Genomic DNA, 49,567 nt, shown 5'->3' with positions numbered 1-49,567 from the left:
GCCATCGCCGGCAAGCCGGCTCACACAAAGGAATGCGTTCAGGCAGCTCAGGTACTTTCACGCACCTGCAGTTCAAACCCCATGTCCACCACCGGTTTGGCGATCTTGTTGCCCGCCATGACCGTCAGCAAATGCTCCGCCGCACGTCGCCCGATGGCTTCTCGCGGGGTGCTGATGCTGCTCAGGCGCGGCACCATGAAGGATGACGCCGGCAAATCGTTGAAACCCAGCACCGCCACACGTTCTGGCACCTTGATACCGTGGCGCAGGGCTTCCAGCAGGGCGCCTTGGGCCAGGTCGTCGTTGCCAAAGAAGATCGCATCCACATCTGGATGGGCTGCCAGCATCTGCAGGAACAGCTCGCCTCCTAGACCGACGGAGGAAGGCCGCGGGGTCAGCAGTTCCAGCGCCGGGTCGTACAGGCCTGCCTGCTGCAGCGCGCGGCGAAAGCCCTCGCCCCGCAGCAACGTGCGCTGGTCCAACTGCGCGCCGATATACGCCAGGCGCTTGCGCCCACGGGACAGCAGGTGCGCCGCTGCGGTTTCCCCTGCGCTCAGTTGCGAGAACCCCACGCAGTTCACGCCGGCGTTGGGGTCCAGGTCCATCATGTAGATGCACGGCACATTGCTGGCCTCGACCATCCGTCGCGCGCTCTCGGTGCGGTCGAAGCCGGTCAGCAGCAAGCCCCGTGGCTGATAAGCCATGTAGTTGCGCAGCAGGTTTTCTTCTTCTTCGCGGGAATAGTGGGAGTTGCCGATCAGCACTTCAAAGCCCTTGGGCCGCAGTACCTGGTGGATGGCTTCGAGGGTTTCGATAAACAGCAGGTTGGACAGCGACGGCACGATGACCACCACCGAATGGCTCTGCGCCGATGCCAAGGCACGGGCGGCCGGGTTGACCACGTAGTTCAGCTCGCTGGCGGCCTGCTGGACTTTTTCCACAAGTTCCTTGGCCACGGTGCTCACGCCCCGCAAGGCGCGGGACGCGGTAATCGGGCTGACGCCGGCCAGGCGGGCGACTTCGTTGAGGGTCGGGCGACCCGTGGTGCGCAATTTTTTATCGTTCTTGGAGGTCATCAGGCGGCTTGCCAAACAAAAATCGAGGCACTAAGGTAGCGCTGTCTCCAAATGGCTGCAAATGCTTGAACGCAGGGTTGCCTGATCCGGTTCAAATGATTGGAGAGGATGCACGCGTCACTCCATAAAAATGACAAGACGGCGCGGGAAAAGCCTGTTTTTGCACTAGCCTTACAGCGTGCAAAGGTAGCGCTATCTGCGTCCTGAGGTGTTTCATGAGTCAACCTGTTACCGCCCTGGTCATCATGGGTGTTTCCGGCTGTGGCAAGTCCAGCGTCAGCGAGGCCCTGTGCCGCCTGAACGGCGCCACCGCCATCGAAGGCGACAGCTTTCACCCCGCCGCGAACATCGAGAAGATGAGCGCCGGCCACCCCCTCAACGACGACGACCGCGCCGGCTGGCTCGACATCCTGTGCGATGAACTGCGCCGTTCGCTCAAGGCGGGCGAGCACCCGGTGCTCACCTGTTCAGCCCTGAAAAAGAAATACCGCGACCACCTGCGTGAAGCCGCGCCTGGCCTGGGGTTCGTCTTCCTGGAGCTGACCCGCGCCGTCGCCGCCGACCGCGTGTCCCATCGCCCCGGCCACTTCATGCCGGCAAGCCTGATCGACAGCCAGTTCGCCACCCTTGAATCGCCCGTGGGCGAGCCGCTGACCCTGGCCCTCAACGCCAGCGAAGACAGCGTCGAGGAGCTGGCCGAGCAAACCAACGCCTGGTGGCTGCAACACGGCTTTGAACCTACTCATTAATTTTTTGCCGGAAAAGATAGCGCTATCCCCGGCGAAAGATTCAACACCCGCTTTAATAACAACAACAAACAGGAGAGACCCCCCATGTTTGGCATGTCCCACGAGTCTTACCTACTGCTCGATGCAGTGGTCACTATCATCGGGTTGATCGTTCTGATCACCAAGTTCAAGGTGCACCCGTTCATTGCACTGATCATCGCGGCCGGCTTCCTCGGCCTGACCTCGGGCATGCCCGTGGACAAGATCATCAAGGCGTTCCAGGACGGTTTCGGCGGCGTGCTCGGCTTTGTCGGCATCATCCTTGCGCTGGGCACGATGCTCGGCAAGATGATGGCCGAATCCGGCGGCGCCGATCAGATCGCCCAAACCCTGATCCGCGCCTTCGGTAAAGAGAAGGTGCAGTGGGCGATGATGTTCGCCGCGTTCCTGGTGGGCATCCCGCTGTTCTTCGAGATCGGCTTTGTACTGCTGATCCCGCTGGTGTTTATCGTCGCGCGCCGCACCGGTGTTTCGCTGATCAAGATCGGCATCCCGTTGCTCGCCGGCCTGTCGGCGGTGCACGGCCTGGTGCCGCCGCACCCGGGCCCATTGCTGGCCATCGGCGTGTTTGGCGCGGACATCGGCAAGACCATCCTGTACGGCCTGATCGTCGCATTGCCGACCGCTATCATCGCCGGCCCGATCTTCGGCACGTTCATCGCCAAGTACATCCCGGGCAACCCGTCCCAGGAACTGGTCGACCAACTGGCCCGTGAGCCAGAAAACAAGAACCTGCCGAGCTTCAGCGTGACACTGATCACCGTGTTGCTGCCGGTGTTCCTGATGCTGCTCAAGACCTTCGCCGACATCGCCCTGCCGGACGGCCACGCCATTCGCAACTGGATGGACATGATCGGCCACCCGATCACCGCGCTGCTGCTGGCGTTGCTGCTGTCGCTGTACACCTTTGGCCATCGCCAGGGCATCGGTTCCAAGCAGATCCTCAAGCTGCTCGACGCCAGCCTGGCGCCAACCGCTGCGATCATCCTGATCATCGGTGCTGGCGGTGGTTTCAAGCAGATGCTGGTGACCAGCGGCGTGGGTGACGTGATCGGCCACATGGCGGTGAACGCACAGATCAACCCGATTTTGCTGGCGTGGCTGGTGGCGGCGGTGATTCGTGTGGCGACCGGTTCAGCGACCGTGGCGACCATTACCGGCGCAGGCATCGTGGTGCCGGTGGTGGGGATGATTCCGGGGGTTAACCGTGAACTGCTGGTGTTGGCGACGGGGGCGGGCTCGTTGATCCTGTCTCACGTCAACGATGCGGGGTTCTGGCTGGTGAAGCAGTATTTCAACATGACTGTGGCTGAGACGTTCAAGACCTGGACGGCGATGGAGACCATCCTGTCGATTGTGGCGCTGATCTTCATCATGCTGTTGTCGTTGGTGGTGTAAGCCACACCACAAAACTTACTGCAGGAATTCAATATAGATGTGGGAGCTGGCTTGCCTGCGATAGCGGTGGTGAATTCACCGCCGCTATCGCAGGCAAGCCAGCTCCCACATTGATTGAGTTTTTACAGGTAGTTTGGGTCAGGCTTTAGGGCCCAGGCCATCGGCCCGGAACATCGTCCGAATCCCGCGCACCGCCTGGCGAATCCGGTCCTGGTTTTCGATCAGCGCGAAGCGCACATGATCATCGCCATACTCGCCAAAGCCGATCCCCGGCGATACACACACCTTGGCTTCCAGCAGCAGCTTCTTGGCAAACTCCAGCGAACCCATGGCGGCATACGCCTCGGGGATCTTCGCCCAGACGTACATCGACGCCTTCGGGTTCTCCACCATCCAGCCCAGCTCATGCAGGCCTTTAACCAGCACGTTGCGGCGTTGGCGGTACTGCTCGGCGATGTCCTTCACGCACTGCTGATCGCCTTCCAGGGCCGCAATGGCGGCGACTTGCAGCGGGGTGAAGGTGCCGTAGTCGTGGTAACTCTTGATGCGTGCCAGGGCGCTGACCAGTTCCGGGTTGCCCACCATGAAACCGATGCGCCAGCCGGCCATGTTGTAGCTCTTGGACAGGGTGAAAAACTCCACCGCAATGTCCTTGGCGCCCGGCACCTGCATGATCGACGGGGCTTTCCAGCCGTCGTAGACGATGTCGGCATAGGCCAGGTCGTGGATCACCAGCACGTCGTACTGCTTGGCCAGGGCGATCACGCGTTCAAAGAAATCCAGCTCCACGCACTGCGCGGTGGGGTTGGACGGGAAGCCCAGGATCATCATCTTCGGCTTGGGGATCGAGCCACGAATGGCGCGCTCCAGCTCGGCGAAGAAATCCACGCCGGGCACCAGTGGCACCGAGCGCACCTGGGCGCCGGCAATCACCGCGCCGTAGATGTGAATCGGGTAGCTCGGGTTAGGCACCAGCACGGTATCGCCCTGGTCCAGGGTGGCCAGCATCAAATGCGCCAGGCCTTCCTTGGAACCAATGGTCACGATGGCTTCGGACTCAGGGTCGATGTCCACTTCATAACGGTCTTTGTACCAACGCGAAATCGCCCGGCGCAGACGCGGAATGCCTTTGGAAGTGGAATAGCCGTGGGTGTCTTCGCGCTGGGCGACCTGCACGAGTTTTTCGACAATGTGCGGCGGCGTGGCGCCGTCGGGGTTACCCATGCTCAAGTCGATGATGTCTTCGCCGCGCCGACGCGCAGCCATCTTCAGTTCGGCAGTGATATTAAAAACGTAAGGGGGGAGTCGATCGATGCGCGCAAAGCGGCGCGGCGAACCTTGGTCTGCCATTGTTGCCTCGAAGTACGTAAGCGCCCGGAACCGTCCGAGCGACGTCGGCCACTGCGGTGGCCTGCGGGGCAGACAATACGGTCGATGATGGCCAGTTGTCCAGATGCGTAGGAAAATTTTCTGCGTGCAGTGTTGCGCGGATATCCCCCTATACTCGATACGGGTTTGTACCCTCATAAGAAGGAGACTGTTCGTATGGATCAGCAGACAAAGCAACCGTTGGAGCCACGCATGGAAGCGGGTAAAGCCCTGGTGATTGCCGGGGTGCAAGGGCGTTATTCGAAGGCGACCATCGGCGACATCCCGCGCTTGTGGGAGTTGTTCGACACCTGTGTCAAAGACATCAAACAGCGCGTGGGCGGTGTGACGTATGGGGTTTGCCATAACCCCAAGCATGGTGAATTCGACTACATGGCCGGCGTTGAAGTGCCGACCAAGGGCGACGTGCCAGGCAACTTCGAATCCATTGAAATCCCGCCGCTCAACTACGCCGTATTCCCGCATTACGGGCCGGTGCAGGCACTTGAGCAAACCTATGAACGCATCATGTTCGAGTGGCTGCCGCACTCGGGCTACAAAGTGATGGGTGCGGATTTCGAGCGCTACAGCGCCGATTTCGATGGGCGCAAAGGCACCGGCACCGTGGAGATCTGGTTGCCGATCGGCGAAAGAGGCTGACACACCGCCGTTGTAGGGGCCCGGCTTGCCGGCGATGTCGCCCTTGAAATTGCCATCGCCGGCAAGCCGGGCTCCTACAGAGGGTGGGTCAATACAGGGTGGCCTTGACCCGCTCCGGCATCTCGCGGTCATACGCCTCGGCATCAAACTGCCCGTCATTGAGCCGCTTGTGAAAGGCGCCGGCCGACGGCAGCGCCGAGCGTTCCAGGTGTTTTTCAGGGTTCCAGCAATCGGAACGCACAAACGCCTTTGAGCAGTGGAAATACGCACTTTCCACCTGCACCAGAATCACCGACTTCGCCGGTTTGCCATTCACCGCAAAACTCTCCAGCAACCCTGGCTCGATGGAAATCTGCGCACGGCCATTCACGCGCAACGTTTCGCCAATTCCCGGAATGATGAACAGCAAGGCAATGCGCGGGTCCTGCACCAGGTTGCGCAAGGTATCCAGGCGGTTGTTGCCGGGCCGATCAGGAATCGCCAGCGTGCGCTCATCCACAATCCGCACAAACCCCGGAACATCACCACGGGGCGAACCGTCCACACCGTCCGGCCCGGACGAACTCACCACCACCAGCGGCGAGGCGCGCACCATGGCCTGGTAATCCTCGTTGAGAAACGGGATCTCCTTGCGCACTGCCCGCTCGTGGGGGAGGCCGTAGAGGGTTTCGAGTTGTTCGAGGGTTGTCAGCATTTGCGCCACCTCCTTATCGTTCAAAAGACTAATGCCAGCCTGCGTTCATAGCCAATCCGCCCCTTATACGCCTCGCCACTGTCCACCCACCCGGTGCTCAGGTACAAACCCATCGCCGCCACATTGTCGGCATCCACCGACAATTCGATGGCCTTGACCTGCGGCCACGCAGCCAGCGCGGCGTCGGGCAGTGCCTGCAGACACGCCTTGCCGAACCCGCGGCCTTGTTGCCCGCGGTCCACTTGCAACGCATGCAGCGTGGCGCTGTGTTCATCGGCCCAATGGGGCAGGCACGGGGGGCGTTTGAGCAGCAGGAAGGCGACGGGCAACTCGTCGGCGAGCAGGGCAAAGCCTTTGATGGCGCCGGGGTTTGGGTTGACCAGCAGGCTGTTCAGCGCGCAGTAGATGTCCCCGGAGTACGCCAGTTGCTCGGGGTGTACTTGCAGGGCGTCGAGCTGCTGTTTTTGCACAAGGCTCAGCGTCTCATAGGGGACGAGGCGGGTTTCCATCGGGGGCGCATCCGAAATCCTACAAAGAGGGTTGGATTCTAGCGGGTTTGCCTGGGGCGAAATTATTTTTCAGCGGGCTGTCGATTGCAGCGAGGGCCGTTCGACTAAGGGTGTCTTCCGTGATTTTCCACCCGAAGGAGTATCGCCATGAGCACTGCCATCAACACCCTGATCGATCAATGGAAGCAAGCCGTGCTTGCCCGGGATATCGACAAAATTGTCAGCTATTACGCCGACGATATCGTCTCGTTCGACGCCGTCACCGCACTGCAATTCAAGGGCAAGGCCGCCTATCGCGCCCATTGGGAGGAATGCATGAAGCATTGCCCCGGCCCGGGTATTTTCGAGTTTCATGAGTTGCGTATCGTCGAGGCACAGGACAGCGCCTTTGCCCACTGGCTGGCCCATTGCGGTGGTGCGGGGCCGGACGGCGTGGTGAAGGCCTGCTGGATGCGGGTGACGGCCGGTTATCAGCGCATCAACGGCCAATGGCGCGTGGTGCATGAGCACTGGTCGGCGCCCTTCGACATGCTGAGCGGCACCGCGCTGTTCGAGCTGGAACCCTGATCGCCGGGGACTATAGTGGATAAGCCGAAAAGGGAGGCACCCATGAAATACCTCTGCCTGATCTACAGCAACGAACAGGTGCTGCACACCTCGCCTGACAGCCCCGCAGACCCGGAGTGTCTTGCCTACGCCCAGGCCATCCAGGCCAGCGGGCGGATGCTCGCCGCCGAGCCGCTGGAGTCGGTCACCACCGCCACCACCGTGCGCATGCGCAATGGCAAGTTGTCGATTACTGACGGGCCGTTCGCCGAAACCAAGGAGCAGCTCGCCGGGTTCTACCTGATCGAGGCCAAGGACTTGAACGAAGCGATCCAGGTGGCTGGCGGCATTCCGGCTGCGCGGGTCGGCAGCGTGGAAGTGCGCCCGGTGCGCCAATTGAATCTCTGAACACAACAACCACAAGACTCAGGAGGTTTGCCCCATGACCACTCAACCCGCCGAATTTGAACTGTCCATCAGCCGCGTGATCGACGCCCCACGCAGCCGCGTGTTCCGCGCCTGGACCGAGCCCGCCTTGTTGCAACAATGGTGGGGGCCCCACGGCATGACCACCCCCGAGTGCGAAATGAACCTGTGGGTCGGTGGCCTGTTTCGCACCTTGATGCGCGCACCGGACGGCGCGGAATACCCCACCCAAGGCGTGTTCCTGGAGATCGAAGCGCCCAGCCGCCTGGTGTTTACCGATGCCTATGCGCCGGGCTGGATCCCCTCGGGCAAGCCATTCATGACGGCCGAAGTCACCTTTGAAGAGGTCGATGGCAAGACCCTCTACACCGCCCGCGCCATGCACTGGAGCGAGGCCGACAAGCAGGCCCATGAAGCCATGGGCTTTCACGACGGCTGGGGCCAGAGCCTGGATCGCCTGGTGACGCTGGTGACCCAAGGCATGCCCGATTGACCGCGCAGGTCGAGGCCATTTACCGCAGCGAATCACGCCGCGTACTCGCGACGCTGATTCGCCTGTTGGGTGATTTCGACCTGGCCGAGGAGGCCTTGCACGAGGCGTTTTTTGTCGCCTTGCAACGCTGGCCCGAGGACGGCGTGCCGGACAACCCGCGCGCCTGGCTGGTGTCCACCGGCCGCTTCAAGGCCATCGACCGCCTGCGCCGTCAGGCGCGATTTACCCCCTTGCTACAGGAGCAGGCCGACGCACTGGAAGCGGCTGAGTGGAGTGCCGAGGACGTGGAAGACGACCGCCTGCGTTTGATCTTCACCTGCTGTCACCCGGCGCTGGCGGCCGACGCCCAGGCGGCCCTGACCCTGCGTGAGATCTGCGACCTCACCACCGAGGAAATCGCCCGCGCGTTCCTGGCCACCCCCACCACCATCGCCCAGCGCATCGTGCGCGCCAAAGGCAAGATCCGTGAGGCTCGCATTCCCTATCAGGTGCCGTCCCTGGCCGAATTGCCGGAGCGCCTGGACAGCGTGCTGCGGGTGATTTACCTGGTGTTCAACGAAGGCTATTCGGCGTCCATGGGCGCTGATCTCACCCGTGAAGACCTGACCCGCGAAGCCATTCGGCTCGGTCGTTTACTCATGGAGTTGCTGCCCGAACCGGAAGTCATGGGCTTGCTGGCGCTGATGCTGCTGCACGAATCCCGCCGAGCGGCGCGCACCTCGGCAAGTGGTGAGTTGGTGTTGTTGCATGAACAGGACCGAGGGTTGTGGGATACCGCCCTGATTGCTGAAGGCTGCGCGCTGGTGGAGCAGGCGTTGACCACCCGGCGTTTCGGCCCGTATTGCCTGCAGGCAGCGATTGCGGCGGTGCATGCCGAAGCGCCCTGTGCCGATGAAACCGACTGGTTGCAGATCGTCGGGCTCTACGATGTGTTGCTGCGGGAAGTGCCCTCGCCGGTGATCGAACTGAACCGCGCCGTGGCGGTGGCGATGGGGCAGGGACCACTGGCGGGGCTGGCGTTGGTGGAGGGGATTTTGCAGCGTGGTGAGTTGCTGGATTACCACTTGGCGCATTCGGCGCGGGGGGAATTCTGTCGGCAGCTGGGGCGTGTGGAAGAGGCGCGCACGGCGTACGAAAAAGCCCTGTCCTTGACCCAGCAAGCTCCAGAGAAACGCTTCCTCCAGCAACGCCTGGCCGAACTCAACGCAAAACAACTGTAGGAGCTGGCTTGCCAGCGATAGCGGTGTATCAGCCAACAGAGGTATTGGCTGACCCACCGCTATCGCCGGCAAGCCGGCTCCTACAGTGATCGGTGTTGTTTGCGCTTATTGGGTTACGGCTGCTGACGCGTGGCCGCCAACACGATCTCGCGAATGCACACATGCTGCGGTTGCCCGTAGGCGTAGGCAATCGCCGAGGCCACGTCATCCGCGCTGAGCACGGTGCCGCCCATGTCTTGTTTCCAGGCTTGGTAACCGCTCTTGATCGCCTCGTCGGTGGTGTGGCTGAGCAGTTCGGTTTCCACCGCGCCCGGGGCGATGGTGATCACGCGCACATTGCTCGGCGACAATTCTTCGCGCAGGTTCTCCGAAATCCCGTGTACTGCGAACTTGGTGCCTACGTAAGCCACGTGGTTCGGGAAGGTTTTGCGCCCAGCCACCGAGCTGACGTTGATGATGGTGCCACCCTTGCGTGCCACCATGCTGCCGGCCACCGCGTGAATGCCATTGAGCAGGCCTTTCACGTTGACGTCGAGCATCTGCTCCCATTGCGCCGGGTCTTGTTCGCTGACTGCGCCCAGCAGCATCACACCGGCATTGTTGATCAACGCGTCGGCCGGGCCGAATTGCGCTTCGGCTTCCTTCACGGCAGCGACCAAGGCTGCGCGGTCGGTGATATCCACGCCACGCGCCAGGGTGTTGGGCAGGGCCAGGTCGTTAAGGCGGTCGATGCGCCGCGCCAACAGCAGCAGCGGGTGACCGGCGGCCGACAGCAGGCGGGCAGTGGCTTCGCCGATACCGGAACTGGCACCGGTGATGATGATCAGTGGCTTGCTCATGATTGCACTCCTGGAATAAGAAAAATCGATAACTGAACCGTGGGCGCAGTATATTTAGCGCCAGTCAGGCTGAAAAATGCCTTATTTCTCTGTCTGTCATCGGATAAAGCTATGGATGTGCGTCACCTCAAAGCCTTTCTCGCGGTGTTCGAAGAACGCAATATCACGGCGGCTGCCCAGCGTTTGTTCATCAGCCAACCGACGCTGTCGGTGACCATCAAGCAGTTGGAAGACGAGCTGGGCGTGGCGTTGTTCGTGCGCCAGCCACGGGGCGTGGAGGTCAGCGCCGAAGCGCGGGTGCTGTACCCGCAGGCACGGCGCATGGTGGCCGAAGCCGATGCCTTGAGCCGCTTGTTTCGCGGGCGCGAAAACCGCATCGCCCTGGAATTGGGCGTGGAAGGCGACATTGCCGACAGCCAGATCGAAACCTTTCTGCGCATGGCGCACCAGGGGCTGCCGGGGTTGTTGCTGACCTTGCAGGAAGGCTGTGAGGGAGAAGGGCGCCTGGCCGTGGAAGAAATGTGCTGCGAGGACGAATTGTTCCTGCCGATCTGGGAAGAGTCCTACGTGATGGCGTTGCCAGCGGCTCACCCCATGGCGCAGGTGGGCAAAGAACAGGCATGGGCGCCGATTGAGGACTGGATCACCTGCCCGCAGCACGATTCCCATCAACGTTTGATGGCGCTGTACGGTCGCTCGCCGCAAGCGGTGGCGGGGCATGCCGGCTCGTTGACCCAGGCGTTGCACATGGTGGCGGCAGGTGTGGGCGTGGCGATGCTGCCGCAGTCGATGGCGGCCGAGCGCACCGGGGTGGTGATTCGCCAATGGCACCTGCCGGCCCCGACACGCCGCGTGGGCCTGTGCTTCGCCGCACAGGCGCTGGAATTGCCTGCCTTGCGCGCCCTGCACGAATACTTCCAGAACAACCGTCCGCCCCAGCTTTCAGCGGCCTGACCTCGTTCTGAAGGCCAGCACAGGTCAAATGTGGGAGCTGGCTTGCCTGCGAAAGCGGCGTGTCAGCTAGCATTTGATTCGACTGACACACCGCTTTCGCGGGCAAGCCCGCTCCCACAGGTTGATCTTCATTGTTTATTGGCGAGTGTTTGTTATTCCAGCATCTTGCCGAGCAACCACCCACCCGCCGGCCCAGGCGGATGATGCCGTGACCACAGCGCATCCACCGCCACCGAGCGCGGCCAGCTGCGCGCCTTGAGCTCCACCAACTGGCCGCCATCAAAACGCTCCACCAGCCAGCGCGGCAAGGGCGCCCAACCAAACCCCAACTGGGCCATTTCCATCAGCATCAAGTAACTGGGCGCCGACCACACCCGGCCACTGGGGCGGGTCTCGGTCGGGTTGATGATGCTGGCCAGGCGCAATTCGCGGTGTTGTTGCAGGGTGTCGGCGGAAATATTGTCCAGGCTCGCCAGCGGGTGTCTGGGTGCCACGTACAGCGCGATTTCTGTACGTTCTTCGACCGGCGCGCCGGTGAGGTCGGGTGGGTAGACGTCCTGTTTTTCAATAAACGCAACCTGCGCCCGGCCGCTTTGCACTAGGGCAATCAGGTCTTCGCACTCGGCGATCAGGCATTCGAGCTCAAGGTCCGGGTAGCGCTGTTCAAAGGCTTTGAGGGCAATTTCGAAACGGTCCGATTGGTAGGTGTCGGACATCGCAATCGTCAGCTTCGGCTCCAACCCCTGGGACAACTGGCTGGCAGCCAGTTCCAGGCGGCTGCTGGCTTCCAGCACCTGCTCGGCACGCAGCAACAGCACATGGCCGGCCGGGGTCAGGGTCGGCTTGCGGCTGCTGCGGTCGAACAGCTCCACATCCAGGTCAATCTCCAGGCTCGCCACCGCCGCGCTGACGGTGGACTGGCTCTTGCCCAGCTTGCGCGCCGCCGCCGAGAACGAGCCTTGGGTGGCCGCCTGTACAAACGCCTGCAGCACTTCGTTGGAGGCCATGACTATCGCCTTGATCGATGGTTATTAGTTATGAAGTATCGAGCAGGGGAGTAATGATGGCAACCGTCGCCACTCACGGAGCCGGGTCATGAACCCCACCAAATCGATGACTGAACGCGTTTGCCAAGCCCTGGGTTTTGAAGGGCTGGCCCTGCTGATCTGCACACCACTGCTGGTCTGGATCACCGGCCGGCCCGCCCTGGAAATGGGCGCGGTGACCCTGGGTATCAGCGTGCTGGCGCTGACCTGGAACATTATTTTCAACAGCCTGTTCGACCGCCTCAAGGTGCGCCTGCAACTGCCCACCAACAACTGGACGCGGGTGCTGCACGCGCTGATGTTTGAAGGCGGGCTGATCCTGGTGTGTGTGCCATTGATTGCGATGTGGCTGGGCATCAGCCTGTTGGAAGCCTTTATCCTCGACATCGGCGTGCTGCTGTTCTTCCTGCCGTACACCTACGTGTACCACCTGGGGTACGACATGATTCGGGAAAAAATCCTGCAACGTCGCACACTGGCGTTGTAACCCCGAACGCCGCCGCTGTAGCCGCCGGACACGACCCCTGTAGGAGCCCGGCTTGCCGGCGATGGGGCCCTTGAGATCGCCATCGCCGGCAAGCCGGGCTCCTACAAGGTGGGCGTACTTGAGATCGCCATCGCCGCGGTGCGACGATTCGACAAGCCGGGCTCCTACAGGGGGGTGAGTGTGGCCACGAAATCGAGGAAGGCCCGCACCTTGGCGGCGGGCAAATGCCGTGACGGGTAGTAGGCATACAACGGGAAACGTTCGTCGGGCCAGTCCGGAAACAACTCCACCAAACCACCGGCCTTGAGCGCCGGTGCAAGGCCCAGGTCGAGCATTTGCGCCACCGCGTGCCCGTGTTCGCACACGCTGTACAGGGTGCTGGCGTCGTTGACCACCAGGCGCCCGCTGGTGCGCACGGTCAGGCGTTCGCCGGGGCGATGGAATTCCCAGGCGAACGGCCGGCCGGTTTGCGAGTCGCGAAAGTCCAGGCACATGTGCCCGGTTTCCAGTGCCTGCGGGTGAGCGGGGCGGCCATAGGTTTCAAGGTAGGCGGGGGAGGCGACGGTGAGCACGCGCACTTCCATCAGCTTGCGCGCGATCAGCGAGGAGGATTGCGGGATGCCAAAGCGAATCGCCAGGTCAAAGCCGTCGGCCACCAGGTCGCCGAGTTGGTCGCGGGTGTGCAGGTCCAGTTGCAGTTGCGGGTAACGGCGCATGAAATCCCCCAGCACCGGGCCCAACACCAGCCGTGAAAAGTACGGGTCGATGTTCACCCGCAGGCGCCCGCGCACGGTGAGTGCACTGTCGGCGGCGGCGCTGGCGGCCTCTTCGAGGCCGGCCAACAACGGGGCGATCTCCTGGTAGAAACGCCGACCCTCATCGGTCAGTTGCACCGAGCGGGTGGTACGGTCGAACAGGCGAATCCCCAGGCGTTTTTCCAGCCGGGAAATCGCCCGGCTGACCCCCGACGGTGTCATCTCCAGGCTGTCGGCGGCACGCGCAAAACTGCCCATGTCTACCACGGCCGCCAACACGCCCATGCCGCCGGCCAAGCCTGGATCAAAACTCATCGGTGATTGCCTGTCAGTGATCTGAAGGCATTGATGCTAGCGCAGAACGCTTACAGAAACATGCCGCCCGAGGCTTCGATGCGTTGCCCGGTGATCCAGTTGCTGCCATCGGCCAGCAGGGTCGAGATCGCCCCGCCGATATCGTCGGGCAAACCGGCGCGGCCCAGCGCGGTGTTGTTGGCCACCATGGCATTGACCTGCGGGTTGTCGCGCACTGCGCCGCCACTGAAGTCGGTGGCGATGGCGCCCGGTGCCAGGGTGTTGACGGTAATCCCTCGTGGCCCCAACTCCTTGGCCTGGTAGCGCGACAGCACTTCCACCGCGCCTTTCATCGAGGCATACGCCGAATACCCCGGCAGGCTGAACCGCGCCAGGCCGCTGGAGATGTTGATGATGCGCCCACCATCGCTGATCAGCGGCAGCAGTTTTTGCGTGAGGAAAAACGGCGCCTTGAAGTGGATGGCCACCAGCTTGTCGAACTGCTCTTCAGTGGTCTCGGCGAAGCTGGCGTGAGCGCCGATGCCGGCGTTGTTGATCAGGAAATTAAAGTGATCCTGTGCGAAGACATCCTTGAGCACACGGCCGACTTCGCCGACAAAGTGATCGAAGGTGCCGCTTTGGCTCACGTCCAGTTGCAGCATGGCGGCGCGGCCGCCCAGGGCCTGAACCTGCTCGACCACCGCTTGTGCCTCAGCCGCAGCGCTGTGGTAGGTGCCGATGATGTCGACGCCTTGTGCTGCCAGGTGCAGCGCGGCGCTTTTGCCCAAGCCACGGCTGGCGCCGGTGATGAGTGCGATTTTGCGGGTCATGGTGCAGTCCTCTGAATGATCGTGGGACTGAGTGTATTTGTCCGCCTGTAACGTGATAAACAGGGCTATCCCGGAATCACTGGCCGGATGAGGCGAACAATCCATGAACAAACTTGAGCTGCTGCGCACCTTCGTGCGGGTCACCGAACTGTCGAGTTTCACCGGGGCTGGCGAAAGCCTGGGCCTGCCGCGTTCCACCGTGTCCGAGCACGTGCAGGCCCTGGAAGAACTGGTGGGCGCCCGCCTGTTGCAGCGCACCACCCGCAAGGTGCAGGCGACCCAGGACGGCCGTGTGCTGTATGAGCGCAGCAAGGACTTGCTGTCGCACATGGAAGAGCTGGAAGGCTTGTTTCGCCAAGACGAAACCCAACTGGCCGGGCGTATCCGCGTGGACATGCCCAACGTGATGGCCCGCGGCATGATCCTGCCGCACCTGCCGTCGTTCATGGAGCGCCACCCGCTGATCGAGATGCAGATCAGCAGTTCGGACCGCCAGGTCGACCTGATCGCCGAAGGGTTCGATTGTGTCTTGCGCGTCGGCGCCCAGCCCGATCAAACCGTGGTGGCCCGCAAGGTGTGCAGCATGCCCATGGCCAACTGCGCGAGCCCGGCCTACCTGCAACGCTACGGCACGCCCCGGACCCTCGACGACCTGGCCGACCATCAACTGGTGCACTACGTGCGGCCACTGGGCGCGCGCTCCACGGGCTTCGAATACCTGCAGGGCAACAAGGTGCAGCGGGTGGCGATGGCCGGGCGCGTCACTGTCAACAGCACCGATGCCTACCAGGCCGCCTGCCTGGGCGGGTTCGGCATCGTCCAGGTGCCGCTGCTGGGTATCCGCAGCTTACTGGCCAGTGGCGAGCTGGTGGCGGTGCTGCCGGAATACCAGGCGCCGCCGTTGGATGTGTCGTTGCTGTATGCCGGCCAGCGTCATTTGCCCTTGCGAGTGCGGGTGTTCATGGAGTGGTTGACCACCACCTTGCAGGCCCATCTTTAACGCCGTGCCGACAGTTGCTGCGGGGCCAGGAACGCATCGTGGAAGTAATCACGAAACGCCTGCATCGCCGGGGTAAATGCACGTTCGCGATGCCAGGCCAGGCCCACGCTCATGGGCGTCACCGGGTCAGTGACGGTCAGCGTTTCGATGCGCTTGCCTTCCAGGGACCAGGGGCGGTGCACCAGATCCGAGAGAATCGCCACGCCGCTGCCATTGGCGACCATGCTGCGCACGGCCTCCACCGAGCTGGTGCGCAGGCGCACATTGGGCGCCTGGCCGGCCTGTTCCCAATAGCGCATGGCGCTGTGTTCGGCCTCGTCGACGGTGAGTAGGATGTAGGGTTCCTGCGCCACATCCGCCAGGCTCACCGCATCGCGTTCGCACAGCGGGTGATGGCTGGGCAGCCACAGGCGACGCTCGGAGTTGAAGAGGATTTCGGACACGATGGCCGGGTGGGTGAGGTTGGCCGTAAGCACCACGGCCATGTCGAACTGGCCATCGAGCAGCCCTTGTTCGATGGCCTGGCGTTCTTGTTCGAAGACCTGGATGGTCACGTCCGGGTGCCAGTGTTCCATGCGCTGCAGGTGGTGCGGCAGGAAGTAACCCAGCACCGTGTAGCTGGCGGCAACCCGCAGCACACCGCTGGCGCGGTAGTCGGGCAGCGGGCTGTTCAGGGCGTCATCCACGCTGCGCAGGATCACGTAGGCGCGGTTGAGAAAGTGTCGCCCGGCGTCGGTGAGGTTCATGCCCTGGGCCGAGCGCACGAACAGTTGCACGCCGAGCATGGCTTCCAGCTCCTTGATCGCCGTGGTCACTGCCGACTGGGAGATGTTCAGGTGAATCGCCGCCTGGGAGATCTGGCCGATCTCGGCGGTGGCCACAAAATAACGGACTTGGCGCAGAGTCAGGGACATGCCGCATTCCTCGTAGGAGCCCGGCTTGCCGGCGATGGCGTCACCTGACCTATCGCCAGGTTTGAGACCGCTATCGCCGGCAAGCCGGGCTCCTACCTGTGGTGATATCTGATTTTCAGAAGATGGGTCATCTGATAATAGATCTTCCCAAGGGGTCAAGCTGCGGCCTACTTTTCCAGCATCACTTAGGCGGAGCGACTTCGATGCAGGCAGTGGATTTCAACTCGGACATGGGCGAAGGCTTCGGCCCCTGGACCATCGGCGACGGCGTCGACGCGGAACTGATGGCGTATATCAGCTCGGCCAACATCGCCACCGGCTTCCACGCCGGCGACCCCGGCACCATGCGCCGCACCGTCGAGCGCGCCAAGCAACTGGGCGTGGCCATCGGCGCGCACCCGGGCTTTCGCGACCTGGTCGGCTTTGGCCGTCGCCACATCAACGCGCCGGCCCAGGAACTGGTAGACGACATGCTCTACCAACTCGGCGCCCTGCGTGAAATTGCCCGCGCCCAGGGCGTGACCCTGCAACACATCAAGCCCCACGGCGCGTTGTACATGCACTTGGCGCGTGATGAAGAAGCGGCGCGGTTGCTGGTGCAGAACCTGCAACGCATCGAGCCGACGCTGTTGCTGTACTGCATGCCCAACTCGGTGATCTGGCGCATCGCCAAGGAACTGGGACAGCCGGTGGTGCGCGAATTTTATGCCGATCGTGAGTACGATCTGAGCGGCTCCATCGTGTTTACCCGCAATGTGCGGGCGCTGGATCCTGCGACTGTTGCAGCGCGCGTCCTGCGGGCATGCCAGACCGGACTTGTACGCACCGTAGAAGGCGAAGACCTGTTCATCGAATTCGATTCCATCTGTCTGCACAGCGACACGCCCGGCGCCCTCGAGTTGGTGGAAGCCACCCGCGAAGCGTTGGACCAGGCGGGTATCACCGTCAAGACACCCCAATAAAAAACGATCCCCGATTTTTTTTCGCCTGCCTTTCTACAATGATTCCAAGAGGAACAGACATGGCTGAAACGTCCCCCATCCGCTACAGCTTCGGCGGTGATGAACACCTGTTTGCCGAGGTCAGCGACAGCATGTCCCTGGAGGCCTTTTTCAAAGGCATGGCCGTGACCCGCGCCGTGGAGCGCCTGGCGCTGGAGGGCGTGCTGGATGTGTGCCTGGCCAACGCGTCGTTCCAGATCCGCTTCGACCCCGACCGTATCGCCCCCCATGTGCTGCTTGACGCGGTACAAACCGCCGAGGCCCAGGCCGTGGCCGAGCGCACCTTGCACACGCGCATCATCGAAATCCCGGTGCTCTACAACGACCCCTGGACCCATGAAACCCTGATGCGTTTTCGCGACCGCCATCAAGACCCCAGCGGCACGGACCTAGAGTACGCGGCGCGCATCAACGGCCTGGCTGATGTGGACGCGTTCATTGCCGCCCACAGCGGTGCGCCGTGGTTTGTGTCGATGGTGGGGTTTGTGGCGGGCCTGCCGTTCATGTTCCAGATGGTCGAGCGCGAACGCCAATTACAGGTGCCCAAGTACCTGCGCCCGCGCACCGACACGCCCAAGCTCACCCTCGGCCATGGCGGCTGTTTTGGCTGCATCTACTCGGTGCGGGGTGCCGGTGGCTACCAGATGTTCGGCGTGACCCCGGCGCCGATCTACGACCCGGCGCAGCAGTTGGCCTACCTGGAGGAACACATGGTGTTCTTCCGCCCCGGTGACATCGTGCAGTTCAAACCCATGGACCGCGACGCCTACGATCTGGCGGTGGCCGAGGTGGACGCCGGGCGGTTCGACCTGCGCATCCGCCCGGTGGAGTTTTCCCTCGATGCGTTTCTCGCCGACCCTATCGGTTATCCCAAATCCCTGCAGGAGGCGCTGGCATGATCAAGGTGCTCAAACCCGGCCTCGCCACGTCTGTGCAGGACCTTGGCCGCGAAGGCTATTACCACCTCGGCATCCCGCCCTCCGGTGCGCTGGACCAGTACGCCTTGAGCGCGGCCAACCATCTGGTGGGCAACCCCATCGGCGCGGCGGCACTGGAATGCACCTTGATCGGCCCCGAGCTGCAATTCCAGCAAGACGCGCTGGTGGCGCTCAGCGGCGCCTTGATGGCGCCGCGCCTGGACGGTGAAGTGGTGCACCAGGACACCGCCTTCCAGGTGCGCGCCGGGCAGGTGCTGCGCTTTGAATTCCCCAAGGCAGGCGCCCGTACTTACCTGGCGGTGGCCGGTGGCATCGATGTGCCGCTGGTGTTGGGCAGTCGCTCGACCTACACCCTTGGCGCCCTCGGCGGGTTTCAGGGGCGACGTTTGCAGGAAGGCGATGAGTTACCCATCGGCCAGGCCAGTGGCAGCGGGCGTGCCGGCAACAGTTTGCCCATGGCCCTGCGCCGCTCGGTGGGCGGTGACGTGACCCTGCGGGTAGTACCGGGGTTGTATTACGAGCGCCTGACGGAGGGTGCCAAAGGCAGCTTTTTTGCCGAGCCCTGGACCGTGGGTTCCGAGGCGGACCGCATCGGCTATCGCTTCAAGGGCGGCAGTGCGCTGAGCTTTCAGCCACGGGAGCAGCCGTTTGGCGCGGGGTCGGACCCTTCGAACATCGTCGACAGTTGCTACCCGATAGGTTCGATCCAGGTGCCGGCCGGCCTGGAGCCGATCGTGTTGCACCGCGATGCGGTGTCGGGCGGGGGCTACGCGATGATCGGTACGGTGATCAGCGCCGACCTGGATTTGATCGGGCAGATGCAGCCGAACCAGCGGGCGGGGTTTGTGGCGGTGACGCTGGAGGCGGCGTTGGAGGCGCGGCGGATCTACAAAAAGCGCCTCAAAGCCATGACCACATTATTCGCCTGACAAACACCCTTGCAGGAGCCCGGCTTGCCGGCGATGGCGTCCATGAGATCGCCATCGCCGGCAAGCCGGGCTCCTACAGAAGAGGGGGAGGTGTTGGGTCAGAACAGTTTGGTGAACAACCAGTACAGGCTGCCCGACAGCAGGATCGCCGCTGGCAACGTCAGCACCCACGCCATCACCAGGTTACGGATGGTGCGCATCTGCAAGCCGCCGCCATTGGCCACCATGGTCCCCGCCACACCGGACGACAATACATGGGTGGTCGAGACCGGCAACCCGTACATGTCCGCCGCGCCAATGGTCAGCATCGCGACCATTTCCGCCGAGGCACCTTGGGCATACGTCAGGTGGGTCTTGCCGATTTTTTCACCCACCGTCACCACGATGCGTTTCCAACCGACCATGGTGCCCAGGCCCAGGGCGATGGCCACGGCGATCTTCACCCACAGCGGGATAAAGCGCGTGGAATTGTCGATCTGGTCCTTGAACAGCTTGAGCTTGCCTTGGGTGTCGGCGTCGAAGTTGCCGACCTTGTCTTTGTCCATCAGGCGGATGGTTTCGCTGGTCAGGTACATGTCGTTACGCACGTTGCCCACTGCTTCCGCCGGCACTTTGGCCAGGGAGCCATAGCCTTTCACTTCATCACCGATCTGGCCGGCGAGGGCGGCGAGGGCGGGGACCAGTTCCGGCGTGGCTTCCTTGGTGCGCACGTAGGTCGAGAGAATCGGGCGCGGGTCACCGGGCAGCACTTGTGGTGCACTTTTCACCAGGGCCACTTGGGTCACTTCGGCCACGGCGGCAAACTGCAGCGACTGCTCGGCCGGCATGGTGCGGTTCAGCGCGTAGGCCATCGGCAGGGTGCCGACCAGGATCAGCATGATCAGGCCCATGCCTTTCTGGCCATCGTTGGAGCCGTGGGCGAACGAAACGCCGGTGCAGGTGGCGATCAGCATGCCGCGGATCCACCACGGCGGCGGGGTGTCGCCCTTCGGTGCCTTGTACAGCGAGCGGTTCTTCACAAAGGCGCGCAGAGCCAACAACAGCAGGGCGGCAAACACAAAGCCGATCAGCGGCGACAGCAACAGCGCGTAGCCAATCTTGATCGCTTGGCCCCAATCCACGCCGCTGGTGCCGTCACGCCCGTGCATCAAGGCGTTGGCCACGCCCACACCGATGATCGAACCGATCAGGGTGTGCGACGACGACGCCGGCAAACCCAGCCACCAAGTGCCGAGGTTCCACAGGATCGCGGCGATCAGCAGGGCGAAGATCATCGCGAAACCGGCCGACGAACCCACCTGCAAAATCAACTCGACCGGCAGCAGGGCAATGATGCCGAACGCCACGGCGCCGCTGGACAGCAGCACGCCGAGGAAGTTGAAGAAACCCGACCACACCACCGCGAAATGCGGCGGCAGCGAGTTGGTGTAGATCACCGTTGCCACGGCGTTGGCCGTGTCGTGAAAACCGTTGACGAACTCGAAGCCCAAGGCGATCAACAGCGCCACGCCCAGCAGCAGGAACGGGGTCCAGGTGGTGACCACCGTGCCCAGCTCGTGCATGTCGTGCATCAGGCTGTAGGCGGTGAACAACAGGCCCATGGCGAGCACGGCGAAGAAGATGATCACCGTCAGCAGGCCGGGTTTCTTGTCCAGCCGGGGTTTGGGGTCGGCGGGTGAGGCGGTGTTGGAGGCAGTCAGGGAAGGGGTGGCCATGCCGGAGCATCCAGTGTGGGGAGGATGTCGTTCATGATCATTGCAGAATGTTACAGAGATGCTGCGGTATGTCAGTGTTTAAGGAATTGGGGGTGCCACCTGTCCAATAAACACCGCAGAAACCATGTGGGAGCTGGCTTGCCTGCGATAGCGATCTTTCAATCAACAAATCTGTTGAATGTTAATCCGCTATCGCAGGCAAGTCGAATCGTCGCACCGCAGCTCCCACAGTAGATTTCATTTCAGGTGGAGATTAGGGTCAGTAGTCTTTGCGTTTGCGGAACGCCCAGCGCCCGGCAATCAAGGTGAACGTCGCCACCAACGCCACCAGGATCCAGAAGCCTTCCGGGTCGGTGGAGAGCGGCACGCCGCCCACGTTCATGCCAAAAAAGCCGGCAATGATGTTGATCGGCAGCGCCAGCACCGTCACCACGGTGAGGGTGAACAGCGTGCGGTTGCTTTGTTCGTTGAGGTTGGCGGCGATCTCTTCCTGCAACAACTTGATTCGTTCGCCCAGGGCCATCAGGTCGTTGATGATCAGCGCAAACTCCTCGGTGGACTTGCGCAACTCCTTCACGTCTTCCTTTTGCAGCCATTGCGGCGGGCGGTTGAGCAGGCGCAGCAGCGAGCCCGGCTCCAGCGCCAGCAGGCGTTGCAGGCGCACCAGCACCCGGCGTGCGGCGCCCAGTTCGGCGCGGTTGGTGGACAGCCGTGAAGACAGCAACTGGTCTTCGATATGGTCGACGCTGATGCTGGTCTTGCGCACGATCTGGGTCAGCACTTCGCCCTGGTCGCGCAGCAGGTGCACCAGCAGTTCCAGCGGCGAGCGGAAGCGTTCACCGGCCTTGACCGACGAGCGCAATTTATCCACCGAGTGCAGCGGTTGCAGGCGCGCGCTGACCAGCAAGCGGCTGCGGGCGCACACCCACAGCGTGGAAATGTCCGACGAGACCATGCTGCTGAAGTTGAACACCACGTCGTTGACCACCGCCAGCAAGGCTGCGTCAACGTGTTCGATCCGGGTGGAGCGCGAGCCTTCGTGCAGGGCTTCGAAAAACTCGTCCGGCAGCGACAGGTGGGTCTTCATCCAGCGCTCGCAGGCAGCGTGGGCCAGGTTCAGGTGCAACCAGAGGAACTCCTCCGGATCTTGCGGCGCCTTGAGGGCCGCCAGCGCCGTGGCCGAATCGATCTGCTCGCCCTTTTCACCGGGCCGAAAACGAAAACCGTAAAGCAGGCCAAACAGATCGGGATCTTGATGGCCGTGGTCGATGCTGTGGTTCATGGAGGCTCGCAGAGAAAGCGCCTGTAGGACGTTTCACAGGTTCGCGTGGGCGAATCATTGCAAGGAGATTTGACAGTTTTGTGACGTTTTGTGATTTATTTCGTTGCGGTGACATTTTCTTGACCGTTTGTCAGGAACCGTTCAAGAAGCCTCTGGCACGGCCGATTCAGGGCACTAAGAACCGCTGTGGATGGGCGGTGCCTTTGACGACAGGGAAGTTACGGCGTGCATGCACCCTTTTCCTTGTATCGAGGCTTTTCCCCGATGAATGTTTTGCGAACCTCCTTGAGAGCACAAATCCTGTCGCTGCTCGGTGGCAGCCTGCTGGCGATGTTGTTGATCGCCCTGGCGTGTTTCAACTTCCTGTCCAACGGGGTTCAGAGTTATCGCAGTTTGATCGACGGGCCGTTGCTCACCTCACAGCTGATTGATGAAGCCAACCTGCAATTCAAGGTGCAGGTGCAGGAGTGGAAAAACGTCCTGCTGCGCGGCAAGCAGCCCCAGGACATGGAGAAATACTGGGGCCAGTTCCAGGACCGCCAGCGCGACGTGCAAGGCATCCTCACCCGCCTGGTTACACAGACCCAAAACGACCCGACGCTGAGCCGACGGATCGACACCCTGCGCCAGGAACACCAGCAACTGGGGCTGGCCTACCAGAAGGGCCGTGACGCCTATGTGGCCGCCGGTGGCGACCCGACGGCAGGTGACAATGCGGTCAAGGGCGTGGACCGCGCCGCCAGCGATCAGATGAGCGCGCTGGTCAGCGACTTGCGTGCCCAGGGCAGCCAGCAATCCTTGGCCATCAGCGCCTATGCCGAGCGCACGGTGCTGGTGGGCCTGGCGATCATGCTGCTGTCCGGCGCCGCGATTGGCGTGTTCAGCCTGTTTTTGATCAACCGCAACCTGATCCTGCCGATCCGTGGCTTGATCGACTACGTGACGCAATTGAGCCATGGCCGTTTCGCCGAGCGCGTGGCCAGCCGCCGCCAGGATGAGCTGGGCCACCTGGCCGCTGCCGCGAATACCCTGCGCGATTTTCTTGCCGAAACCTTCAGCCGTTTGCAGCGCAGCGCCACTGACCTGGTCAGCGCCAGCGGCGAGCTGAATTCCATCGCCGGGCAAATGGCGACCGGCACCCACGATCAATTCAGTCGCACCGACCAGGTGGCCACGGCCATGACCGAAATGTCGGCCACTGCCCAGGAAGTCGCGCGCCACGCCGCCAGTGCTTCGCGCGCGGCCGATGAGGCTGACCAGTCGGCCCGTGAAGGCGGCGAGGTGATGCAAGTCACCATCGCCACCATCGGCCAGATGCGCAATGAAATCCTCAACACCGGCACCATCATCCGCCGCCTGGAAACCGACAGCGTGCGCATCGGCAAAGTGCTCGAAGTGATTCGCGGGATTGCCGAACAAACCAACCTGCTGGCGCTCAACGCAGCCATCGAGGCCGCCCGGGCAGGCGAAGCCGGGCGCGGGTTTGCGGTGGTGGCCGATGAAGTGCGCAGCCTGGCGCAACGCACGGCGGCGTCGATCATCGAGATCAACCAGATCATTCACGCGGTGCAAACCGGTGCGGTGGATGCGGCCGAGGCGATTGTCAGCGGCCAGTCGTGCAGCGATGACAGCGTGGCCAAGGTCACCCAGGCGGGCGCCATGCTCACGCACATCACCCAGGCCGTGGAGGCGATTCGCGACATGAACCGCCAGATCGCCACGGCGGCGGAAGAGCAGACCTCGGTGGCCGAAGACATTTCGCGCAACATCACGCAGATCACCACCGTGGCCACGGCCAACATGGACAACGTGCAGCGCACCGAGGCGGCCAGTCATAACCTGCGCGGGTTGTCTGGCGAGCTGAATGAACTCACCGCACGGCTGGGCGCCTGATCAGGCGATCGGCAGCCTGAAGCTGAACACCGTGCCGTACTGCTCGCTGGTGGTTACGCTCAGTTCACCGCCGTGGGCATCGGCAATCTGCTTGACGATGTAGAGCCCCAGGCCCAGCCCGGCCTGGGGCGTATCGGTGAGGGGGCGCGAGTAGGGCTGGAACAACCTGGGCAAGGCCTGCTCGCTGATCTGCCCGGCGTTCTTCACCGTCAGGGTCAGGTGCTGGTGTTCAACCTGCGCGCTGACGTACACCGGGCTGTGCCGGTGGCCATGGTGGATGGCATTGGCCACCAGGTTGGAGAGCAATTGCGCCAATCGATCACGGTCGCCGTGCACACCTTGCAGGTCACCGATGTCGGCATGGATCAAGCGCTGCGGGTGCACGCTTTGCACTTCGAGCACCACCTGATGCAAGGCGTCTTGCAAGTCCTGGCACTCGCTGCGGTGTAGCGGGATGCCGCTGCCCATGCGGCCTCGGGCAAAATCGAGCACGTCTTCAACCAACTGCGCTGCGCGCCGGCCGCTGGCGAGGATGTGCCTCACCAGTGGGTCAGTGGTGGCATTGGGGTGTTTGCGCAGCAAGCGTTCGGCACCGAAGTTGATGGCGAACAGCGGGTTGCGCAGGTCATGGCCGAGCACGGCAATGAACTGCTCGCGCAATTCGGCAGTGCCGCGCTCTTCCAACAGCTCGGCTTCGGTTTGTTGCTGGTTTTCTTCGGCTTCGATTTGCAGCGAGAGCAGGCGGGAGAACGATTCCATGGTCGACTGGATCGTACTGCTGCGCAGTTGCGCGGGGTTGGGGTCGAGGGCGCAGATCGTGCCGAAGAAGCGTCCGTCGGTGCGGAACACTGGCACGGAAATGTAGCTTTCAAACACGTAGAGGCGTGGGGTGTGGTGATTGCAATAGACCGGGTCTTCACTGGCCTTGTCGATCACGACGGACTCGTGGGAACCACGGATCTCATGGCAAATGGTGGTGGTCAGATCCAGCTCGCTGCCGACGCCGAGGCCGAATTCCAGTTGATCGAGTACGGCGCAGGCGGTCCAGTTGTCCTCGGTCACCCGGGCCACGGCGGCGAAGCGCAAGCCGGTCATGTCGCTGATGACTTTGAGCATCGCGGGTACGGCGCTGATGCGGCCAATGGTGGCAATGTCGGCGGCTTTCTGCCCCATGCAATACCTCCATGTGCAAGGCGGTGGTCTGTAGCAGGAAGTCTAGCGACCTTGCGTGCGCAAGTGTCATTTTTGTAGTGAGCGGGCTTGCCCCGCGCCGCGGTGTGTCAGGTTAACCGTGGCGCGGTGTGTCAGGTGGATTACGCCGCAGCATAAAAAAAACGCGCCATTTGGCGCGTTTTTTTTGGACGGGTAACTCAGGTGTCTTGCTTGTTTTCCAGCACTTCACCGGTCTTGGCGTCGAGCTTCACGTCCCACTTCACGTTGCTGGTGTCGCGCATTTCGACTTCGTAGACCAGGCGGCCAGCCTTGTCTTCCAGTTCGGTGTCGGTGATGGTCGCGCCAGCATGTTTGGCCAGGGCGGCGGCGTTGAGCTTCTCGAAGGGCATCACGGCGCCAGACTTGAGCAGGCTTGGAATCTGGTCCGGGCGCACGTCGGCCTGGGCCAGGCCGGCAGTCAGGGTCAGGGCGGTGGCGGCGAACAGGGCGGTCAGGGTTTTCATGGTGTGTGTCCTTCTTCGGTGAGTTGTTTAAGTGGGCTCAGGTTATCCAGCGCAACTTAATTCACCCTTAATTGATTCAAGCAGTTGCGCAGTTTGTTCAATCCACCGTTCGTGCTGGCTTTCATGCTGGGGGCTCACTTGAAGGGAGACTCGGATGAAAACGTGTGTGAGCTGGATCTATGCGCCACTGTTCCTGCTGGGGTTTATCGGCCTGGGCCTCTATTGGCCCGGCTGGCTGGTGCTGATATTCGTGGCGGCGGTGGCCGTGTCATTTCTGGCCGAGCAATGGCTGCCCTATGAACCGCAGTGGAACCGCAGCCTGGGGGACCGTCGGCGGGACACGTTGCATGCGCTGGTCAACGAAAGCCTGAACGCCCTGGGCCTGTTGATTCTGCCGGGGCTGACGGCGCTGCTGGCCTTCGACGGGATCTGGCCGCGTGGCTGGGCGCTGTGGGAGCAACTGCTGCTGGCGATTGTGTTGGCCGACGCCGGCATCACCTTGATGCATTACGCCAGTCACCGCATCGCCGCACTCTGGCGATTGCACGCGGTGCATCACAGCGTGGAACGGCTCTATGGCTTTAACGGCTTGATGAAACATCCCTTGCACCAGATGCTCGAAGCGACGGCAGGCCTGCTGCCGTTGATCCTGATGGGCATTCCGCTGGCGGTGGCGCAGTTGTTGGCCCTGGCCATCGCCCTTCAACTGTTGTTGCAGCATTCCAACGTGGACATGCGCCTGGGGCCGTTGCGCTGGGTGTTTGCCTGGGCGCCGGTGCATCGCTTCCACCACATGAAATATGGCCGGGCCGGTGATGTGAATTTCGGCCTGTTTTTTAACCTGTGGGATTGGCTGCTGGGCACGGCGTTTTATCGCGAAGGCTATCGCATGGGGCCGGGTGACCTGGGCATCGGCAGCCGACCGGATTTTCCGGTGGCGTATGGCGCGCAATTGCGTGACCCGTTTATGAAGGTGCAGGCGGGCAAGGAGCCTGTGTTGCCGGAAGCGTTACGTTAAAAGCCGCACCTGCAACTGGCGCAACGCGGCGCCAGCGGTGACGCCGAACAGCTGCTTCATGGTGCGCGAAAAGTGCGCCGAGTCGGCAAAGCCTGCGCCGTGGGCGGCCTCGGTGAGGTTGCTGCCCGCCAGCGCCAAGTGCAGGGCCACGCGCAAACGTCGCCACAGCACCAGGCGTCGCACTGGCATACCCAGTTGATGGGTGAACAGGCGTTCCAGCTGGCTCAGCGACAGGTGCGCGGCTTCGGCCAGCACCTGGGCGCTGACCTTGCCAGTCAGATGCTGATCGAGGGTTTGCAGGGCACGCGTCAGGCGCGGGTCGTCGAGCGGTTGCCGGGGGAGCTGGCGCAGGTGGGTGTCGAGTGTTTCCAGCGATGGCTCGGTGAGTTCCAGCAATGACTGCAGGGGCTCGATCGCAAAAGCGACGGGTTCGGCGTACAGCACCAGCACTTCATCGTCGGCCTGGAGAATGGCGTGGGATTGGCGCGAAGGGATCAGCAGGCGATGGGCCGTTATCACACGGCCATCAAGGCTGACCGTGAACGGCCACCCTGGGCAAAACATCAATTGATGAGCGTAGTGCGCATGGGGCGCGGTGCGCCCCAGCTGGCCGAGGATCAGGCCGTAGTCATGCCCCAGCCACAGGCGGCCTGACCATTCGGGCTTCACTCAGTAGCCATTGTCCTTGAGCAGGTCCTGCACGCTCGACGACGGCCAGCGCTTGTAGAACTTCAGCAGTTCGGCGGCGCGGTTGGTGAAGATGCCGTCTACGCCGGCCTTCATGACTTTTTCGAAGTCCACCGGCTCGTCCACGGTGTACACGTGCACCAGCAGGCCCTTGTCGTGGGTCAGTTGGTTCATTTCAGGCTTCACCAGGTCGGTGTAGCTCTGGTCGCCATGGTTGGTCAGCTCGGCCGAGGGGCCGGTGCCGATCGCGCCGAGGCTCTTGGCCTCGTCTACCCATTTTTCGAACTCGGCGGCGTCCTTCGGCTCCTGCTTGGCGTAGTAGGCGGCCTTGGTTGCTTCGCCGGACTCGGCAAACGTTTGGGTGGATTTAGGCTCGATGCTGCCTGCGCCGACCCACAACAGCAGGATTTTCGGGGTGTTGGGCATTTCTTTCTGCAGCTCTTTCAAGCTGTCTTTTTCAAACGTTTGCAGCACCACGCGGCCCTTGCCCTGGCCGACGCCGGTGTTGCTCTTGCCCAGCTTGGACCCGGCAGAACTCAACCAGCCCTTGTCCAGCAGCTTGTTTTTCAGGTCGGCCTCGATGCCCGGGAATTGCTTGGGCTCTTTAGTCTCGATGTACAGGCCGGGTTTGTGCTGCGGGTTGCCTTCGGCGATCTTGATGATTTCGTCCAGACTCTGGATCTTCAGGCCGACGAACGCCGGGCGGGCGCGGTCCGGGTAGGCGGCGTTGAACCAGCTGCCGGCGTCCAGGGTGCGCAATTCGGCCCAGGTGAACTCGTTGGCCGGGGCGTCTTTGCGGTCCGGGAATTTGGTGGCCACGTCGGTGGTGCGCTGCAGGTTATTGTCGTGCAGGGCGAACAGCACGCCGTCCTTGCTGCGCTGCAGGTCCATTTCCAGGTAGTCGGCGCCCAGGTCGCGTGCGACCTTGTAGGCAGCAGCGGTGGACTCGGGCGCGTCGTAGGAGGCGCCACGGTGGGCAATAACGGCAGGGTACGGAATGCCTTCGTTTGTCGCCAGTTCAGCCGGGCTGATAGGGGCTTCAGCCTGTGCCTGGCCGAGGCCCAGCATCAGCGCGAGCAGCAAGGCGCTCTTGGTAAACGTGACAGGCATATGCGAAGTCCTTTCGTGGAGGTAACTTTGAGAAGGCGTCCTTTTTAACAATTGATTGCGAAAGGCGCTATCACCAAACCGACATTAACGTGCGCAGGCTCCATTTTTCTTGGTTTTTTTGTGCGTCGTTGCAGTAGGATTGGCCGAAGCCGCCCCGTTAGAGGGCGGTCATTCCTGCCACGCGTGTAAACCATCTTTCCAGTCCCAGTGGGACTTTTCAGTGAGGTTTACCATGCGCATCACGTCCGAACTCATCTGCCAGGCCGCCGACCGACTCCACGGTTTTGTCGGCCTGAACCGCAAGACCGGCCACTACATTGTGCGTTTCAGCGAAGATTCCTTCGGCATGGACGTGGCCGATGACGGCATCATCCCCACCGCCGAATTTGTCTGGCTACCGGCCGCCGATCACGCCATGACCTTGTCCCGCGAGCGCATTCAACTGCTGCTGGACCAGAACATCGACGACCGCATCAACATCACCGAGCCGTTGCGGGTGTACATGCGGCGGGTGGAGATCCCGCAGATCAGTGCGCTGCGAAGTTTGGTGAGCTAGAGCGATATTTTCTCAAGGTACCTAAAACTCAAACTGTGGGAGCAGGCAAGCCAGCTCCCACATTTCAGCTTGCGTTGAAGCTGTAGACGCGTTCGACTTTGCACACGCGGGTTTGAAACGCCGAGTACCAGGTGGCGCGGCCTTTTTCGCGCACCGCCTGGTGCTCGGCCTGCTGCTTCCACGCCAGGATCGCCGCCTCGCTGTTCCAGTACGACACCGTGATCCCCAGGCCATCCTCCCGCGCCGACTCCACCCCAAGAAACCCCGGTTGTTCGCGGGCCAGTTCCAGCATGCGCGCCGCCGCCTGGCCGTAGCCGTTATCGCCCTCGCTGCGCAGCGAGCTGAAAATCACTGCGTAGTAGGGCGGGGCCGGTGTATTGGCAATCATGCTGACACCGCCTGGCAGGCCTTGAGCAGTGCAATCGCCAGGGGCGGTGTAATGCCCTTGAGCGCGGCGCGTTCGGGCTGGAACAGCGTGGCGACGAAAAACGGGTGGTCCAGCAGTTCCACGGCACGCAGGTCGCCGGCCGAGTCGTGCCCGCTGGGAATCAGGTCGCCTTCCAGTAGCGCGGCGGTGAATTCGGGGTTCATGCCGTAACGGCAGCGGTAGCCTTCCTGAAGGTCGAGCGTGCCGTAGGCTTCGGCGATGCGCGTGTAGGGCGCCAGGCGCACAGCGTCGGTCGCCTCCACCAACGCGCAGGTCAACGGCACGATCACCGCGCGTTTGGCATCGGGGGCTAATTCGCCATGCTCGGCGTCCGCCCAGCCCAGTGCGTTGCGGGCGTACTCCAGCACTGCATGTTGAAAACCGCCGCAGGTGCCGAGGAAAGGGTGCTTCTGTTCGCGAGCAAACCGGATGGCGCGCAAGGCGCCGTCGGTGTCGCGATAGGGGCTGGCGGGTACGCACCAGAAACCGTCGAAACCGTGCAAGGGGGCAGTGGACGTCAGTGTGTCGGTGTCCAGCCACTGGACATGAACGGTCACACCCAGTGCGTCTGCGGCTTGCTTCAGTGCCAGGGGAATGGCCTGGTGCGCGGTGACGCTGGGGTCGTGGTCGCCGATCAAGGCAATGTGCAGGGTGGTGGCTTTCATCAGGTACGTCCCATGGCTTGTTGTGTCCTGGGGCGCACTATAGATTGGCGTTCATGCAATCAAAATTGGCGTTTGCCCACATGCTCAATGCAGCCACGCACTATCAAATCGACTATCCCGACTTATCCTTGATCCTTGCCCTGGTGCGTGGCGGCACCCTGGCGCGGGCGGCGGCGTTGTTGCGGGTGGACGTGTCCACGGTGTTCCGCGCGGTGCGGCGGTTGGAGGCTTCGCTGGGCCAGACGCTGTTTGAAAAAAGCCGCGCCGGGTACCTGCCCACGAGCCTGGCCAGCAGCCTTGCACAGCAGGCCGAGCGGGCGGAGCAAGCGTTGGAGGCGGCGCGCATTGGCGTCGAACAGGGCGGTGAAGTGATCAGCGGCACGGTGCGCCTGACCTGCACTGACTCAGTGCTGCAGGGCTTGCTGCTGCCGGCGTTGGCGCAGTTCATGCCCGAGTACCCGGCGCTCACGCTGGAGCTGAGCACTTCCAACGATTTCGCCAACCTCAGCCGGCGCGACGCGGATATCGCCTTGCGCCTGACCAAGACCCCGCCCGAGCATCTGGTGGGGCGGTGCCTGGGCACTGTGACCTACCAGGTGTGCGCCAGCCCGGCGTTTGCGCATCAACATGCGGGCCGGGAATTGGCGGAACTGGCCTGGATCGCACCGGATGATTTTCTGCCTGATCACCCTACGGTGGTTTGGCGCCGCGAACACTTGCCCGGTGTGCGCCCCAGTTATCGCTGCAACAGCATGTTGTCGGTCACCGAACTGGTGCGCGGCGGCATGGGGGTGGCCGCATTGCCGGACTTTTTATTGGGGGATGACCTGCAACCGCTTGGCCCGGTATTGACTGGGCATGACACGGCGCTGTGGTTGCTTACGCGGCCTGATTGCCGGGCGCTGCGTTCGGTGGTGACGTTGTTTGATGAGCTGGCCCGGCACGTACGCGGTTCATTGTAGGGGCCGGCTTGCCGGCGATAGCGGTGTGCCAGGTCATCACGGAATGGCTGACCCATCGCAATCGCCGGCAAGCCGGCTCCTACAGGGGATTGCGGTGTGCTCAGGGTTTGCGCACAAACTGCTCATGCATCTCGCAGGTCAGGGTTTCGATGCGTTCGGTCAGTTGCTTGGTCATTTCCGTCAGGCGGGTGTTCTGTTCCAGCAGTTCCAGCAACTGTTTGGTGGTCTGCGCCGCTTGGGCCTGGCGTTCGGTGTTGGCGATGGCCAGGGCTTCACGGTGTTGTGCGTCAGCATCGGACTGGGCCTTGTCGCGGGCGGCCTGGCGGGTCTGGGCCAGCAGGATCAGCGGCGCGGCGTAGGCCGATTGCAGGCTGAATGCCAGATTGAGCAGGATGAACGGGTACACGTCAAAGTGCGTGATGCCGGTCATGTTCAGCACCACCCACAGCACCACGATCGCGGTTTGCGCGCCAAGGAAGGTGGGGGTGCCAAAGAAGCGTGCGAAGGCTTCGGCCTTGAGCGCGAAGGTGTCGTTGCCAAAGGTGGGCGCCAGGTGGGCGTGGCCTCGGTGGAAACGCAGGTGGTCGACGGGGGCGGTGTCTGGCTTGTCGGGGGTCATGGCGGGCTCGAATCCTTAGCGTGAAGACAGTTCGCACTATAGACCGGGCCCCCGGGCCAGACACATGAAGATCGGGTCAGTTGTTGCCCCGTTCGTTGGCAAACGCGCTCACCGCCTGCACGGCCTCGCTGGTGCCTTCGCGGATCTGCAGGATCACCGTGCCGGCGCGGTTGGCCAACTCCACGCCTTGCGCGGCGCGGTCGCGGGTGCCGTCCATGCTGTCGATGGCTTGGCGGGTTTCATCCTGGATCATCGCGATCATGCTGGAAATTTCCGCCGTCGACCCGCTGGTGCGCGCCGCCAGTTGCCGCACCTCATCGGCCACCACCGCAAAGCCACGGCCTTGTTCGCCGGCGCGGGCGGCTTCGATGGCGGCATTGAGGGCCAGCAGGTTGGTCTGGTCGGCAATGCCACGGATGGTATTGACGATGGCGGTGATCTGCTGCGAACGCTCGCCCAGTTTGGCGATCAGCTGCGAGGAACCGTCGATGTCGGCGGCAATGTCGCGCATGCCGCTGGCGGTTTGCTGGATCACGTCAGCGCCTTTTTCGGCGATGTCCCGAGTGTTGAGTGAGATGTGATAGGCCTGGGCCGCGCTTTGGGCGTCGGCAGCATGTTGTTGCACGCGGGCCGTCACGTCGGAGGCGAACTTCACCACTTTGCACAGGCGCCCGCTGGCGTCGTATACCGGGTTGTAGTTGGCTTCCAGCCACACGGTCTGGCCGTGTTTATCGACGCGCTCGAACTGGCCGTTGAACAGCTCGCCCTGGTTCAAGCGTTTCCAGAAGTCGCTGTAGGCGGTGCTGTTGGCCAGTTCGGGCTTGCAGAACAGACGGTGATGCTGGCCCTGGATCTGCGCCAGGCTGTAGCCCATGCGCTGAAGGAAATTCGCGTTGGCCGTGAGGATGGTGCCGTCGAGGTTGAACTCGATCACCGCCATGGCCCGGTCGATGGCGCCAAGCTTCGCGTTGGCTTCGCTTTCGGCCTGCAGGCGCGGGGTGACGTCCATGGCGTACTTCACCACTTTGATTACTTGGCCTGCGTCGTCGCGTACCGGGTTGTAGCTGGCTTCCAGCCACACCGACTGACCGTCGCCGGCCACCCGTTCAAAGGTGCCGGACTGGAACTGGCCGTTACGCAGTTGCGTCCACAGCTGGTTGTACTCGGCGCTGCGGGCAAAGGCGGGCGTGCAGAACATCCGATGGTGCTGGCCCAGGATCTGCTCGGCGCGGTAGCCCAGGGTCTTGAGGAAGTTGTCGTTGGCCCGCAACACGTTGCCGTGCAGGTCGAATTCGATCACCGCCATGGAGCGCTCGATGGCCTCCAGCAGGCTGGTTTGCTGGGCGTTGGCTTGTTGCAGGGTACTGATGGTTTTCTTGTGGGCGTTGAATAGCATATTCGAGGGCTCGGGCAACCACGCGACTGAGGTATCCATGACGATCGCCTGCCCCCGTACGGCCCAAAGCCTTACGGTTGACGTGCTCATTGCCAGCTTCCTTGTGCTGACAGAGGGGGTGGAACAACGGGGTGAGAGTCGCGTGAGCTGTCAGAAGTTCTGCCCTTGGGCGGGGCTTTTCGCAGAAGGCGACCAGTGGCGGCATTATGCTATCGCCACGGGCGCGAGTCGGATAATTCAGACGAGATGTTGTAGGACGACTCAGGCCGAGTGAGCGACCGCATAGTCGCTGACATTCACCCGGTTGCGGCCGGTGTCCTTGGCGGCGTAGAGCGCACGGTCTGCGGCATTGAGCCAGTCCGCAGCATCGCTGAAGAAGGGCTGGAAATCCGCCAGGCCGATGCTCAGGCTCACGCGCAGCTCGGGGATCTGCGGGTTGCTGTAATTGCCGAATGTTTCGCGCATGTGTTCCATCACCTGCGCGGCTTCTTCGAGGGGCATTTGCGGAAGAATCACACAGAACTCGTCGCCACCGTAACGTCCGGCCAGGTCGTTTTCACGCAGGTGCAGGCGCAATTCCTGGCTCAGTTGTTTCAGCACTGCATCGCCGACGATATGCCCGTGGGTGTCGTTGATCTGCTTGAAGTGGTCGATGTCGATCAGGGCGATGGTGGCCTGGCCTTGTTGCTGCTGGCACTTGTGGAACTTGAGATTGAGCAGGTCTTTCCACGAGCCATGGTTGAGCAGGCCGGTGAGGCTGTCGATGCGGCTCAGGGCACTGAGGGCACGCTTGTGTTCCGACAGTTTGATCGCCAACTGGTAGCAGACCATGCCGATCGCCATCGGATACAGCGTCAGCATCGGCAGGCAGGTGTAGACCTGGGTCAGGCTGACGTTGGGGTTGAACTTGAACCCGAACAGCGCGCAGGCCACGACCATCCCCGCGCCTTGTGCCAGCAGCCCACGCAGGAACAGGCGCTTGCCGCCCGCCGCGACGTTGTTCATGGTCATCATCGACAGGATGGTCACGGTCGTCAGGGGGGTGAATTGCGTGGCTGCGGCCCAGAAACCGCCGAACAGCGAGTCATAAAGCAGATTGCGTTGCTCGGCCTGGTAGGGGAATTGTGAGCGGGCCGCGAGCTGGTAGGCCACGTGGGCCCACGCGTAGCCATTGAACAGCAGGAACGCCCACACCCAGCCTGGCATCGCCAATGGATATAAAGCGCCGCTGACACTGATGCAGCCGATACCCAGGCCGATGATCCTTGGCTTGTAGATACGCCTGGCAAATGAAAGCCCTTTGCCTTGTCTGTTTTCCATAGTGTCCTGGGGTCAGCTCTTTTTTTGCAGATACGACAGCGTGCGTCAGCGGTTAGAACCGTTGATCGGATAATAGGTGTGAATATTGTCAGTTATTCGCGTGGGAATAATCAGTGTCCTTCCAAGCCATTTGCCTTGCGCGCTGTGCGAATAGGCGAAAAACGACCTGGAATGTCGTTCCTGCAACAGGATTTACTGTGGGGAGGGCGTGCGCACTTCATAGCCGGCCAGGAACAGGTCGATCGCCGATTCAATCACGCCGGCCTGGCTGGCGGCATCGAGGGGCGGCTGGCCCAGGGTGATCTGTGGCCAGAACGCAAACGCCTTGAGCAGGCTTTGAATCTGATGGGCGGCAAAGGCCGGGTCGGTGCAGTTGAGCCGGCCATCTTCCTGCGCGGCCCGCACCCATTGGGTAAAGCCTTCCTCGCGCTTGCTCAGGCGAGTGACCATGTCCTGCGCACGTTCCGGCGAATGAATGGTAGCGGCAATCGCGACACGGGCGAGGTCGAGGAAGTTGGCGTCCGCCATCATCTGCATTTTTGCTTGCAGCAACCCGCGCAATTGGTCGCGCAGGGGGCGGTCGCTGGTGTAGCTGACGTCCAGTTGCGCAACGCTGCTGGCCCAGAGTTGGTGGAGGATTTCGGCGAACAACTCTTCTTTGCTGGGGAAGTGGTTGTAGACCGTACGTTTGGAAACGCCCGCCGTGGCGGCAATCTTGTCCATGCTGGTGACCTCGAACCCGTTCGCCCGAAACTCGGCGATGGCAGCGGCCACGATGGCTTCGCGTTTACGGTCGGTGAGGCGTAGGGGGGCAGTCATGGATAACATTCGGCTCTGAGAGGAAATTACACTCGGTAGTTTACTTGCTCCGGCTTTTGTTGCAATCTAGAAACTACACTGTGCAGTGTAACTCATGCGCACAGCGTAATTTGTGAGCGGACCCCAGGAGTCACTCTGCAATGGCCACGATTTCATCCCGTCTAGACCCTTCGCCTGCCGCGCTCAAACCCGCCGAGCAGGACCAAGGGCATTTCACCAACGATGCCCCCGTGCAGCATGGCGGCTTTGGCAAAACGTTGCGTATTTTCTGGAACATGCTGTTTAACAAGCCGCGTACCACTCGGCCTGTGGGCAACATTCCGGTGCAACCGCTGACGCGTGAGCAGCTGCTGGCAGCGCCGGATCACAGCGTGTTCCGCCTTGGGCATTCCACCGTGCTGCTGAAAATGCGCGGCAAATTCTGGGTGACCGACCCGGTATTTGCCGAGCGTGCCTCGCCCTTCAGCTGGGCTGGCCCCAAGCGTTTTCACCAGCCGCCCATCAGTCTTGAAGAATTGCCGGCACTGGAAGCGGTGATCCTTTCTCACAACCACTACGACCATCTTGACCGCAAGGCCGTGATTCAACTGGCCGATAAGACTCGTTACTTTCTGGCGCCCCTGGGCGTGGGCGACACCCTGGTCAAATGGGGCGTCGACGCGGCCAAGGTCCGCCAGTTGGATTGGTGGCAGGGCACCGAGGTGGATGGCATTCGTTTTGTCTCCACGCCTGCGCAGCATTTTTCCGGGCGTGGCCTGTTCGATGGCAACCAGACCTTGTGGTGCTCCTGGGTGATGATCGACGGTGCGCGGCGTATCTTCTTCAGTGGCGATACCGGTTATTTCGACGGTTTCAAACGTATCGGCGAGCAGTACGGGCCGTTTGATCTGACGCTGATGGAAACAGGTGCTTACAACGTCGATTGGCCCCATGTGCACATGCAGCCGGAGCAAACCCTGCAAGCGCACATCGATCTCAAGGGCCGTTGGTTGCTGCCGATTCACAACGGCACATTCGACCTGGCGTTTCACGCCTGGCATGAACCCTTCGACCGTATCATGGCGCTGGCGTGGGAGCGCAACGTGTCGATCACCACACCGGCAATGGGCCAGGCGTTCAGCTTGAACCAACCGGAGCGTGGCAGGGCATGGTGGCTGGAGGTGGAAAATCCGGGTGTGGAAGAGCGTGTAGCAGGCTGATCACGGCGCTCCAGGAAAAAAGGCAATTTCAAGGTGTTTCAGGCCTACGACAAGCGCCGGAAGAGGGTGCGATGATCCCCGGAAAGTCATTTTCCGGGGGCAGGTTCTGATGAATGAAGAATGTAAGAAATATTGGCGAGTGGGTCTGGCTTGCCGACCGGGGCAACCCCTGTCATCGACGATGGAGCACTCGTTAACGACTCCGGGCGCGCACGGGCTTTCAGGCGAAAGTGTTAGCCCAACTGCCATCGCCTTTGGTGTGCAAGCCAAGGGCTGCGTGCCCATTCCCGGGTATGACGCACCAGCGCTTCCTCTCAAACCTCCCCGTGACCCTTCGTTATCACTGATCGCCCTGAGTGGCGTCGACCCTTCCGGGCCGGTGATGGTGGAAGTACCTCTGGTGCAGAACAACACGACCTTTACGCCCTCACAGACCCTGGCAGACAGGCGTTTGGGATTTGCCGACCGCTGGGTGCGTGGTCATGAATATGAGCCGATCCAACACAGTGCCGCGTTCCTGAACGCGCTGGGCATCTTGCGTCGCGCTGGGGCGCAACTGGTGGCCGTGCCCGCCCAGCGGCCCGACGAAACCTTGCGCGTTACCCAACAGACTTACAACGAAATCGATGCCCATGTGAGCGAATATCGCTTGGACGCACTTGTGTCCGATAGCCACAACGCTGCGTTTCTTACGGCCTGTTGGAACGGGTATCCGCGTGTTGGCGAGCCATTGGGTGAGGGGCAGACATTGTGGTTCTACGGGACGCGCTGGTCCGGGGATGCGTTGGTGGCGGTAATGCAGACGTATCGCAGGGTTTGTTGTCTGTCAGACGTTTAGGGATAGCACACACACCGCAGTGAACAATCCCACGCATTGGACTATTCGCGTCTTGCAGCCGGGAAGGAGGAGCCTTTTTAGACTGGCACCCGGACCCACAGGGGCCCTTCGTTGTTTCTTACCCTTCCCGAGAGGTGCTTCATGTTTGGCATTAGTCCTGTTGTTGTCGGTGCATTTGTTCACCTCGCTGCTCTTTCAAAACGCCCCCTTACGCTTGCGGCGCCTCCCAAACCCGTGCCGCCTGGAACCGAGTACGCCAGTGTGAGTGAATTGCGCGAGCAAATGAGCAAGTCTGGCGCAATGACCTCGGTTGATCTGGTCTACCACCTGCAGGAACGTATTCGCCAGCAAAACCCCGAATTGAATGCCGTCATTGAGCTCAACCCCCACGCGCTGGAAGACGCGCGCAGGCTGGACCGTGAGCGTGCCGAGGGCAAGGTCCGCGGGCCTCTGCACGGCATCCCCGTCCTGATCAAAGACAACGTCGAGACAGAAAGCATGCAAACCAGCGCAGGGGCTTTTGGCCTGGTGGGGGAGGCAGCCGGCAAGAATGCACCGCTCGTCCAGTATTTGCTTGACCAGGGCGCGGTGATCATTGGTAAAACCAACCTGACTGAGCTGGCCGGGTTTCGCGGTGGTGCCGATGGCTGGAGCAGTCGTGGCGGGCAAACCCGTAACCCGCACCACCGCGATGCCGATGTTGGCGGGTCCAGCTCCGGATCGGCCGCAGCGGTTGCCGCCGGCCTGGCGCCCCTTGCGCTGGGGACAGAGACCAACGGTTCGATCATCGTGCCCGCGGCGCTCAATGGCGTGGTGGGGCTCAAGCCCAGCGTCGGCTTGCTGGACCGCAACGGCATTATCCCCGCCAGCCGTCATCAGGACGTGCCGGGGCCTATGGCGCGCTCGGTGTTCGATGTCGCGTTGATGCTCAATGCAATGTCAGGTCGTGACCCCAAGGATCCGGCCAGCGTCGGCGCCCCCGAACGTATCGACTACACCAAGGCGCTCGTTCCGGGAGCCTTGATCGGCAAACGCATTGGTTATCCCGCCCATTTTGTCGTGGCGGGCAAACTGGAACCGGTGGCTGACAGTGCACAGTTCACCCAGACCCTGAAGGTGCTCAAGGACGCGGGTGCGATCCTCGTGCCGGTAAATGTGCGAATAGCCGACGCCTCTGGGTACGGGGATTTGCTGTTCTCGGATGCGAAAGAAGAGATGAATACGTATTTGAGGCAGCGCTCCGGTTTGCCGGTCAAGTCGCTGACTGAACTGATCAAGTTCAACGACGAACGCGACGGGACAGAAACCGATCATCAGCCGACGCTGCGGCAGGTTGATGACTCGACCCTGACGCCTGAAGAGCGTGCGGCGAAATGGAGCGTATTGATCAAGGATTTTCGCGATGCGGTGGATCAGCCGATCGAACAGGAAAACCTGGATGCCATGGTGGCAGATTTCGAAACCGGTACTTACTTTGGCGTAGCCGCAGCAGGTTACCCGGGCATTGCTGTGCCCTCCGGTACCCATGAGGACGGACTGCCGACCAGCGCATACTTCTTCGGTACCCGCTGGTCTGAACCTGCGTTGCTGGCCGTGGCCCATGGCTATGAGCAGGCGGCCAAGACTTCTGTCAAACCGATGCGCCGGGCGTTGCAGCAGCAGGCTTGAGAATGAAGCCCGGCTATGCACCATTCGGTTGAGGGTTTTGGGGATCAAAGGACGCTGTTGAGCCCATCAGGCGCGAAATGATGCCCATGGCAGCAGGCTCGGTTGGCGTGCTGTCGAACCGGCGCACGCTCATTCCCCACCCCGGCGCAAACCCGGGAAAGAACACCAACCCTTCAGCCTCCAGTCGAAACGCCAGGGCCAGGCGGGCGTCATCGTCCACATCGCCCTGGCTTTCAAACTGTTGAACGGCACTCACCGGCACGTCGGCCTGGCGGGCCAGGTCTTCACGGCTCCAACCCAGCATCGCGCGGGCCTGCACACTGTGCTTGGCGGTGAATTGGTGCAGGACAATTTGTTGTTCTACAAAAGAGCTCATTGCCAGAGAGGACATGGGGGTTCTCCAGAAGTGGACGGGGAGGACAAACTATACTGTGTTTTTGTACAGTTGTTTTGACCGCTCATCAACTGGATTCTTAAAACCCCACTATTCCAGCCCTGGCGCTTCCCGGATGATCAGGTGATCCAGGTTCTCGATATTGGCGCTGAACACACCAAACGTCTGCTCGGGGTTTTTCTTGCTGGGCACTTGCTTGAGCTCAGGCGTCACGCCGTAGAAAAAGCAGTAGAGCGCCCGTTCGCTGTCCACTGCCGCCTTGATCTGCTCCAGGAAAGCCGTGCGCTTGCGGTAGTTCTCGATGAGTTTTTTGCTCAGGTAGACATTCACCGAATAAGGCTTTTTGTCGAGCCACACCTTTTTTTCGAAGTCGATGCGAAAGCTGCTGGTGTAGTCCTTGATCGCCTTGATCTTGCCCCAGTAGATCAGCCCTTTGTTGTCCTGCAGGTATTCGATCTTCTTGAAAAACGTCCAGTAGGTGGCGGTGTGGTCGCCGATCTTCAACGGCATGGACTTGAGCTTGTCCTTGTCGTCGATATTCGACACGTAGCATTCCACCGGGTGGGCGAACACGCTGGTCTTGTCTGGCGTGGTGTCGCTTGCGCTGTAAGAGGTGGCGACGCGGTTCGAAGGTGCTTTCGCCGGCTCCTGTGGGGCGCCGCTTGCGGTGCCGGTCAGTGGTGCCTTGCGCTCGTACTGACGCCGGGTGAGTACAAATTCCGACGGGAAATTGTCCTCGCGTTCATCATCCTCTTCACCCGTCGCCGTCTTGTAGCTGCTGGCGTAGCGGCAGCCGTCGATATGCCGGGTGCTGGTCTTGTTCTTGAAGTGGGGTGTGCGCTGGTAATTGACGTTCTTGGCGTTGAACGTGCTTAGCGCATTGTCGGTGTCGAACGCCGCGCGGCATTCGTCGTTGGGGCACAGGAAGCGGTCCTTGTCGGAATCGAAAGCGGCGGTTTCGTCGAAATTCAGGTCTCGTACGTCGTAGATCGACAGCTTGTCGTCGAGAGTCAGGCTGTAGGCCGTGTCGAATTTCATGGGGCTCGGGTCCGTGAGATGAATAGCCGGATACTACGCACATATCAGCCATTTCGGAGATCAAATTGTAGGAGCTGGCTTGCCGGCGATGCAGGCAACTCGGTCTTTCAGGCGCACCGCGGCGATGCTATCGCCGGTAAGCCAGCTCCTACATTAGATGTGGTTCGCAGCTACCCGCCGCCCGGCCAGAAAGCACAATGTCCCACCCACTGCTGTGAGCCCGCCCAGCGCATAGAACATCGCCGTCGGCGCCGCATGGATCAACAGGTACCCGCAAATCACCGGGCTCAACGCCCCGCCAAACGCGGCCAGGTTTTGCGCACCGTAATAACTGCCGCGCAGCGACTCGGGGGCGAGGGTGTCGATGAACAGGAATTCTGAAGGGAAGATGATCATCTCGCCCAAGGTGAACACGAACATCGCCAAACACCACGACAGCAAGCTGTCGGCCTGGCTGAAGCCGATCAGCCCAGCGATGAACAGCGCCGTGCCCAGCAGGATCCAGTAGCGCAACTGCTCACGCTTGAGAAAGCGGCCGATCTGGTATTGCAGCAGCATCACCGTGATGGCGTTGCAGGCGAGGATGGCGGACAGGATTCTCAGCGCATCGTCCGGGTTGTGAATCACCAGCAGGAACTGCGACAGGTACAGGGTGTAGCGGCCGTACACGATGGTGCTCAACAGGCTGCCACTGGTGAACAGGACCAGGCTGCGGTCGTTGCGCAGGGTTCTGAGGGTGGTGAGAAAGCTCAACGGTTTGGTGCTTTCATCACGTTGGGTCGGCGGAATGCCGATCATCAGGAACACGCTGACAAACGCGATGGCGCTGGACAGCATGAACGGCAGCAGTGGCATTTGCCCGGCAATCACCACGCCCACCATGGGGCCGGTGGCGTAACCGATATTGGTGAGGGTGTAGCGTAGGGAAAACACCTTGGCGCGTTGGTCGACCGGCAGGTTCTCGCTGATGATCGCCTTGGAGCCGATCAGGAACAGGGCAGACGCCGACTCGGTGATCACGAGCGTCAAGGTGGTGAGGTAGAGGTTGGTGGCAAAGGTCAGTAACAGAAAACCGATGGAGCTGGAGAGCATTGCCAGGATCAGCAGCTTGCGCTTTTCCATGCGATCGATGACGTAGCCGCCATACAGGCCCATCAAGGTAGCGGTGAACACCGCGATGCCCATCAGCAAACCGATGTCTTGCTGGTTGAGGCCCAGGCGGTTGCTCAGCAGCAGGGTCATCAGCGGGCTGGTCATGGCCCGGCTGATCACGATGGTCAGCGAGCAGATCATCAGGCGGCGAATTACCAGGGAGTAGGTGGCCACGGTGGGGGCGAGCGTCCTTATTCAAGCAATTGCACAATTCCCCTGTAGGAGCCGGCTTGCCGGCGATGGCGCCATCTGAATCGATGCGGGTCTCAGGGGCTTCATCGCCAGCAAGCCGGCTCCTACAGGGTTTGGGTTATTGGCCGGAGTTGATGGTGATTTTTTCTACCGCACCTTGCTCCAGGTCCCACTTCTTCAGGATCTTGCCGTAGGTGCCATCATCGATCATGCCCTGCAACGCCTCGCTGATCGCCGTGACCAATTCAGTGTTGCTCTTCTCGATCCCAAGCCCAGTGAACTGCTTGGAAAGCGCCAGGCCCACCGGCTTGTATTTACCCTTGTCCAACGACATCAGGTACGGAATGGTTTCGCTGCCCTGCATCGCCGCATCCAGGCGGTTCTGCTGCAACTGTGCCCGCGCGTCCGCCGAGCCTTCGGTGCCGATCACCACGATCGCTGGCTTACCGGCGGCTTCGCAGTTTTCCTTGCTCCATGCGGCAATTTCCGACGGCCAGGTGGTGCGACGGCTGGTGCCGACTTTTTTACCGCACAGGTCAGTCAATTCCTTGAGGTCTTCACGCTTGGCCAGGGTGTAGAGCTGCGGGCCGCTGGTGAAGTAGTCAATGAAGGTCACCGCCTTTTGGCGCTCGGCGGTGTCGCTCATGCCCGACAACACGATGTCCACGCGCTTGGTGGTCAGGCCGCTGAGCATCTGCTCGAAGCCGGTTTCCTGCCACTTGATCTTCACACCCAGGCGCTCGGCCAGGGCGTTGCCCAGGTCGAAGTCCAGGCCGGTGAGTTGGTTGGTCGCGGTGTCCTTGAAATCCATCGGCGGGTAGTTCGGCACGATGGCCGCGCTGATCTCACCCTTGTCCTTGATTGCCGCCGGCAATGCCGCGAAAACAGCGGAGGAGGCCATCAGGCCTGCGAGCAACGTTGGGATAAACAATTTTTTCATGGGGGCGTTCTCGTTTGTTTTTTAGTTAAGTGCGAACGGCAGAAATAAAGCTTTGGGTACGCGGGTTTTGTGGGCTTATTAGAATTTCTTCGGGGCTGCCGGCTTCCACAATCTGGCCGGCATCCATGAACACCATGCGGTTGGACACTTCGCGGGCAAAGCCCAACTCATGGGTGACCACGATCATGGTCATGCCCGTGGTAGCCAAATCACGCATCACCGACAGCACTTCGCCTACCAGCTCCGGGTCGAGGGCTGACGTGGGTTCGTCAAACAGCATCAACTTGGGGCGCATCGCCAATGCACGGGCAATCGCTACACGTTGTTGCTGGCCGCCCGACAGCTCGACCGGGTAGGCATTGCGCTTGTCCGCCAGACCGACGCGGGCCAGCAATTCCAGCGCATCTTCAGTGGCTTCCTTGGGCGAGCGCTTGAGCACCTGGCACGGGCCTTCGATGATGTTCTGCAACACGGTCATGTGCGGGAACAAATTGAAACGCTGGAACACCATGCCGGTGGCCAGGCGCTGACGGGCGATCTGCGATTCGTTCATCTCGTGCAGCTTGTTGCCGACGACGCGGTAACCCACCAGTTCGCCGTCGACCCACAGGCCGCCCTTGTCGATCTTTTCCAACTGGTTGACGCAGCGCAGCAGGGTGCTTTTACCGGAACCCGACGGGCCGATGATGCACATCACTTCGCCTTGCTCGACCTCGATATTGATGTCGCGCAGCGCGTGATACTGGTCGTAATACTTGTTCAGGTTGACGGCCTTGACGATGCTTCTCATGGGGCAAATCTCCTCAACCCAGGCTTACGAACGCTTGCCGGCGCCGCGGGCAAAACGACGCTCGAGGCGGCTTTGACCAAATGAAAGAACAGTCACCACCGCCAGGTACCAGATGCCGGCCACGATCAGCAGCTCCATGACCCGTGCGTTGGCGTAGTAGATGTTTTGTGCGTTGTGCAGCAGCTCCGAGTACTGGATCACGCTGGCCAGGCTGGTCATTTTCACCATGCTGATGAACTCGTTGCCTACAGGCGGAATGATCACGCGCATCGCCTGGGGCAGAATCACCCTACGCAGCGCTTGCAGGCTCGGCATGCCGATGGACTTGGCGGCTTCGTACTGGCCGGTGTCTACGGAGAGCAGGCCGGCGCGCACCACCTCGGCGGTGTACGCGCCCTGGTTGATACTCAGGCCGAGCAGGGCGGCCACGAACGGCGTCATCAGGTCGACGGTGTCGATGCTGAACAGGCCGGGAATCGCGATCACCGGGAAGATCAACGCCAGGTTGAACCACAGCAGCAATTGCAGGATCAGCGGCGTGCCGCGAAACAGCCAGGTGTAGGTGATAGCCACGTAGCGCAGGATCGGGTTGGCCGACATGCGCATGATCGCCGTGATCACGCCGATCACCACGCCCAGCGCCATGGCCAGGATCGACATGACGATGGTGTTCACCAGGCCCCAGAGGATGGCCTCGGACGTGAGGAACTGCCCGATGTAGGACCATTCGATCTGGCCGTTGGCGAATGCCCGCAACAGTGCGGCCAATACGATCACGATCAACGTGGCGAAAAACATCCGCCCGTAATAGCGACGCGGCACGTGTTCGTACTGCGTGATATCGAACTGGTTCTCGGACAACTTGCGCTCGGCTTCCAAGCGCTCTGCCGGGGTTTGGTTCATGGTGATTCTCCGAAACAACGATCAATCTAAAGACATGCGCCCCTCTGTAGGCGCCCGGCTTGCCGGCGATGGTGACCTAAAGGACGCCATCGCCGGCAAGCCGGGCTCCTACAAGTACGGGTTAAATCTCAACCTGTGGGAGCTGGCTTGCCTGCGATGGCGATTTTGTGGACGCTATCGCTGGCAAGCCGGGCTTCTACAGGGGGTGGGTCAAATTCGGAAGCCTGTGTAGCTGTCAGCCCATTGCTGCTGAGCCGCCAGCGCCGTTTTCAACCGATCAATCTGCTCTTTGACCCGTTCCGGCGCCGTCCCACCCCAGCCACTGCGCGCTGCAATCGCCGCTTCCAGGGTCAAGCAGTCACGCACCTCGGGCGTCAGCCGCGCATCCACCTCCGCCAACATCGCCGGCGAGGCTTCCCACAACTCGATCTCATGCTTCTCACAGGCCTGTACCAAGGCGCCGGTAATCTCATGCGCCTCTTTAAATGGCACACCTCTTGTGGCCAACCAGTCCGCCACCTCGGTCGCCAAGGTAAAGCCCATCGGCGCCTGGCGCCGCAGCTCTTCCACCTGCACCTTCATGGTCGCCACCATCCCGGCCATCGCCGGCAGTACCAGCAACAGGGTGTCCACACTGTCGAGCACGCTGTGCTTGTCTTCACTCAAATCGCGGTTGTAGGAGAGTGGCAACGACTTGAGCGTCGACATCAACCCGGTCAGGTTGCCAATCAACCGCCCAGCCTTGCCTCGCGCCAGTTCGGCAATGTCCGGGTTCTTCTTCTGCGGCATGATCGAGCTACCGGTCGCGTAGGCATCGTCCAGCACCACCCAACGAAACTGGCGCGACGACCACAGGCAAAACTCTTCGGACAGGCGTGAAATATTCACCCCGAGCATTCCCGCCACAAACAGGAACTCCGCCACATGGTCACGGCTGGCGACGGCATCGATGGAGTTTTCGCACGGCCCGGTGTAACCCATTTCCTTGGCCGAATGCTCAGGCATACGCGCAATCGCGGAACCGGCCATGGCCGCTGCACCCAACGGCGACAGCGCCGTGCGCGCATCCCAATCCACCAGGCGCTGCACATCGCGCAACATCGACTGGGCATGGGCGAGCAAGTGGTGGGCAAACACAATCGGCTGCGCCTGCTGCAAGTGCGTGAAGCCCGGGCAGATGCTCTGCACATGTTGCTCGGCTTGCGCCACCAACGCCTGCTGCAACCCCAACACCTCGGTGGTGATGGTGCGCGCATGGTCACGCAGGAAAAGGCGCAGATCATTGGCGGTCTGGTCGTTGCGCGAACGCCCGGCACGCAGCTTGCCGCCCAGGGCGCCGAGGCGCTCGGTCAATACGCGTTCGATGAAGGTGTGCACGTCCTCGTCATCCAGCGTCGGATGCAGGTGGCCGGCGGCGAAGTCCGCACCGATACCGTCCAAGGCCTCCAGTGTGCGCAGGGTTTCCGACTCATCCAGCAAACCGGCGCGCTGCAGCTCACGGGCATGGGCGCGGGAGCCGGCCAGGTCGTAGGGCGTCAGGCGGAAATAGCGCTCAGGGCAACGCGACAACGCGGCCAGTGCAGCAGACGGGCCGGTCTTGAAACGAGCGCCCCAAAGGCGGTCGGTGGGCTGGGACATGGGTGTTCCTCACGCTTGTTTTTAGAAGAGTCGGAGGCAGTCAAAACGTAAAAAGTCCTGATCGTAGTGTCAGGTTTTGCCGGGCGTTAAATCAGCCTCTGTGTGCTGTTCAACCCGCTATATTCAAGGTTGCCAAGGGCCGATGTTTACGGCCATTATCGCCGCCTGGCTATGTTCAAGGATTGGGTTAAAGCCTGTTGAATATGGCACTTGAGGTCAACGCGTATTATGGAAACCCCACTTTCCACTTCTGGAAACATACCGCCCAAACCCGGCACACGACCGCCCCTGCAACTGAGCGGGCTGGACTTCAAATTGCTCCGCGTGTTCATGGCCGTGGTCGAAGCCGGCGGCTTCAGCGCCGCGCAGAACGAGCTGAACGTAGGCCTGGCGGCCATCAGCAAACAGATCTCCGACCTGGAAATCCGCATCGGCATGCGCCTGTGTACACGGGGGCGGGAAGGTTTTGGGCTGACCGAAGAAGGCAAGCTGGTGTATCAGGCGTCCATCGAGTTATTCACCTCGGTAGACAGTTTTCGCGACAAGCTTAGTTCGGCGCAAAACGAGCTTATTGGCGACCTTAGTGTGGGCGTTATTGATAACACTGTGTCCGACATTAACTCCCCGCTCATTGCAGCACTGGGGAAATTACATAGCGAATCGCCGAAAATTAGATTGCGCTTACATGCCTCGCAACTGGACGAAGTTGAGCGCGGTGTAGTGGAAGGTCGCTTGATCGTTGGTATCGTGCCCGTGTACCAGCGCCGTGAAGAATTCGACTATTTCCCGCTGTACGAGGAAAAAGCCCACGCCTACTGCGCCGTAGGCCATCCGCTGTTCAATGCGAGTGAAATCACACCGGACGTGCTGCGCCACTACGAAGTGGTCAACCACCGCTATGCGATCCACCGCGACAAGGCCAACTTTGTCACCTACGACAGCCAGTCCGCCTCGGCCTCACAAGTGGAAGCCGTCGCCATTCTGGTCCTCACCGGCCGCTTCGTCGGTTTCCTTCCCGAACACTACGCAACCCCGTTGGTCAGGGAAGGGCGCCTACGCGCACTGTGCCCGGAGCAAGTCCACCTGAGCACAGTCTTCAACCTGATCCTGCGTCACAACGCCCCGCGCAGCCCGATGGTAAAAGCCTTCGCCACCGCCTTGGGCGTAGACCTCAAGGCCGCCACATAAACACCGCCGAACACAGATCAACAGGCTGACAAAGCTCAAATGTGGGAGTTGTCGAGCCCAAGCGAGGCTACGAAGGGATCGACACGGTCCACCTGCTAAAACCATGCCTCTGCATCAACCCCGACACCGCTCAAAAGGTGGGAGCTCTCGAGCCCCAGCGAGGCAGCGATGGGATCGCCTCGGTCCACTTGGCAACCCCACCCACTCGCATCACCCCTGCAACCGAGCCCGCTTCTTCTTCGAATGAAAATGCCGAAAATGCGCATCCTGCGCCGCTGCCAACAACTCCCGATCCCCACGCGTATCGCCCCAGGCCCTGAGCCGATACTCGCCCAAATCCCCATACACCGCCTCAAGCCGCAGCACCTTGTTCTCACACCGGCAATTATTCCCGGTGAGCTTGCCGGTCAACACCCCGTCGACCACCTCAAGCTCAGTGCCAATCAACTTGATCCCCAGCCGATCCGCAAACGGCTGCAACACCAACGCCGGCGACGCCGAACACAGCGTCACCACCGCGCCGGACTTCACCTCATCCGCCACCGACTGCAAGCCCGTCGGCCGCATCAACCGTGGCCACGTCTTCTGGCAATACGCCTGCGCCTTTTGCTGAACCCACGCCTTCTCCACCCCCGTCATAAAAGTGCGGATCAACTGCGCCTTCAACTCATCCCGGCTGATCTGCCGCACCAAAAAACGCAACCCCGGCACTGCCAGCTTGAGCATCCGGCCGTAAAACTCCCCAGGGCCGAAGGCGAACTTGAGGAAGGGCACAAAACTGTCGTGGTGGGTCAGGGTGCCGTCGAAGTCAAAGACGGAGAGTACTTTGGCGTCAGCGGGGCCGGCTTCGAGCATGTCTGGGTTCACGGGGGGCCTCGGTCCTATCTAATCAATGGGGTGATGCATCAGCTGTGACAGCAGGCGTTTACTCGCGTATCAATCTTTCGATTTTAGAGTAAAGCGCGGCGGTGAAAGCCTCCCGATCGCTCGACCGGTGACAACGCTGATGGCAATTGGGGCACAAGGCTACAGCATTGGTGATGCGATCCGAACCCTTCTGGGCGAGGTGCTTGACGTGATGTACTTCAAGAAATGGCTGGCCATCGACCTCAAACGGCGCGTTGGTGTTGCAGCCTTCGCAAATGCCCTTGGCTTCTTTTAGCACCCAGGCGCGCACCTTCGGGTCGCGAACGAAGGAGGTGCTCACGGTGGCGACCTTCTGCGGCTGCACGATGCCGTCAGGTACTTTATGGAAGGTTTGCTTCTGTAGCTTGGACGCGCGGCGGATGAGCGTTTGCTCATCGGCGGTTTGGGCGGTGTCATCCGATTCAAAAACACCCTGGGCATTGAGCACCTGTCGGATGCGCAGCTCAACGCCTGTGCCCACGTTCTTCGCAGGCTTGTAGCCTACGATGCGCTCCAACCCCATCCGGTCGAGCACGGTGGAGATATTTTGCATGCGAAACTCAATAGTACCCTTCACACCGCTTGCCATCGGGTCTTCAAGCAAAAAATGGTTATCAAGTGCTTTGTTGAAAGTCTGGCCACTCTTTCACCTAGTCAGCGTCTTCAAATACACCTCTACCGCAACTGCCAGTTTGGCGTAATTTCGACCCGTTTTGCTTTTAATAGTGTCCATTTAATCGCTGAGCGTAAAGACTCTGAACAATTGGCCGCTATGGAGTCTACGAAATTTCTTGCTTGCAGGTCGGACTCAGTTATCGTGAAAGCCTAGAAAGTGGAGTTGTTTTTGAATAAGGCTAAATATGCTGTCTCCTAAATATTTTCATTGAGTGTCTTCGAGAGGTCAGATGTTAACGATAGGTACGCCTTGCTCCAATGTCTGCCGTCGACTTTGTTTTTAGTAAATAAGATTTAATGGGGTGTATTGGCTAAGTGTTGGGTGTATTTTTATAAGGATTTGGTTTGTAATATTAGAATGGGGTTGTGCGTAAATTTGGTGTTGTTTAATGAGCTTTTCTAAGTTTGGCAATAGGCGGTAAGGTATGTGTCTTGTATTTTTTGGAAGTTTGCTGCTCTAGCTTGAAATGTAGAGGTGTATTATTATGAGGGTATGAACGTTAAGGTTGGTGAGAGCCGTGTTTTATAAGTAAGCCCTGTTGGATTTAGGGCTTACTTTTCTAGGTTTTAGGTGTTTGCCAAAAAGGTGCTAAATAAATTTTGTGCTTTTAGTTTTCTACATAGTCAATCAGGGCTTGTCTTCTTCTATTGCGTTGAGTTACTTCTTTAGTTCCAGAGCTCATGCTCTTTTTATACTCTAGAACGTACTGGTTACTTGTAGGATCGCTGCGTAATA

The 49,567-nt window shown here is 61.2% G+C and carries 51 protein-coding genes and 2 pseudogenes (1 of these 53 cut by a window edge); 21 read left to right on the top strand and 32 right to left on the bottom strand.

The annotated features are described in order from the left end of the window. Window positions 1-47 precede the first annotated feature (47 nt). On the bottom strand, window positions 48-1,079 hold the full coding sequence (locus tag HX792_RS21745; RefSeq protein WP_176998023.1) for a LacI family DNA-binding transcriptional regulator: 1,032 nt from the start codon (window positions 1,077-1,079) through the stop codon (window positions 48-50). Between the two features lie 212 nt (window positions 1,080-1,291). Here HX792_RS21745 and HX792_RS21740 point away from each other — a divergent pair, with 212 nt between their 5' ends. Both HX792_RS21740 and HX792_RS21735 read left to right on the top strand, forming a co-directional pair. Further along, complete coding sequence (locus HX792_RS21740; protein ID WP_176998014.1) at window positions 1,292-1,825, top strand: gluconokinase; 534 nt, start codon at window positions 1,292-1,294, stop codon at window positions 1,823-1,825. A gap of 84 nt (window positions 1,826-1,909) precedes the next feature. Beyond that, window positions 1,910-3,262 (top strand): GntP family permease, encoded by a 1,353-nt coding sequence (locus HX792_RS21735; RefSeq protein ID WP_176998013.1) that lies wholly within the window; start codon window positions 1,910-1,912, stop codon window positions 3,260-3,262. A gap of 138 nt (window positions 3,263-3,400) precedes the next feature. On the opposite strand, the gene alaC is transcribed toward HX792_RS21735, so the two are convergent. Then, entirely contained in the window at window positions 3,401-4,612 is a 1,212-nt protein-coding gene (gene alaC, locus HX792_RS21730) for an alanine transaminase (RefSeq protein ID WP_176998012.1), read from the bottom strand. A gap of 195 nt (window positions 4,613-4,807) precedes the next feature. Between alaC and HX792_RS21725 the strand changes: the two genes are divergently transcribed. After that, a complete protein-coding gene (locus HX792_RS21725) occupies window positions 4,808-5,290 on the top strand; it encodes a GyrI-like domain-containing protein (RefSeq protein WP_176998011.1) in 483 nt (160 codons plus the stop codon). A gap of 88 nt (window positions 5,291-5,378) precedes the next feature. Here the strand turns inward: HX792_RS21725 and HX792_RS21720 are convergent, their stop codons facing one another. Continuing rightward, the gene (locus tag HX792_RS21720; RefSeq protein WP_176998010.1) at window positions 5,379-5,984 is read right to left on the bottom strand and encodes a pyridoxamine 5'-phosphate oxidase family protein; all 606 of its coding nucleotides are present in this window, start codon (window positions 5,982-5,984) and stop codon (window positions 5,379-5,381) included. A 20-nt stretch (window positions 5,985-6,004) separates the two neighbouring features. Next, window positions 6,005-6,493, bottom strand: a complete 489-nt coding sequence (locus HX792_RS21715; RefSeq protein WP_176998009.1) for an N-acetyltransferase — start codon at window positions 6,491-6,493, stop codon at window positions 6,005-6,007. Between the two features lie 147 nt (window positions 6,494-6,640). Here HX792_RS21715 and HX792_RS21710 point away from each other — a divergent pair, with 147 nt between their 5' ends. The 4 genes from HX792_RS21710 to HX792_RS21695 are packed head-to-tail and all read left to right on the top strand — an operon-like array spanning window position 6,641 to window position 9,178. Further along, window positions 6,641-7,060: a nuclear transport factor 2 family protein gene (locus HX792_RS21710; RefSeq protein ID WP_176998008.1), complete on the top strand. Its 420-nt coding sequence runs from the start codon at window positions 6,641-6,643 to the stop codon at window positions 7,058-7,060. 42 nt (window positions 7,061-7,102) lie between these two features. Next, complete coding sequence (locus HX792_RS21705) at window positions 7,103-7,447, top strand: YciI family protein (protein WP_176998007.1); 345 nt, start codon at window positions 7,103-7,105, stop codon at window positions 7,445-7,447. A gap of 34 nt (window positions 7,448-7,481) precedes the next feature. After that, window positions 7,482-7,958, top strand: a complete 477-nt coding sequence (locus tag HX792_RS21700) for an SRPBCC family protein (protein ID WP_176998006.1) — start codon at window positions 7,482-7,484, stop codon at window positions 7,956-7,958. Beyond that, on the top strand, window positions 7,955-9,178 hold the full coding sequence (locus HX792_RS21695; RefSeq protein ID WP_176998005.1) for an RNA polymerase sigma factor: 1,224 nt from the start codon (window positions 7,955-7,957) through the stop codon (window positions 9,176-9,178). The genes HX792_RS21700 and HX792_RS21695 overlap by 4 nt, the downstream gene beginning before the upstream one ends. 113 nt (window positions 9,179-9,291) lie before the next feature. On the opposite strand, the gene HX792_RS21690 is transcribed toward HX792_RS21695, so the two are convergent. Beyond that, complete coding sequence (locus tag HX792_RS21690; protein ID WP_176998004.1) at window positions 9,292-10,017, bottom strand: SDR family oxidoreductase; 726 nt, start codon at window positions 10,015-10,017, stop codon at window positions 9,292-9,294. 111 nt (window positions 10,018-10,128) lie between these two features. Here HX792_RS21690 and HX792_RS21685 point away from each other — a divergent pair, with 111 nt between their 5' ends. Beyond that, window positions 10,129-10,971, top strand: coding sequence for a LysR family transcriptional regulator (locus tag HX792_RS21685; RefSeq protein ID WP_176998003.1), 843 nt, complete (start codon window positions 10,129-10,131; stop codon window positions 10,969-10,971). A 152-nt stretch (window positions 10,972-11,123) separates the two neighbouring features. Here HX792_RS21685 and HX792_RS21680 read toward each other — a convergent pair whose 3' ends face one another. Beyond that, the gene (locus HX792_RS21680) at window positions 11,124-11,978 is read right to left on the bottom strand and encodes a LysR family transcriptional regulator (RefSeq protein WP_176998002.1); all 855 of its coding nucleotides are present in this window, start codon (window positions 11,976-11,978) and stop codon (window positions 11,124-11,126) included. An 88-nt stretch (window positions 11,979-12,066) separates the two neighbouring features. On the opposite strand from HX792_RS21680, the gene HX792_RS21675 reads away from it, so the two are divergent. Then, a complete protein-coding gene (locus HX792_RS21675) occupies window positions 12,067-12,504 on the top strand; it encodes a multidrug/biocide efflux PACE transporter (protein ID WP_176998001.1) in 438 nt (145 codons plus the stop codon). A 164-nt stretch (window positions 12,505-12,668) separates the two neighbouring features. Here the strand turns inward: HX792_RS21675 and HX792_RS21670 are convergent, their stop codons facing one another. Further along, window positions 12,669-13,574, bottom strand: coding sequence for a LysR family transcriptional regulator (locus HX792_RS21670; protein ID WP_176998000.1), 906 nt, complete (start codon window positions 13,572-13,574; stop codon window positions 12,669-12,671). Window positions 13,575-13,624: 50 nt separating this feature from the next. Continuing rightward, window positions 13,625-14,383, bottom strand: coding sequence for an SDR family NAD(P)-dependent oxidoreductase (locus HX792_RS21665; protein WP_176997999.1), 759 nt, complete (start codon window positions 14,381-14,383; stop codon window positions 13,625-13,627). Window positions 14,384-14,486: 103 nt separating this feature from the next. On the opposite strand from HX792_RS21665, the gene HX792_RS21660 reads away from it, so the two are divergent. Further along, window positions 14,487-15,383 (top strand): LysR family transcriptional regulator, encoded by an 897-nt coding sequence (locus tag HX792_RS21660; protein ID WP_176997998.1) that lies wholly within the window; start codon window positions 14,487-14,489, stop codon window positions 15,381-15,383. Here HX792_RS21660 and HX792_RS21655 read toward each other — a convergent pair. Next, entirely contained in the window at window positions 15,380-16,297 is a 918-nt protein-coding gene (locus tag HX792_RS21655) for a LysR family transcriptional regulator (RefSeq protein WP_176997997.1), read from the bottom strand. The genes HX792_RS21660 and HX792_RS21655 overlap by 4 nt on opposite strands. 203 nt (window positions 16,298-16,500) lie before the next feature. On the opposite strand from HX792_RS21655, the gene HX792_RS21650 reads away from it, so the two are divergent. Genes HX792_RS21650 through HX792_RS21640 form a run of 3 tightly spaced genes read left to right on the top strand, consistent with a single transcriptional unit; the run spans window position 16,501 to window position 19,165 of the window. Then, window positions 16,501-17,259: a 5-oxoprolinase subunit PxpA gene (locus tag HX792_RS21650; protein ID WP_176997996.1), complete on the top strand. Its 759-nt coding sequence runs from the start codon at window positions 16,501-16,503 to the stop codon at window positions 17,257-17,259. Between the two features lie 59 nt (window positions 17,260-17,318). Next, window positions 17,319-18,197: an allophanate hydrolase subunit 1 gene (locus HX792_RS21645; protein WP_176997995.1), complete on the top strand. Its 879-nt coding sequence runs from the start codon at window positions 17,319-17,321 to the stop codon at window positions 18,195-18,197. After that, window positions 18,194-19,165: a biotin-dependent carboxyltransferase family protein gene (locus tag HX792_RS21640; protein ID WP_176997994.1), complete on the top strand. Its 972-nt coding sequence runs from the start codon at window positions 18,194-18,196 to the stop codon at window positions 19,163-19,165. The genes HX792_RS21645 and HX792_RS21640 overlap by 4 nt, the downstream gene beginning before the upstream one ends. Before the next feature lie 98 nt (window positions 19,166-19,263). Here the strand turns inward: HX792_RS21640 and HX792_RS21635 are convergent, their stop codons facing one another. Both HX792_RS21635 and HX792_RS21630 read right to left on the bottom strand, forming a co-directional pair. Further along, window positions 19,264-20,880: an inorganic phosphate transporter gene (locus HX792_RS21635; RefSeq protein WP_176997993.1), complete on the bottom strand. Its 1,617-nt coding sequence runs from the start codon at window positions 20,878-20,880 to the stop codon at window positions 19,264-19,266. 259 nt (window positions 20,881-21,139) lie between these two features. Then, the gene (locus tag HX792_RS21630) at window positions 21,140-22,162 is read right to left on the bottom strand and encodes a transporter (RefSeq protein ID WP_176997992.1); all 1,023 of its coding nucleotides are present in this window, start codon (window positions 22,160-22,162) and stop codon (window positions 21,140-21,142) included. A gap of 264 nt (window positions 22,163-22,426) precedes the next feature. Between HX792_RS21630 and HX792_RS21625 the strand changes: the two genes are divergently transcribed. Next, window positions 22,427-24,055 (top strand): methyl-accepting chemotaxis protein, encoded by a 1,629-nt coding sequence (locus HX792_RS21625; RefSeq protein WP_176997991.1) that lies wholly within the window; start codon window positions 22,427-22,429, stop codon window positions 24,053-24,055. Here HX792_RS21625 and HX792_RS21620 read toward each other — a convergent pair whose 3' ends face one another. After that, window positions 24,056-25,228, bottom strand: a complete 1,173-nt coding sequence (locus HX792_RS21620) for a GAF domain-containing sensor histidine kinase (protein ID WP_176997990.1) — start codon at window positions 25,226-25,228, stop codon at window positions 24,056-24,058. It abuts the gene before it with no gap. 197 nt (window positions 25,229-25,425) lie between these two features. Continuing rightward, window positions 25,426-25,731 (bottom strand): PepSY domain-containing protein, encoded by a 306-nt coding sequence (locus tag HX792_RS21615; RefSeq protein ID WP_176997989.1) that lies wholly within the window; start codon window positions 25,729-25,731, stop codon window positions 25,426-25,428. 154 nt (window positions 25,732-25,885) lie between these two features. Here HX792_RS21615 and HX792_RS21610 point away from each other — a divergent pair, with 154 nt between their 5' ends. Further along, window positions 25,886-26,749 (top strand): sterol desaturase family protein, encoded by an 864-nt coding sequence (locus HX792_RS21610; protein ID WP_176997988.1) that lies wholly within the window; start codon window positions 25,886-25,888, stop codon window positions 26,747-26,749. Here HX792_RS21610 and HX792_RS21605 read toward each other — a convergent pair. Continuing rightward, on the bottom strand, window positions 26,741-27,418 hold the full coding sequence (locus tag HX792_RS21605) for an AraC family transcriptional regulator (protein WP_176997987.1): 678 nt from the start codon (window positions 27,416-27,418) through the stop codon (window positions 26,741-26,743). The genes HX792_RS21610 and HX792_RS21605 overlap by 9 nt on opposite strands. Then, entirely contained in the window at window positions 27,419-28,546 is a 1,128-nt protein-coding gene (locus HX792_RS21600) for a glycerophosphodiester phosphodiesterase (RefSeq protein WP_176997986.1), read from the bottom strand. 232 nt (window positions 28,547-28,778) lie between these two features. On the opposite strand from HX792_RS21600, the gene HX792_RS21595 reads away from it, so the two are divergent. Further along, window positions 28,779-29,102 (top strand): DUF2025 family protein, encoded by a 324-nt coding sequence (locus tag HX792_RS21595; RefSeq protein WP_176997985.1) that lies wholly within the window; start codon window positions 28,779-28,781, stop codon window positions 29,100-29,102. A gap of 64 nt (window positions 29,103-29,166) precedes the next feature. Here HX792_RS21595 and HX792_RS21590 read toward each other — a convergent pair whose 3' ends face one another. After that, window positions 29,167-29,490, bottom strand: coding sequence for an antibiotic biosynthesis monooxygenase (locus HX792_RS21590; protein ID WP_176997984.1), 324 nt, complete (start codon window positions 29,488-29,490; stop codon window positions 29,167-29,169). Then, window positions 29,487-30,194 (bottom strand): CTP synthase, encoded by a 708-nt coding sequence (locus HX792_RS21585; RefSeq protein WP_176997983.1) that lies wholly within the window; start codon window positions 30,192-30,194, stop codon window positions 29,487-29,489. The genes HX792_RS21590 and HX792_RS21585 overlap by 4 nt, the downstream gene beginning before the upstream one ends. Window positions 30,195-30,274: 80 nt before the next feature. Here HX792_RS21585 and HX792_RS21580 point away from each other — a divergent pair, with 80 nt between their 5' ends. Beyond that, window positions 30,275-31,156: a LysR family transcriptional regulator gene (locus tag HX792_RS21580; protein WP_176998022.1), complete on the top strand. Its 882-nt coding sequence runs from the start codon at window positions 30,275-30,277 to the stop codon at window positions 31,154-31,156. A gap of 100 nt (window positions 31,157-31,256) precedes the next feature. Here HX792_RS21580 and HX792_RS21575 read toward each other — a convergent pair whose 3' ends face one another. From HX792_RS21575 to HX792_RS21560, 5 genes and pseudogenes are all read right to left on the bottom strand, one after another. Then, window positions 31,257-31,775: a DUF1003 domain-containing protein gene (locus tag HX792_RS21575; RefSeq protein WP_176997982.1), complete on the bottom strand. Its 519-nt coding sequence runs from the start codon at window positions 31,773-31,775 to the stop codon at window positions 31,257-31,259. A gap of 76 nt (window positions 31,776-31,851) precedes the next feature. Continuing rightward, window positions 31,852-32,286 (bottom strand): annotated as a pseudogene (locus tag HX792_RS30695) (methyl-accepting chemotaxis protein); the annotation flags it as partial. 114 nt (window positions 32,287-32,400) lie between these two features. Beyond that, window positions 32,401-33,171, bottom strand: a pseudogene (locus tag HX792_RS30690) (PAS domain-containing protein); the annotation flags it as partial. Between the two features lie 261 nt (window positions 33,172-33,432). Then, the gene (locus HX792_RS21565) at window positions 33,433-34,491 is read right to left on the bottom strand and encodes a diguanylate cyclase (protein ID WP_176997981.1); all 1,059 of its coding nucleotides are present in this window, start codon (window positions 34,489-34,491) and stop codon (window positions 33,433-33,435) included. Between the two features lie 192 nt (window positions 34,492-34,683). Further along, window positions 34,684-35,310, bottom strand: coding sequence for a TetR/AcrR family transcriptional regulator (locus HX792_RS21560; protein WP_176997980.1), 627 nt, complete (start codon window positions 35,308-35,310; stop codon window positions 34,684-34,686). A gap of 140 nt (window positions 35,311-35,450) precedes the next feature. Here HX792_RS21560 and HX792_RS21555 point away from each other — a divergent pair, with 140 nt between their 5' ends. From HX792_RS21555 to HX792_RS21545, 3 genes are all read left to right on the top strand, one after another. After that, window positions 35,451-36,509: an MBL fold metallo-hydrolase gene (locus HX792_RS21555; RefSeq protein WP_176997979.1), complete on the top strand. Its 1,059-nt coding sequence runs from the start codon at window positions 35,451-35,453 to the stop codon at window positions 36,507-36,509. A gap of 109 nt (window positions 36,510-36,618) precedes the next feature. Next, complete coding sequence (locus HX792_RS21550) at window positions 36,619-37,347, top strand: hypothetical protein (RefSeq protein WP_176997978.1); 729 nt, start codon at window positions 36,619-36,621, stop codon at window positions 37,345-37,347. Between the two features lie 141 nt (window positions 37,348-37,488). Next, window positions 37,489-39,015, top strand: a complete 1,527-nt coding sequence (locus HX792_RS21545; protein WP_176997977.1) for an amidase family protein — start codon at window positions 37,489-37,491, stop codon at window positions 39,013-39,015. A gap of 13 nt (window positions 39,016-39,028) precedes the next feature. Here HX792_RS21545 and HX792_RS21540 read toward each other — a convergent pair whose 3' ends face one another. The 7 genes from HX792_RS21540 to argH form a co-directional block, all read right to left on the bottom strand. Then, window positions 39,029-39,406: a helix-turn-helix transcriptional regulator gene (locus HX792_RS21540; RefSeq protein ID WP_176997976.1), complete on the bottom strand. Its 378-nt coding sequence runs from the start codon at window positions 39,404-39,406 to the stop codon at window positions 39,029-39,031. Window positions 39,407-39,499: 93 nt separating this feature from the next. Beyond that, on the bottom strand, window positions 39,500-40,447 hold the full coding sequence (locus HX792_RS21535) for a hypothetical protein (RefSeq protein ID WP_176997975.1): 948 nt from the start codon (window positions 40,445-40,447) through the stop codon (window positions 39,500-39,502). A gap of 153 nt (window positions 40,448-40,600) precedes the next feature. Continuing rightward, on the bottom strand, window positions 40,601-41,773 hold the full coding sequence (locus HX792_RS21530) for an MFS transporter (protein WP_176997974.1): 1,173 nt from the start codon (window positions 41,771-41,773) through the stop codon (window positions 40,601-40,603). Window positions 41,774-41,909: 136 nt separating this feature from the next. After that, the gene (locus HX792_RS21525; protein WP_176997973.1) at window positions 41,910-42,731 is read right to left on the bottom strand and encodes an ABC transporter substrate-binding protein; all 822 of its coding nucleotides are present in this window, start codon (window positions 42,729-42,731) and stop codon (window positions 41,910-41,912) included. A gap of 25 nt (window positions 42,732-42,756) precedes the next feature. Beyond that, window positions 42,757-43,521 (bottom strand): amino acid ABC transporter ATP-binding protein, encoded by a 765-nt coding sequence (locus HX792_RS21520; protein WP_016974699.1) that lies wholly within the window; start codon window positions 43,519-43,521, stop codon window positions 42,757-42,759. A 24-nt stretch (window positions 43,522-43,545) separates the two neighbouring features. After that, a complete protein-coding gene (locus HX792_RS21515) occupies window positions 43,546-44,424 on the bottom strand; it encodes an amino acid ABC transporter permease (protein ID WP_016974698.1) in 879 nt (292 codons plus the stop codon). 210 nt (window positions 44,425-44,634) lie between these two features. Then, on the bottom strand, window positions 44,635-46,062 hold the full coding sequence (gene argH, locus HX792_RS21510) for an argininosuccinate lyase (protein WP_176997972.1): 1,428 nt from the start codon (window positions 46,060-46,062) through the stop codon (window positions 44,635-44,637). Window positions 46,063-46,290: 228 nt separating this feature from the next. Here argH and HX792_RS21505 point away from each other — a divergent pair, with 228 nt between their 5' ends. Continuing rightward, window positions 46,291-47,250 (top strand): LysR family transcriptional regulator, encoded by a 960-nt coding sequence (locus HX792_RS21505; protein WP_176997971.1) that lies wholly within the window; start codon window positions 46,291-46,293, stop codon window positions 47,248-47,250. A gap of 210 nt (window positions 47,251-47,460) precedes the next feature. Here the strand turns inward: HX792_RS21505 and HX792_RS21500 are convergent, their stop codons facing one another. The 3 genes from HX792_RS21500 to HX792_RS21490 all read right to left on the bottom strand — a co-directional run. Continuing rightward, window positions 47,461-48,105: an HAD-IB family hydrolase gene (locus HX792_RS21500; protein WP_176997970.1), complete on the bottom strand. Its 645-nt coding sequence runs from the start codon at window positions 48,103-48,105 to the stop codon at window positions 47,461-47,463. Between the two features lie 70 nt (window positions 48,106-48,175). Next, window positions 48,176-48,709, bottom strand: a complete 534-nt coding sequence (locus HX792_RS21495; RefSeq protein ID WP_371319377.1) for an HNH endonuclease — start codon at window positions 48,707-48,709, stop codon at window positions 48,176-48,178. Between the two features lie 730 nt (window positions 48,710-49,439). Continuing rightward, window positions 49,440-49,567, bottom strand: partial view of a DUF262 domain-containing protein gene (locus tag HX792_RS21490; protein WP_176997969.1) — the 3' end only. Its footprint extends 898 nt past the window's final position; the window shows 128 of its 1,026 coding nt (coding positions 899-1,026); its start codon lies beyond the right edge, outside the window; its stop codon occupies window positions 49,440-49,442.

The organism is Pseudomonas sp. B6002, assembly GCF_013385985.1.
Lineage (GTDB): Bacteria > Pseudomonadota > Gammaproteobacteria > Pseudomonadales > Pseudomonadaceae > Aquipseudomonas.
This window is presented reverse-complemented; position numbering and strand designations above follow the sequence as displayed.

What these genes read in the sequence shown, in the direction of transcription:
- HX792_RS21740 (WP_176998014.1), top strand. Translation starts at nt 1,292, where the DNA reads ATGAGTCAACCTGTTACCGCCCTGGTCATCATGGGTGTTTCCGGCTGT.
- HX792_RS21735 (WP_176998013.1), top strand. Translation starts at nt 1,910, where the DNA reads ATGTTTGGCATGTCCCACGAGTCTTACCTACTGCTCGATGCAGTGGTC.
- alaC (WP_176998012.1), bottom strand. Translation starts at nt 4,612, where the DNA reads ATGGCAGACCAAGGTTCGCCGCGCCGCTTTGCGCGCATCGATCGACTC.
- HX792_RS21725 (WP_176998011.1), top strand. Translation starts at nt 4,808, where the DNA reads ATGGATCAGCAGACAAAGCAACCGTTGGAGCCACGCATGGAAGCGGGT.
- HX792_RS21720 (WP_176998010.1), bottom strand. Translation starts at nt 5,984, where the DNA reads ATGCTGACAACCCTCGAACAACTCGAAACCCTCTACGGCCTCCCCCAC.
- HX792_RS21715 (WP_176998009.1), bottom strand. Translation starts at nt 6,493, where the DNA reads ATGGAAACCCGCCTCGTCCCCTATGAGACGCTGAGCCTTGTGCAAAAA.
- HX792_RS21710 (WP_176998008.1), top strand. Translation starts at nt 6,641, where the DNA reads ATGAGCACTGCCATCAACACCCTGATCGATCAATGGAAGCAAGCCGTG.
- HX792_RS21705 (WP_176998007.1), top strand. Translation starts at nt 7,103, where the DNA reads ATGAAATACCTCTGCCTGATCTACAGCAACGAACAGGTGCTGCACACC.
- HX792_RS21700 (WP_176998006.1), top strand. Translation starts at nt 7,482, where the DNA reads ATGACCACTCAACCCGCCGAATTTGAACTGTCCATCAGCCGCGTGATC.
- HX792_RS21690 (WP_176998004.1), bottom strand. Translation starts at nt 10,017, where the DNA reads ATGAGCAAGCCACTGATCATCATCACCGGTGCCAGTTCCGGTATCGGC.
- HX792_RS21685 (WP_176998003.1), top strand. Translation starts at nt 10,129, where the DNA reads ATGGATGTGCGTCACCTCAAAGCCTTTCTCGCGGTGTTCGAAGAACGC.
- HX792_RS21680 (WP_176998002.1), bottom strand. Translation starts at nt 11,978, where the DNA reads ATGGCCTCCAACGAAGTGCTGCAGGCGTTTGTACAGGCGGCCACCCAA.
- HX792_RS21675 (WP_176998001.1), top strand. Translation starts at nt 12,067, where the DNA reads ATGAACCCCACCAAATCGATGACTGAACGCGTTTGCCAAGCCCTGGGT.
- HX792_RS21670 (WP_176998000.1), bottom strand. Translation starts at nt 13,574, where the DNA reads ATGAGTTTTGATCCAGGCTTGGCCGGCGGCATGGGCGTGTTGGCGGCC.
- HX792_RS21665 (WP_176997999.1), bottom strand. Translation starts at nt 14,383, where the DNA reads ATGACCCGCAAAATCGCACTCATCACCGGCGCCAGCCGTGGCTTGGGC.
- HX792_RS21660 (WP_176997998.1), top strand. Translation starts at nt 14,487, where the DNA reads ATGAACAAACTTGAGCTGCTGCGCACCTTCGTGCGGGTCACCGAACTG.
- HX792_RS21655 (WP_176997997.1), bottom strand. Translation starts at nt 16,297, where the DNA reads ATGTCCCTGACTCTGCGCCAAGTCCGTTATTTTGTGGCCACCGCCGAG.
- HX792_RS21650 (WP_176997996.1), top strand. Translation starts at nt 16,501, where the DNA reads ATGCAGGCAGTGGATTTCAACTCGGACATGGGCGAAGGCTTCGGCCCC.
- HX792_RS21645 (WP_176997995.1), top strand. Translation starts at nt 17,319, where the DNA reads ATGGCTGAAACGTCCCCCATCCGCTACAGCTTCGGCGGTGATGAACAC.
- HX792_RS21640 (WP_176997994.1), top strand. Translation starts at nt 18,194, where the DNA reads ATGATCAAGGTGCTCAAACCCGGCCTCGCCACGTCTGTGCAGGACCTT.
- HX792_RS21635 (WP_176997993.1), bottom strand. Translation starts at nt 20,880, where the DNA reads ATGGCCACCCCTTCCCTGACTGCCTCCAACACCGCCTCACCCGCCGAC.
- HX792_RS21630 (WP_176997992.1), bottom strand. Translation starts at nt 22,162, where the DNA reads ATGAACCACAGCATCGACCACGGCCATCAAGATCCCGATCTGTTTGGC.
- HX792_RS21625 (WP_176997991.1), top strand. Translation starts at nt 22,427, where the DNA reads ATGAATGTTTTGCGAACCTCCTTGAGAGCACAAATCCTGTCGCTGCTC.
- HX792_RS21620 (WP_176997990.1), bottom strand. Translation starts at nt 25,228, where the DNA reads ATGGGGCAGAAAGCCGCCGACATTGCCACCATTGGCCGCATCAGCGCC.
- HX792_RS21615 (WP_176997989.1), bottom strand. Translation starts at nt 25,731, where the DNA reads ATGAAAACCCTGACCGCCCTGTTCGCCGCCACCGCCCTGACCCTGACT.
- HX792_RS21610 (WP_176997988.1), top strand. Translation starts at nt 25,886, where the DNA reads ATGAAAACGTGTGTGAGCTGGATCTATGCGCCACTGTTCCTGCTGGGG.
- HX792_RS21600 (WP_176997986.1), bottom strand. Translation starts at nt 28,546, where the DNA reads ATGCCTGTCACGTTTACCAAGAGCGCCTTGCTGCTCGCGCTGATGCTG.
- HX792_RS21595 (WP_176997985.1), top strand. Translation starts at nt 28,779, where the DNA reads ATGCGCATCACGTCCGAACTCATCTGCCAGGCCGCCGACCGACTCCAC.
- HX792_RS21590 (WP_176997984.1), bottom strand. Translation starts at nt 29,490, where the DNA reads ATGATTGCCAATACACCGGCCCCGCCCTACTACGCAGTGATTTTCAGC.
- HX792_RS21585 (WP_176997983.1), bottom strand. Translation starts at nt 30,194, where the DNA reads ATGAAAGCCACCACCCTGCACATTGCCTTGATCGGCGACCACGACCCC.
- HX792_RS21580 (WP_176998022.1), top strand. Translation starts at nt 30,275, where the DNA reads ATGCTCAATGCAGCCACGCACTATCAAATCGACTATCCCGACTTATCC.
- HX792_RS21575 (WP_176997982.1), bottom strand. Translation starts at nt 31,775, where the DNA reads ATGACCCCCGACAAGCCAGACACCGCCCCCGTCGACCACCTGCGTTTC.
- HX792_RS21565 (WP_176997981.1), bottom strand. Translation starts at nt 34,491, where the DNA reads ATGGAAAACAGACAAGGCAAAGGGCTTTCATTTGCCAGGCGTATCTAC.
- HX792_RS21560 (WP_176997980.1), bottom strand. Translation starts at nt 35,310, where the DNA reads ATGACTGCCCCCCTACGCCTCACCGACCGTAAACGCGAAGCCATCGTG.
- HX792_RS21555 (WP_176997979.1), top strand. Translation starts at nt 35,451, where the DNA reads ATGGCCACGATTTCATCCCGTCTAGACCCTTCGCCTGCCGCGCTCAAA.
- HX792_RS21550 (WP_176997978.1), top strand. Translation starts at nt 36,619, where the DNA reads ATGAATGAAGAATGTAAGAAATATTGGCGAGTGGGTCTGGCTTGCCGA.
- HX792_RS21545 (WP_176997977.1), top strand. Translation starts at nt 37,489, where the DNA reads ATGTTTGGCATTAGTCCTGTTGTTGTCGGTGCATTTGTTCACCTCGCT.
- HX792_RS21540 (WP_176997976.1), bottom strand. Translation starts at nt 39,406, where the DNA reads ATGTCCTCTCTGGCAATGAGCTCTTTTGTAGAACAACAAATTGTCCTG.
- HX792_RS21535 (WP_176997975.1), bottom strand. Translation starts at nt 40,447, where the DNA reads ATGAAATTCGACACGGCCTACAGCCTGACTCTCGACGACAAGCTGTCG.
- HX792_RS21525 (WP_176997973.1), bottom strand. Translation starts at nt 42,731, where the DNA reads ATGAAAAAATTGTTTATCCCAACGTTGCTCGCAGGCCTGATGGCCTCC.
- HX792_RS21520 (WP_016974699.1), bottom strand. Translation starts at nt 43,521, where the DNA reads ATGAGAAGCATCGTCAAGGCCGTCAACCTGAACAAGTATTACGACCAG.
- HX792_RS21515 (WP_016974698.1), bottom strand. Translation starts at nt 44,424, where the DNA reads ATGAACCAAACCCCGGCAGAGCGCTTGGAAGCCGAGCGCAAGTTGTCC.
- argH (WP_176997972.1), bottom strand. Translation starts at nt 46,062, where the DNA reads ATGTCCCAGCCCACCGACCGCCTTTGGGGCGCTCGTTTCAAGACCGGC.
- HX792_RS21505 (WP_176997971.1), top strand. Translation starts at nt 46,291, where the DNA reads ATGGAAACCCCACTTTCCACTTCTGGAAACATACCGCCCAAACCCGGC.
- HX792_RS21500 (WP_176997970.1), bottom strand. Translation starts at nt 48,105, where the DNA reads ATGCTCGAAGCCGGCCCCGCTGACGCCAAAGTACTCTCCGTCTTTGAC.
- HX792_RS21495 (WP_371319377.1), bottom strand. Translation starts at nt 48,709, where the DNA reads ATGCAAAATATCTCCACCGTGCTCGACCGGATGGGGTTGGAGCGCATC.